Annotated in this window: 46 protein-coding genes and 2 pseudogenes (1 of these 48 running past the window's edge); 18 read left to right on the top strand and 30 right to left on the bottom strand. The window is 63.6% G+C overall.

What is annotated here, in order from left to right; genetic code table 11:
• The 7 genes from rpsA to mtnA form a co-directional block, all read right to left on the bottom strand.
• Positions 1-1,553, bottom strand: partial view of a 30S ribosomal protein S1 gene (gene rpsA / locus APH44_RS17795; protein WP_054893880.1) — the 5' portion only. The gene continues 127 nt to the left of window position 1, outside the view; 1,553 of the gene's 1,680 nt are visible here — the first part of the coding sequence; the start codon lies at positions 1,551-1,553; its stop codon lies beyond the left edge, outside the window.
• Between the two features lie 124 nt (positions 1,554-1,677).
• Positions 1,678-2,364, bottom strand: coding sequence for a (d)CMP kinase (cmk, locus tag APH44_RS17790; RefSeq protein WP_054893879.1), 687 nt, complete (start codon positions 2,362-2,364; stop codon positions 1,678-1,680).
• Positions 2,361-4,598 carry a bifunctional prephenate dehydrogenase/3-phosphoshikimate 1-carboxyvinyltransferase gene (locus tag APH44_RS17785; RefSeq protein WP_054893878.1) on the bottom strand — a complete coding sequence of 746 codons (2,238 nt, stop codon included), beginning with the start codon at positions 4,596-4,598 and terminating at the stop codon, positions 2,361-2,363. Before APH44_RS17785 ends, cmk begins: the two co-directional genes overlap by 4 nt.
• 116 nt (positions 4,599-4,714) lie before the next feature.
• Entirely contained in the window at positions 4,715-5,809 is a 1,095-nt protein-coding gene (gene pheA / locus APH44_RS17780; protein ID WP_054893877.1) for a prephenate dehydratase, read from the bottom strand.
• Entirely contained in the window at positions 5,809-6,894 is a 1,086-nt protein-coding gene (serC, locus tag APH44_RS17775; RefSeq protein ID WP_054893889.1) for a 3-phosphoserine/phosphohydroxythreonine transaminase, read from the bottom strand. Before serC ends, pheA begins: the two co-directional genes overlap by 1 nt.
• 212 nt (positions 6,895-7,106) lie before the next feature.
• Complete coding sequence (gene gyrA / locus APH44_RS17770; protein ID WP_054893876.1) at positions 7,107-9,878, bottom strand: DNA gyrase subunit A; 2,772 nt, start codon at positions 9,876-9,878, stop codon at positions 7,107-7,109.
• A gap of 258 nt (positions 9,879-10,136) precedes the next feature.
• Entirely contained in the window at positions 10,137-11,213 is a 1,077-nt protein-coding gene (mtnA, locus tag APH44_RS17765; RefSeq protein ID WP_054893875.1) for an S-methyl-5-thioribose-1-phosphate isomerase, read from the bottom strand.
• Positions 11,214-11,322: 109 nt separating this feature from the next.
• Between mtnA and APH44_RS17760 the strand changes: the two genes are divergently transcribed.
• From APH44_RS17760 to APH44_RS17745, 4 genes are all read left to right on the top strand, one after another.
• Positions 11,323-12,648, top strand: coding sequence for a TRZ/ATZ family hydrolase (locus APH44_RS17760; protein WP_054893874.1), 1,326 nt, complete (start codon positions 11,323-11,325; stop codon positions 12,646-12,648).
• A gap of 64 nt (positions 12,649-12,712) precedes the next feature.
• Positions 12,713-13,411, top strand: a complete 699-nt coding sequence (gene ubiG, locus APH44_RS17755) for a bifunctional 2-polyprenyl-6-hydroxyphenol methylase/3-demethylubiquinol 3-O-methyltransferase UbiG (protein ID WP_054893873.1) — start codon at positions 12,713-12,715, stop codon at positions 13,409-13,411.
• A 2-nt stretch (positions 13,412-13,413) separates the two neighbouring features.
• On the top strand, positions 13,414-14,085 hold the full coding sequence (mupP, locus tag APH44_RS17750; RefSeq protein WP_054893872.1) for an N-acetylmuramic acid 6-phosphate phosphatase MupP: 672 nt from the start codon (positions 13,414-13,416) through the stop codon (positions 14,083-14,085).
• A 48-nt stretch (positions 14,086-14,133) separates the two neighbouring features.
• Positions 14,134-14,874 carry a YciK family oxidoreductase gene (locus APH44_RS17745; RefSeq protein WP_054893871.1) on the top strand — a complete coding sequence of 247 codons (741 nt, stop codon included), beginning with the start codon at positions 14,134-14,136 and terminating at the stop codon, positions 14,872-14,874.
• A gap of 58 nt (positions 14,875-14,932) precedes the next feature.
• On the opposite strand, the gene APH44_RS17740 is transcribed toward APH44_RS17745, so the two are convergent.
• The 7 genes and pseudogenes from APH44_RS17740 to APH44_RS17710 form a co-directional block, all read right to left on the bottom strand.
• Positions 14,933-15,730 carry a TenA family transcriptional regulator gene (locus APH44_RS17740; RefSeq protein WP_054893870.1) on the bottom strand — a complete coding sequence of 266 codons (798 nt, stop codon included), beginning with the start codon at positions 15,728-15,730 and terminating at the stop codon, positions 14,933-14,935.
• A gap of 45 nt (positions 15,731-15,775) precedes the next feature.
• Positions 15,776-18,231: pseudogene (locus tag APH44_RS17735) on the bottom strand (EAL domain-containing protein).
• Positions 18,232-18,353: 122 nt separating this feature from the next.
• On the bottom strand, positions 18,354-20,186 hold the full coding sequence (locus APH44_RS17730) for an ABC transporter ATP-binding protein (protein WP_054893869.1): 1,833 nt from the start codon (positions 20,184-20,186) through the stop codon (positions 18,354-18,356).
• A complete protein-coding gene (locus APH44_RS17725; protein ID WP_054893868.1) occupies positions 20,179-20,811 on the bottom strand; it encodes a DsbA family protein in 633 nt (210 codons plus the stop codon). The genes APH44_RS17730 and APH44_RS17725 overlap by 8 nt, the downstream gene beginning before the upstream one ends.
• A 3-nt stretch (positions 20,812-20,814) precedes the next feature.
• Positions 20,815-21,747, bottom strand: a complete 933-nt coding sequence (locus APH44_RS17720; protein WP_054893867.1) for a rhodanese-related sulfurtransferase — start codon at positions 21,745-21,747, stop codon at positions 20,815-20,817.
• Between the two features lie 118 nt (positions 21,748-21,865).
• Positions 21,866-22,162 carry a BolA family transcriptional regulator gene (locus tag APH44_RS17715; RefSeq protein WP_054893866.1) on the bottom strand — a complete coding sequence of 99 codons (297 nt, stop codon included), beginning with the start codon at positions 22,160-22,162 and terminating at the stop codon, positions 21,866-21,868.
• 10 nt (positions 22,163-22,172) lie between these two features.
• Positions 22,173-22,697 carry a DUF2059 domain-containing protein gene (locus APH44_RS17710; protein WP_054893865.1) on the bottom strand — a complete coding sequence of 175 codons (525 nt, stop codon included), beginning with the start codon at positions 22,695-22,697 and terminating at the stop codon, positions 22,173-22,175.
• A gap of 157 nt (positions 22,698-22,854) precedes the next feature.
• On the opposite strand from APH44_RS17710, the gene APH44_RS17705 reads away from it, so the two are divergent.
• Positions 22,855-24,249: a class II fumarate hydratase gene (locus APH44_RS17705; RefSeq protein WP_054893864.1), complete on the top strand. Its 1,395-nt coding sequence runs from the start codon at positions 22,855-22,857 to the stop codon at positions 24,247-24,249.
• Between the two features lie 58 nt (positions 24,250-24,307).
• Here the strand turns inward: APH44_RS17705 and APH44_RS17700 are convergent, their stop codons facing one another.
• Both APH44_RS17700 and pap read right to left on the bottom strand, forming a co-directional pair.
• Positions 24,308-25,270: a DMT family transporter gene (locus APH44_RS17700; protein WP_054893863.1), complete on the bottom strand. Its 963-nt coding sequence runs from the start codon at positions 25,268-25,270 to the stop codon at positions 24,308-24,310.
• Positions 25,271-25,407: 137 nt separating this feature from the next.
• Positions 25,408-26,901 (bottom strand): polyphosphate:AMP phosphotransferase, encoded by a 1,494-nt coding sequence (gene pap, locus APH44_RS17695; protein ID WP_054893862.1) that lies wholly within the window; start codon positions 26,899-26,901, stop codon positions 25,408-25,410.
• A gap of 132 nt (positions 26,902-27,033) precedes the next feature.
• Here pap and mnmC point away from each other — a divergent pair, with 132 nt between their 5' ends.
• The 5 genes from mnmC (at position 27,034) to APH44_RS17670 (ending at position 34,284) form a co-directional block, all read left to right on the top strand.
• Positions 27,034-29,019 carry a bifunctional tRNA (5-methylaminomethyl-2-thiouridine)(34)-methyltransferase MnmD/FAD-dependent 5-carboxymethylaminomethyl-2-thiouridine(34) oxidoreductase MnmC gene (gene mnmC, locus APH44_RS17690; protein ID WP_054893861.1) on the top strand — a complete coding sequence of 662 codons (1,986 nt, stop codon included), beginning with the start codon at positions 27,034-27,036 and terminating at the stop codon, positions 29,017-29,019.
• 123 nt (positions 29,020-29,142) lie between these two features.
• Entirely contained in the window at positions 29,143-30,930 is a 1,788-nt protein-coding gene (locus tag APH44_RS17685) for an N-acetylglutaminylglutamine amidotransferase (RefSeq protein WP_054893860.1), read from the top strand.
• A gap of 3 nt (positions 30,931-30,933) precedes the next feature.
• The gene (gene ngg / locus APH44_RS17680) at positions 30,934-32,676 is read left to right on the top strand and encodes an N-acetylglutaminylglutamine synthetase (RefSeq protein ID WP_054893859.1); all 1,743 of its coding nucleotides are present in this window, start codon (positions 30,934-30,936) and stop codon (positions 32,674-32,676) included.
• Positions 32,677-32,759: 83 nt separating this feature from the next.
• Positions 32,760-33,944: an osmoprotectant NAGGN system M42 family peptidase gene (locus APH44_RS17675; RefSeq protein ID WP_054893858.1), complete on the top strand. Its 1,185-nt coding sequence runs from the start codon at positions 32,760-32,762 to the stop codon at positions 33,942-33,944.
• A 112-nt stretch (positions 33,945-34,056) separates the two neighbouring features.
• Positions 34,057-34,284, top strand: a complete 228-nt coding sequence (locus tag APH44_RS17670; protein WP_054893888.1) for a YheU family protein — start codon at positions 34,057-34,059, stop codon at positions 34,282-34,284.
• Here APH44_RS17670 and csrA read toward each other — a convergent pair.
• Positions 34,281-34,469 (bottom strand): carbon storage regulator CsrA, encoded by a 189-nt coding sequence (csrA, locus tag APH44_RS17665; protein WP_054893857.1) that lies wholly within the window; start codon positions 34,467-34,469, stop codon positions 34,281-34,283. The genes APH44_RS17670 and csrA overlap by 4 nt on opposite strands.
• Before the next feature lie 132 nt (positions 34,470-34,601).
• Entirely contained in the window at positions 34,602-35,414 is an 813-nt protein-coding gene (locus tag APH44_RS17660) for an SDR family oxidoreductase (protein WP_054893856.1), read from the bottom strand.
• Between the two features lie 233 nt (positions 35,415-35,647).
• Between APH44_RS17660 and APH44_RS29240 the strand changes: the two genes are divergently transcribed.
• Positions 35,648-35,800 carry a DUF3309 family protein gene (locus APH44_RS29240; protein ID WP_065862157.1) on the top strand — a complete coding sequence of 51 codons (153 nt, stop codon included), beginning with the start codon at positions 35,648-35,650 and terminating at the stop codon, positions 35,798-35,800.
• 102 nt (positions 35,801-35,902) lie between these two features.
• On the opposite strand, the pseudogene APH44_RS30430 reads toward APH44_RS29240, so the two are convergent.
• From APH44_RS30430 to APH44_RS17615, 9 genes and pseudogenes are all read right to left on the bottom strand, one after another.
• Positions 35,903-38,986: pseudogene (locus APH44_RS30430) on the bottom strand (transporter substrate-binding domain-containing protein); the annotation flags it as partial.
• Between the two features lie 30 nt (positions 38,987-39,016).
• A complete protein-coding gene (locus tag APH44_RS17650) occupies positions 39,017-39,652 on the bottom strand; it encodes a response regulator transcription factor (protein ID WP_054893854.1) in 636 nt (211 codons plus the stop codon).
• Positions 39,653-39,681: 29 nt separating this feature from the next.
• Entirely contained in the window at positions 39,682-40,686 is a 1,005-nt protein-coding gene (locus APH44_RS30095) for a hypothetical protein (RefSeq protein WP_256216425.1), read from the bottom strand.
• Positions 40,687-40,883: 197 nt separating this feature from the next.
• Positions 40,884-41,615: a molecular chaperone gene (locus tag APH44_RS17640; protein WP_054893852.1), complete on the bottom strand. Its 732-nt coding sequence runs from the start codon at positions 41,613-41,615 to the stop codon at positions 40,884-40,886.
• 128 nt (positions 41,616-41,743) lie between these two features.
• Positions 41,744-44,176 carry a TcfC E-set like domain-containing protein gene (locus APH44_RS17635; protein WP_253781943.1) on the bottom strand — a complete coding sequence of 811 codons (2,433 nt, stop codon included), beginning with the start codon at positions 44,174-44,176 and terminating at the stop codon, positions 41,744-41,746.
• Positions 44,177-44,332: 156 nt separating this feature from the next.
• Entirely contained in the window at positions 44,333-44,812 is a 480-nt protein-coding gene (locus tag APH44_RS17630) for a CS1 type fimbrial major subunit (protein WP_054893850.1), read from the bottom strand.
• Positions 44,813-45,005: 193 nt separating this feature from the next.
• Positions 45,006-46,670: a cation acetate symporter gene (locus tag APH44_RS17625; RefSeq protein ID WP_054893849.1), complete on the bottom strand. Its 1,665-nt coding sequence runs from the start codon at positions 46,668-46,670 to the stop codon at positions 45,006-45,008.
• The gene (locus APH44_RS17620; RefSeq protein WP_054893848.1) at positions 46,667-46,978 is read right to left on the bottom strand and encodes a DUF485 domain-containing protein; all 312 of its coding nucleotides are present in this window, start codon (positions 46,976-46,978) and stop codon (positions 46,667-46,669) included. Before APH44_RS17620 ends, APH44_RS17625 begins: the two co-directional genes overlap by 4 nt.
• Positions 46,979-47,213: 235 nt before the next feature.
• Positions 47,214-48,074: a glycine betaine ABC transporter substrate-binding protein gene (locus tag APH44_RS17615; RefSeq protein WP_054893847.1), complete on the bottom strand. Its 861-nt coding sequence runs from the start codon at positions 48,072-48,074 to the stop codon at positions 47,214-47,216.
• A 209-nt stretch (positions 48,075-48,283) separates the two neighbouring features.
• Here APH44_RS17615 and APH44_RS17610 point away from each other — a divergent pair, with 209 nt between their 5' ends.
• Positions 48,284-49,840, top strand: a complete 1,557-nt coding sequence (locus tag APH44_RS17610) for a hypothetical protein (protein WP_054893887.1) — start codon at positions 48,284-48,286, stop codon at positions 49,838-49,840.
• A gap of 55 nt (positions 49,841-49,895) precedes the next feature.
• On the opposite strand, the gene APH44_RS17605 is transcribed toward APH44_RS17610, so the two are convergent.
• Positions 49,896-50,258 carry a hypothetical protein gene (locus APH44_RS17605; protein WP_054893846.1) on the bottom strand — a complete coding sequence of 121 codons (363 nt, stop codon included), beginning with the start codon at positions 50,256-50,258 and terminating at the stop codon, positions 49,896-49,898.
• Positions 50,259-50,481: 223 nt separating this feature from the next.
• Here APH44_RS17605 and APH44_RS17600 point away from each other — a divergent pair, with 223 nt between their 5' ends.
• Together APH44_RS17600 and APH44_RS17595 are read left to right on the top strand one after the other, a co-directional pair.
• Positions 50,482-51,780, top strand: coding sequence for a serine/threonine protein kinase (locus tag APH44_RS17600; RefSeq protein WP_054893845.1), 1,299 nt, complete (start codon positions 50,482-50,484; stop codon positions 51,778-51,780).
• Positions 51,773-52,588 (top strand): VacJ family lipoprotein, encoded by an 816-nt coding sequence (locus APH44_RS17595; RefSeq protein ID WP_054893844.1) that lies wholly within the window; start codon positions 51,773-51,775, stop codon positions 52,586-52,588. The genes APH44_RS17600 and APH44_RS17595 overlap by 8 nt, the downstream gene beginning before the upstream one ends.
• A gap of 67 nt (positions 52,589-52,655) precedes the next feature.
• On the opposite strand, the gene APH44_RS17590 is transcribed toward APH44_RS17595, so the two are convergent.
• Positions 52,656-53,810, bottom strand: coding sequence for a patatin-like phospholipase family protein (locus tag APH44_RS17590; RefSeq protein WP_054893843.1), 1,155 nt, complete (start codon positions 53,808-53,810; stop codon positions 52,656-52,658).
• A gap of 89 nt (positions 53,811-53,899) precedes the next feature.
• Entirely contained in the window at positions 53,900-54,835 is a 936-nt protein-coding gene (locus tag APH44_RS17585; RefSeq protein WP_054893842.1) for a lipid A biosynthesis lauroyl acyltransferase, read from the bottom strand.
• Between the two features lie 111 nt (positions 54,836-54,946).
• Here APH44_RS17585 and minC point away from each other — a divergent pair, with 111 nt between their 5' ends.
• The 4 genes from minC (at position 54,947) to APH44_RS17565 (ending at position 57,652) form a co-directional block, all read left to right on the top strand.
• On the top strand, positions 54,947-55,705 hold the full coding sequence (gene minC, locus APH44_RS17580; protein WP_054893841.1) for a septum site-determining protein MinC: 759 nt from the start codon (positions 54,947-54,949) through the stop codon (positions 55,703-55,705).
• A 95-nt stretch (positions 55,706-55,800) separates the two neighbouring features.
• Entirely contained in the window at positions 55,801-56,613 is an 813-nt protein-coding gene (minD, locus tag APH44_RS17575) for a septum site-determining protein MinD (RefSeq protein WP_054893840.1), read from the top strand.
• A 3-nt stretch (positions 56,614-56,616) separates the two neighbouring features.
• Positions 56,617-56,871 carry a cell division topological specificity factor MinE gene (minE, locus tag APH44_RS17570; protein ID WP_003252572.1) on the top strand — a complete coding sequence of 85 codons (255 nt, stop codon included), beginning with the start codon at positions 56,617-56,619 and terminating at the stop codon, positions 56,869-56,871.
• Between the two features lie 145 nt (positions 56,872-57,016).
• A complete protein-coding gene (locus APH44_RS17565) occupies positions 57,017-57,652 on the top strand; it encodes an RluA family pseudouridine synthase (RefSeq protein WP_054893839.1) in 636 nt (211 codons plus the stop codon).
• Positions 57,653-57,671 lie beyond the last annotated feature (19 nt).

The raw sequence follows: 57,671 nt of genomic DNA, 5'->3' as shown, positions 1-57,671 counted from the left end.
GACAGGCTGATGACGCGGGACTTGCGGTCAACGCTGATGATCTTGGCTTCGATCTCTTCGCCTTCCTTCAGGACGTTACGCGCGTCTTCAACGCGGTCACGGCTGATTTCGGAAGCTTTCAGAGTAGCTTCGATGTCGTCGGCCAGAGTGACGATGGCGCCCTTGGCGTCAACTTCCTTCACGATGCCCTTGACGATTGCACCCTTGTCGTTGACAGCAACGAAGTTGGAGAACGGATCGTCTTCCAGCTGCTTGATGCCCAGGGAGATGCGCTCGCGCTCCGGGTCAACCGACAGGATGACGGTTTCCAGCTCGTCGCCCTTCTTGAAACGACGTACGGCTTCTTCGCCGGTTTCGTTCCAGGAAATGTCGGACAGGTGAACCAGACCGTCGATGCCGCCGTCCAGGCCGATGAAGATACCGAAGTCGGTGATCGACTTGATGGTACCGGTGATCTTGTCACCCTTGTTGAACTGGCCGGAGAAGTCTTCCCATGGGTTGGATTTGCACTGCTTGATACCCAGGGAGATACGACGACGCTCTTCGTCGATGTCCAGAACCATGACTTCCACTTCGTCGCCAACCTGAACGACTTTCGACGGGTGGATGTTCTTGTTGGTCCAGTCCATTTCGGAAACGTGTACCAGACCTTCGACACCCTCTTCCAGCTCGGCGAAGCAGCCGTAGTCGGTCAGGTTGGTGACGCGAGCGGTAACACGAGTACCTTCTGGGTAGCGGGAAGTGATAGCAACCCACGGATCTTCGCCCATCTGCTTCAGACCCAGCGAAACGCGGTTGCGCTCACGGTCGAACTTCAGAACGCGAACGTCGACTTCGTCACCAACGTTGACGATTTCCGACGGGTGCTTGATGCGCTTCCAGGCCATGTCGGTGATGTGCAGCAGGCCGTCGATGCCGCCCAGGTCCACGAAGGCGCCGTAGTCGGTGAGGTTCTTGACGATACCTTTGACCTGCTGGCCTTCCTGCAGGGTTTCCAGCAGGGCTTCGCGCTCGGCGCTGTTCTCGGCTTCCAGCACGCTGCGACGGGAAACGACAACGTTGTTGCGCTTCTGGTCCAGCTTGATGACCTTGAATTCCAGCTCTTTGCCTTCCAGGTGGGTGGTGTCGCGCACTGGGCGGACATCAACCAGGGAGCCCGGCAGGAACGCACGGATGCCGTTAACGTCGACAGTGAAGCCGCCCTTAACCTTACCGTTGATAACGCCCTTGACCACTTCTTCGGCAGCGAAAGCAGCTTCCAGAACAATCCAGCACTCGGCGCGCTTGGCTTTTTCACGGGACAGCTTGGTTTCGCCAAAGCCGTCTTCGACCGCGTCCAGCGCAACGTGAACTTCGTCACCGACCTTGATGGTCAGCTCGCCAGCTTCGTTGTAGAACTGCTCGAGCGGGATGACGCCCTCGGACTTCAGACCAGCGTGAACGGTAACCCAGTCGCCGTCGATGTCGACAACGATACCGGTGATGATTGCGCCCGGCTGAAGATTGAGGGTTTTCAGGCTTTCTTCAAAGAGTTCTGCAAAGCTTTCGCTCATTTTAATTCCTGTAAATTCGGGCGAGACAGACGCCCATCGCCACATTCCAGACAATGTGGGTTTCGTTTAAGTAAAGGAAAGCGGGCAGGACGTTGACTGGTGCCCCTGCCTGCTTTCCTGGCGATCAGAGCAGGTCGCGCAATGCGAGCTCGCTTCTGATCCGTTGCAGCACCTGCTCGATGGACAACTCGGTAGAGTCCAGCTGGATTGCATCGGCCGCCGGCTTGAGCGGGGCCACTGCGCGCTGGGTGTCGCGCTCATCGCGCGCACGAATCTCATCTAGCAGACTCGACAGACTAACATCTTCGCCTTTGCCCTTCAACTGCAGGTAACGGCGGCGGGCGCGTTCCTCGGCACTGGCAGTGAGAAACACCTTCAGTGGCGCATCGGGAAACACCACGGTGCCCATGTCACGACCGTCGGCGATCAAACCCGGCGCCTCGCGGAAGGCGCGCTGGCGCTGCAGCAGCGCCTCGCGCACCGCTGGCAGAGAAGCGACCATCGAGGCGCCCGCCCCTACCGTTTCGGTACGGATCACATTGCTCACATCCTCACCTTCGAGAATGATCTGCTGCAGCTTGCCCGGCTCGGCAGCGATGAACTGCACGTCCAGGTGGGCGGCAAGCGCCTTGAGCAACTCTTCGTTGGTCAGGTCGACGCCATGATTCGAGGCATTGAACGCCAGCAGGCGATACAACGCCCCGGAGTCCAGCAGCCGCCAGCCAAGCTCGCGTGCCAGCAGGCCAGCGACCGTGCCCTTGCCCGAACCGCTCGGCCCGTCGATGGTGATGACCGGCGCCTGCGAATTCACGACTTGCCCTCTTGCGCCACGCGGATGCCGACTTCGGCACAAAGCGCCAGGAAGTTGGGGAAGGAGGTGGCAACGTTGGCGCAGTCGTGAATGCGGATCGGCGCGCTGGCACGCAGCGAGGCAATGCTGAAGGCCATGGAGATCCGGTGATCACCGTGACCGTGGACCTCACCGCCACCAATCTGGCCGCCGTCGATGATGATGCCGTCCGGGGTCGGCTCGCACTTCACGCCCAGGGCGATCAGGCCATCAGCCATGACCTGGATACGGTCCGACTCCTTGACTCGCAGCTCCTCGGCGCCACGCAGCACGGTACGCCCCTCGGCGCAGGCCGCAGCGACGAAGAGCACTGGGAATTCGTCAATGGCCAGCGGCACCAGCTCTTCCGGAATCTCGATACCCTTGAGTTTCGCGCCACGCACGCGCAAGTCGGCGACAGGCTCGCCACCAACTTCACGCTGGTTCTCCAGGGTGATGTCCCCCCCCATCAGGCGCAGGATGTCGATTACGCCGGTGCGGGTCGGGTTGATGCCGACGTGCTCCAGCACCAGTTCCGAACCTTCGGCGATGGACGCTGCGACCAGGAAGAAGGCCGAGGACGAGATATCGGCTGGCACTTCGATCCGAGTGGCAGTCAGCTTGCCGCCGGACTGTAGCGAGGCGACAGGACCATTGCTCTGCACGCTGTAGCCGAAGCCGCGCAGCATGCGCTCGGTGTGATCGCGGGTCGGTGCCGGCTCGGTGACGGTGGTAGTGCCTTCGGCGTACAGGCCAGCCAGCAGCAGGCAGGACTTAACCTGGGCACTGGCCATCGGCAGGGTGTAGTTCAGCGCCTTGAGCTTCTGGCCACCGCGAATGGTCAGCGGTGGGCGCCCCTCGGGGCCGGTCTCGACCACGGCGCCCATCTCGCGCAACGGATTGGCCACGCGGTTCATCGGACGCTTGGACAGCGAAGCGTCACCGGTCATGGTCACGTCGAACGGCTGTGCGGCCAGCAGGCCCGACAGCAGGCGCATCGAGGTCCCGGAGTTACCCAGGTAGATCGGACCAGGTGGCGGCTTCAGGCCGTGCAGGCCGACACCATGAATGGTGACGCGGCCGTGGTGCGGCCCCTCGATGACGACACCCATGTCGCGGAAGGCTTGCAAGGTCGCCAAGGCATCTTCGCCCTCGAGGAAGCCTTCGACTTCAGTGGTGCCCTCGGCCAGCGAGCCGAGCATGATCGAGCGGTGAGAAATCGATTTGTCGCCCGGTACGCGAATCCGTCCGGACACGCGGCCACCAGGTTGGGCCAGGAAGATCAGGTCGTTGGCGTTCATAGCGTCCACATAGGCCCGGCGGGCCAGGATTTTACTGAAATGCTCGCGGGCGACCCGAGCGCGGGTGAACACACCCAGCAACTGGTGCCCGTCCCCTGCATCGACCGCGTCGCGCAAGGCGTCGAGATCGCTGCGAAATGTATCCAGCGTGCGCAGGACAGCGTCGCGATTGGCGAGGAAGATGTCATGCCACATGATCGGGTCGCTGCCGGCGATTCTCGTGAAATCGCGGAACCCTCCCGCAGCGTACCGGAAGATGTCGAGGTTTTCATTGCGTTTGGCCAGCGAATCCACCAGGCCGAACGCCAGCAGGTGCGGAAGGTGGCTGGTGGCCGCCAGGACTTCGTCATGACGCTCGACCGGCATGTGCTCGACATCGGCCTCCAGCGCGCGCCACAGGCGATCGACCAAGGCCAGGGCTGCCGGATCGGTTTCGGCGAGCGGCGTGAGGATCACCTTGTGGCGACGAAACAGTGCGGCATTGGAAGCCTCCACACCGCTCTGCTCGGACCCTGCGATCGGATGGCCGGGCACGAAACGCGCCAGACGCTCGCCGAACACGGCCCGCGCGGCACGCACCACATTGCCCTTGGCGCTGCCGACATCGGTGATCACCGCTGCCCCCAGGTCGAGCGACGCCAGGCGGGCCAGAAGCTTTTCCATGGCCAGGATCGGCACCGCCAGCTGGATCACGTCGGCACCGACACAGGCGACGGCCAGATCCTCTTCGCAGCGGTCGACCACGCCGAGGGCGACAGCCTGCTTGCGCGACTGGGCATCCAGGTCGACACCGACCACTTCACGGCACAGGCCGCTTTCACGCAGACCCTTGGCGAAGGAACCACCGATCAGGCCGAGGCCGACGACGACCAGGCGATTGATGAGCGGTGCGGGTTTGTTTACAGCATTAACCACGAGTGCGAACCCTGTTCAGAACAGCAACATGTGCCAAATTACAGCCTACAGATGGGGTGGGAAGCAGCAGGGCTGCGGTGGAGCGAAAAGCACCCCACCCACGGGCAACAATAAATTCAGAGCACCGCCTTCGGATAAGACCCCAGCACCTTCAACGCCACGGCTTCCTGGCTGATCTTCTCCAGCACCGCCTTGATCAACGGATCGCGGTGGTGGCCAACGAAGTCGATGAAGAACACGTAGGTCCACTTGCCGCTGCGCGACGGGCGGGTCTCGATGCGGGTCAGGTCGATGCCGTTATCGTGGAATGGCACCAGCAGCTCATGCAGCGCCCCTGGCTTGTTGCTCATCGAAACGATGATCGAGGTCTTGTCGTCGCCGGTTGGCGGCACTTCCTGGTTACCGATCATCAGGAAGCGCGTGGAGTTGTCCGGACGGTCTTCGATCTTCTCTGCCAGACGGGTCAAACCATACAGATTGGCTGCCATGTCACCGGCGATCGCCGCCGAATTCCACTCGCCCTTGACCCGTTTGGCCGCCTCGGCATTGCTCGAGACCGCCACGCGTTCGACGTTCGGGTAGTGCGCGTCCAGCCACTTGCGGCACTGGGCCAGCGACTGGGCGTGCGAGTAGATACGGGTGATGCTGTCGGTCTTGGTGTTTTCGCCCACCAGCAGGTGGTGGTGGATGCGCAGCTCGACCTCGCCACAGATCACCATGTCGTGCTCGAGGAAGCTGTCCAGCGTGTGGCTGACCGCGCCTTCGGTGGAGTTTTCCACCGGCACCACGCCGAAGTTGACCGCGCCGGCCGCCACTTCGCGGAACACTTCATCGATGGCCGCCATCGGACGGCTGATCACCGCATGACCGAAATGCTTCATGGCCGCAGCCTGGGTGAAGGTGCCCTCGGGGCCGAGGTAGGCAATCTTCAACGGCTCTTCCAGGGCCAGGCACGACGACATGATTTCGCGGAACAGACGCGCCATCTCCTCGTTACCCAACGGCCCCTTGTTGCGCTCCATGACGCGCTTGAGCACTGCAGCCTCACGCTCGGGACGGTAGAACACCGGCTTCTCGCCTTCGGCGAGCGAAGCGGTCTTGACCCGCGCCACTTCTTCGGCGCAGCGGGCACGATCACTGATCAGCTCGAGGATTTTCTCGTCAAGACTGTCGATGCGAACGCGCAGGGCCTTGAGTTCCTGTTCGGACATCAGCCGTGCTCCTTCTCGAATTCGGCCATGTAGGCCACCAGGGCTTCCACCGCATCCAGCCCCAGCGCGTTGTAGATCGAGGCACGCATGCCACCGACCGAACGATGGCCCTTGAGATTGAGCAGGCCGCGGGCGTCGGCACCGGCGAGGAATGCCTTGTCCAGGCGCTCGTCGGCGAGACGGAACGGCACGTTCATCCAAGAGCGGGCGTTGTGGCTGATCGGGTTGGTGTAGAACTCGCTGGCGTCGATAAAGCCGTAGAGGCGTTCTTTCTTGGAGCGGTTGCGCTGCTCCATGGCCTCGACGCCGCCCTGCTCCTTGAGCCACTCGAACACCAGACCCGACAGGTACCAGGAGTAGGTAGCCGGGGTGTTGTACATCGAACCATTATCGGCCGAGATCTTGTAGTCGAGCATGGTCGGGCACGTGCTGCGCGCGCGACCGAGCAGGTCTTCGCGCACGATGACCACCACCAGGCCGCTCGGGCCGATGTTCTTTTGCGCACCGGCGTAGATCAGGCCGTACTGCGACACGTCGATCGGGCGCGAGAGGATGTCGGACGACATGTCGACCACCAGCGGAACATCACCGGTTTCAGGCACCCAGTCGAACTGCAGGCCGCCGATGGTTTCGTTGGAGGCGTAGTGAACGTATGCAGCCCCTGGGGTCAGCTTCCACTCGTTCTGGCCAGGAATGGCCAGGTAGTCGTAGGGCTTGGCGCTGGCGGCAACGTTGATGTTGCCGAAACGGCGCCCTTCCTCGATGGCCTTCTTCGACCAGATACCGGTCTCGATGTAGTCGGCGGTGGCGTTTTCCGGCAGCAGGTTCAGCGGGATCTCGGCGAACTGCTGGCTGGCACCGCCCTGCAGGAACAGCACCTTGTAGTTCGAGGGAATGGTCAGCAGATCACGCAGGTCTTGCTCGGCCTTTTCAGCGATCGCCACGTAGTCATCGCTGCGGTGGCTCATTTCCATCACTGACAAGCCCTTGCCGCGCCAGTCCAGCATTTCGGCCTGAGCACGCTGCAGCACAGCGTCGGGAAGCGCGGCAGGGCCTGCGCAGAAGTTAAAGGCTCGTTTGCTCACATCCACTCTCGCTCTAATAGAACAAAATCTAACCAGCTGGTTCAGCGGTAATCCTGTGGGAGCGGGCTTGCCCGCGAACACCGGCGAAGCCGGCGCCATACATCGCACCGCCTGCTTCGCGGGCAAGCCCGCTCCCACAAAAACCAGACGTTGCCGTCGCTAATCAGTCAAACGGGGCGACCTTGGTCGCCCCGTTCGGGTAGTGCACTGGCTTAGTCCTGCGGCGCCTCTTCGGTGCCTGCGGCGTCTTCGCCAGCCGTGTCCAGCGCGTCGTTGTCGACGCCCTCCTCGTCCGCCTCGACGATGTCGTCGAGCTCGTCCTCGGACGGTTCCTGGATACGTTCCAGCCCCACCAGCGTCTCGTCGCTGGCCAGTTTGATCAGCGTCACACCCTGGGTGTTACGGCTCAGACTGGAGACCTCGCCAACCCGTGTACGCACCAGCGTACCCTGATCGGAAATCAACATGATCTCCTCGCCTTCCTGAACCTGGATAGCACCGATCAGCAAACCGTTGCGCCCCTTGGTGCCCATGGCGATCACACCTTGCCCACCACGACCACGACGCGGGAACTTGGACAGCGGAGTACGCTTGCCGAAGCCACGCTCGGAGGCGGTGAGGATCTGTGCGCCGGACTCGGGGATCAGCATGGAAATCACTTCCTGCCCCTTACCCAGCCTCATCCCACGCACACCGCGCGCGGTACGGCCCATCTCGCGAACCACGCTCTCGGCGAAGCGAATCACCTTGCCGGCGTTGGAGAACATCATGACTTCTTTCGCGCCATCGGTGATCGCAGCAGCGATCAGGGTGTCACCTTCCTTCAGCTTGAGCGCGATCAGGCCGTTGGAGCGCGGGCGAGCGAACTGCACCAGCGGGGTCTTCTTGACGGTGCCGGAAGCGGTCGCCATGAAGATGTAGGCGCCGGTAGGCTCGGCGACCAACTCCGGCGTATCGCCGTCTTCTTCGTCGATCTCTTCCGGCTCGATCACTTCGCCTTCGAGCACCGCGTCTTCCGCCTCGTCGATCTCTTCGTCGAGGTCGGCGCTCTGCTGCAGGGCTTCGAGATCGATCTGCAGCATCGCGGTGATGCGCTCGCCGTCTTCCAGCGGCAGCAGGTTGACCATCGGGCGCCCACGCGCGGCGCGGGAGGCTTCAGGGATGTCGTAGGTCTTGAGCCAGTACACCTTGCCCTTGCTGGAGAACAGCAGCAGCGTGGCGTGGCTGTTGGCGACCAGCAGGTGTTCGATGTAGTCCTCGTCCTTCACGCCGGTGGCCGACTTGCCCTTGCCGCCACGGCGCTGGGCCTGGTAAGCGGACAACGGCTGGGTCTTGGCATAGCCACCATGGGAGATGGTCACCACACGCTCTTCTTCGGGGATCATGTCGCCGTAGTTGAGGTCGTGACGGGCATCGAGGATCTGGGTACGACGGGCATCGCCGTACTCGGCGCGGATCGCTTCGAGCTCTTCGCGGATCACTTCCATCAGGCGCTGGGCGCTGTTGAGGATGCGGATCAACTCGCCGATCTGCTCAAGGATCTCCTGGTACTCGGCCAGCAGCTTCTCGTGCTCCAGGCCAGTCAGACGGTGCAGACGCAGGTCGAGAATGGCCTGGGCCTGTTCAGGCGACAGCCAGTACTTGCCATCACGCAGGCCATACTGCTCCGGCAGGTCTTCCGGACGGCAGGAGTCGGCGCCGGCGCGCTCGACCATAACCTGCACGGCACTGGATTCCCACGGCGTGCCGATCAGGGCTTCCTTGGCTTCCGACGGCGTCGGCGAGGCCTTGATCAGGGCAATGACCGGATCGATGTTGGACAGCGCGACGGCCTGACCTTCGAGGATGTGCCCACGCTCGCGCGCCTTGCGCAATTCGAACACGGTGCGACGGGTGACCACTTCGCGACGGTGACGAACGAAGGCCTCGAGCAGGTCTTTCAGGTTCAGCAACCGAGGACGACCGTCGATCAGCGCGACGACGTTGATACCGAACACGCTCTGCAGTTGGGTCTGCTGATAGAGGTTGTTGAGCACCACCTCCGGCACCTCGCCGCGACGCAGCTCGATGACGATGCGCATGCCGTCCTTGTCGGACTCGTCGCGCAGCTCGGTGATGCCTTCGATCTTCTTCTCTTTGACCAGCTCGGCGATCTTTTCGATCAGACGCGCCTTGTTCAGTTGGTACGGCAGCTCGGTGACGACGATCTGCTGACGGCCACCGACCTTGTCGATGTCTTCGATCTCGGAACGGGCACGCATGTAGATGCGGCCACGACCGGTGCGATAGGCCTCGATGATGCCCTGGCGACCGTTGATGATGCCGGCAGTCGGGAAGTCCGGGCCTGGGATGAACTGCATCAGCTCATCGACGGTGACCTCGGGGTTGTCGATCAGCGCCAGGCAGCCATCGATGACCTCGCCCAGGTTGTGCGGCGGAATGTTGGTCGCCATGCCCACGGCGATACCGCTGGAGCCGTTGACCAGCAAGTTGGGGATCTTGGTCGGCATGACAGCCGGGATCTGCTCGGTGCCGTCGTAGTTGGGCACCCAGTCGACCGTTTCCTTGTGCAGGTCGGCCAGCAGCTCGTGAGCCAGCTTGGTCATTCGCACTTCGGTGTATCGCATGGCCGCGGCGTTGTCGCCGTCCACCGAACCGAAGTTGCCCTGGCCATCGACCAGCAGATAGCGCAGCGAGAACGGCTGCGCCATGCGCACGATGGTGTCGTACACAGCAATATCGCCGTGCGGGTGGTATTTACCGATGACGTCACCGACCACACGGGCGGACTTCTTGTACGGCTTGTTCCAGTCGTTGCCCAGCTCGCTCATCGCGTACAGGACGCGGCGATGCACAGGCTTCAAGCCGTCACGCGCATCGGGCAGCGCTCGCCCGACAATCACGCTCATCGCGTAGTCGAGGTAGGACTGTCTCAGTTCGTCTTCGATATTGACCGGGAGGATTTCTTTGGCCAGTTCGCCCATGAGAAGCCTGATTCCTTTTTCTGGTGAAACTTCGCCATATCCATCGGTGGACGAACGAAGCTCGTCGCCGCAGCGTTCGACAGTGCGACGACATACGACAAATCAATGAGTTGTGCCCAGGATCTGCGCAATGAAGGCCGCGGAAAAGAGCGGCCTTGGAAACTGTCGGATGGTATCACAAAGGGTTGGCGGGTGGGAGATGGGGCAGGATGCCACTGAAGCGGAAAGTCCCGACCGCCATCCCCCTCGCGAAAACACTCAATGCAAGCGCTTGCGACACATCAACTGGGCGATTTTTGCAGCGTCCGGGCGCTCGACAATACCCTTTTCGGTCACGATCACGTCGATCAGATCCGCAGGGGTCACATCGAAAACAGTGTTGAACACCTCGACATCCGCAGCAACCCGCTTCCCGGCCACGTCCAGCAACTCGTCGGCCTCGCGCTCTTCGAGAGGGATGTCATCACCGCTGGCGAGGTTGAGGTCAATGCTGGTACTCGATGCCACCACCATGAAACGTACGCCGTGGTGCATGGCAGAGACCGCCAGCTGATATGTGCCGATCTTGCTCGCCATGTCGCCATTGGCCGCGATGCAATCGGCACCGACCACAACCCAGGTGATGCCCTTGGTCTTCATCAGGTGCGCCAGCGCCGAGTCTGCACACAACGTGACCGGTATCCCCTCATGGGACAGTTCCCAGGCCGTCAGGCGCGATCCGTGCAACCATGGGCGGGTTTCTGCGGCATAGACGCGCTCGACCATGCCCTCCAGATAGGCAGCGTGGATCACCCCCAACGCAGTGCCGAAACCACCGCTGGCCAACGCACCGGCATTGCCGTAGGTCAGCAAGGTCTGCTCGCTGCCCTGGTGGCGACGGATCTGCTCGATGCCGCTCTGCGCCATGGTCAGGTTGGCTTCGCGATCGCTGTCGTGGATCGCCACAGCTTCAGCCTCCATGGCTGCGAGCACGTCCTCGTCGGGGCGCAACCGCTGCAGGCGCTCGCGCATGCGGTTGAGTGCCCAGAACAGGTTGGCAGCAGTCGGGCGCGCCTCGGCCAGTTCGAGGAAGTCTTCTTCCAGCGCCTGCTCCCAGTCATCGTCCTCGGCCAGGCGTTGACGCAGCGCAAGCACCAGCCCATAGGCAGCACTGATGCCTATGGCAGCCGCACCCCGCACCGCCATGCCACGGATCGCCTGGACCACGGAGGCCACATCGACGCAGGTCAGCCAGTGCTCGCGGGTCGGTAGCAGACGCTGGTCGAGCAGATGCAGGGTGCCATCACGCCACTGGATGCTGGTCACCTTCTCCGCCGCCAAAAGTCGCTCGCGCATCGCCTCTCCCCGCAATTCACTGATCAAAAGCGGACGATTATAGCGAGCCTCGGGCGCAGGCGCTCGGGTATACTGCGCGTTCCATTTAACGGAACCCGGTAGCCTGCCTATGCTTTCAGCCTCTTCGCCGCTCGACCTGCTGCTCGCACCCCGCTGGCTGGTGCCCGTGGAGCCGGCCGGCGTGGCGCTCGAAGGGCACGCCCTGGGTATCCGGGACGGGCTGATTGCCTGGATCGGCCCCCGCGAGCGGGCACCACAGGCACGCGAGGTGCGCGAGCTGCCCGACTGCGTGCTCACTCCGGGGCTGGTCAACGCCCACGGGCACGCCGCCATGACCCTGTTCCGCGGCCTGGCCGACGACCTGCCGCTGATGACCTGGCTGCAGGAGCACATCTGGCCGGCCGAGGGACGCTGGGTCGACGAAGCCTTCGTGCGCGACGGCACCGACCTGGCGATCGCCGAGCAGCTCAAGGGTGGCATCACCTGCTTTGCCGACATGTACTTTTTCCCCCGCGAAGCCTGTGACCGCGTGCACCGCAGCGGCATCCGCGCCCAGGTGGCCGTGCCGTTGCTGGACTTCCCCATCCCCGGTGCGCGCACCACCGACGAGGCCCTGCACCTGGCCATCGAGCTGTTCGGCGACCTGCGCCATCACCCGCGCATCAGTGTCGCCCTCGGCCCCCATGCCCCGTATACAGTCAATGACGAGAATCTGGAGAAGATCCGGGTCATCGCCGACCAGCTCGACGCGCCGCTGCACATGCACATCCACGAGACCGCCGGCGAGGTCGAGCGGGCCGTGGCCGAGCACGGCGAACGCCCACTGGCACGCCTGGCGCGCCTCGGCCTGCTGGGTCCGCGCCTGCAAGCCGTGCACATGACCCAGATCAGCGACGACGACCTTGCCCTGTTGGTAGAAAGCAACACCAGCGTGGTGCACTGCCCGGAATCCAACCTCAAGCTGGCCAGCGGCTTCTGCCCGGTCGAACGCTTGTGGCAGGCCGGGGTCAACGTCGCCGTAGGCACCGACGGCGCCGCCAGCAACAACGACCTCGACCTGCTTGGCGAAACCCGGACCGCAGCATTGCTGGCCAAGGCCGTCGCAGGTTCGGCCACGGCCCTGGACGCCCACCGCGCCCTGCGCATGGCCACGCTCAACGGCGCCCGCGCCCTGGGGCTGGAGGCCAGCATCGGCTCGCTGGAGGTGGGCAAGGCTGCGGACATCACCGCCTTCGACCTCTCGGGCCTAGCCCAGCAACCGGTGCATGACCCGGTTTCGCAACTGATCTACGCCACCGGCCGCGACTGCGTGCGCCACGTCTGGGTCGCGGGCCACCACCTGCTCGACGACAGGCGCCTGACCCAGATGGATGAAGCCGCACTGATCGACACCGCCCGCACCTGGGGAGCGCGCATTCGCGCTGGCAAAGAATGACCGGCCGGCAGCTGCGGCTGCCGCCTGAGACACCTTTTATCGAAGTTTTCAGAGGATCTGTTCAATGAGCAACGTCGACCGCGCCGAAATCGCCAAGTTCGAGGCCCTGGCTCACCGCTGGTGGGACCGCGAGAGCGAGTTCAAGCCCCTGCACGAGATCAACCCGCTGCGGGTCAACTGGATCGACGAGCGCGCCAGCCTCGCCGGCAAGAAGGTACTGGACGTCGGCTGCGGCGGCGGCATCCTCAGCGAGGCAATGGCCCAGCGCGGCGCCACCGTGACCGGTATCGACATGGGCGAAGCACCACTGGCCGTGGCGCGCCTGCACCAGCTGGAATCGGGGGTCGAGGTCGAGTACCGGCAAATCACCGCCGAAGCGCTCGCAGAAGAGCTGCCTGGCCAGTTCGACGTGGTCACGTGCCTGGAAATGCTCGAACACGTACCCGACCCCTCCTCGGTGATCCGCGCCTGCCATCGCCTGGTCAAGCCCGGCGGCCAGGTGTTCTTCTCCACCATCAACCGCAACCCCAAAGCCTACCTGCTGGCGATCATCGGCGCCGAGTACATCCTCAAGATGCTGCCGCGTGGCACCCATGACTTCAAGAAATTCATCCGGCCATCGGAGCTCGGCGCCTGGAGCCGTTTTGCCGGACTCGAAGTGAAGGACATCATCGGCCTCACCTACAATCCGCTGACCAAGCACTACAAGCTGGCCAGCGACGTCGATGTCAACTACATGATCCAGACCCTGCGCGAGGAATGAGCATGCGCCTGCGAGCAGTACTCTTCGACATGGACGGTACCCTGCTGGACACCGCGCCAGACTTCATCGCCATCTGCCAGGCCATGCTCGCAGAACGCGGGCTGCCGGCCGTGGACGACGAGTTGATCCGCGGCGTGATCTCCGGCGGCGCCCGGGCCATGGTCGCCACCACTTTCGCCATGAGCCCTGACGCCGAAGGCTTCGAAGCGCTGCGCCTGGAGTTTCTCGAGCGCTACCAGCGCGACTGCGCGGTGCACAGCAAGCTGTTCGAGGGCATGGCCGAACTGCTGGACGACATCGAGAAAGGCAACCTGCTGTGGGGCGTGGTCACCAACAAGCCGGTACGCTTCGCCGAGCCAATCATGCAGCAGCTTGGCCTGGCCGAGCGCTCGGCGCTGCTGATCTGCCCCGATCACGTGAAGAACAGCAAGCCCGACCCCGAGCCGCTGATCCTCGCCTGCAAGACGCTTGACCTGGATCCGGCCAGCGTACTGTTCGTCGGCGACGATCTGCGTGATATCGAATCCGGCCGCGATGCCGGCACCCGTACCGCAGCCGTGCGCTACGGCTATATTCATCCAGAGGACAACCCCAACAACTGGGGCGCCGACGTGGTGGTGGACCACCCGCTGGACCTGCGCAAGGTGATCGACAGTGCGTTGTGCGGCTGCTGAGCTGTAAGGGCTGGCAGCACACACAGGGATAAAAACAGGGAATTCTCAATGTTCGACTACATCGCCCGCCCCGACCTGCTCAAGGGTCGGGTCATTCTTGTCACCGGCGCTGGCCGCGGCATCGGCGCTGCCGCCGCCAAGGCCTATGCAGCACTGGGGGCCACCGTGCTGCTGCTGGGCAAGACCGAGGCCAACCTCAACGAGGTCTACGACCAGATCGAGGCTGCCGGACACCCACAACCCGTGGTGATTCCGTTCAACCTGGAAACCGCCCTGCCCCATCAGTACGACGAACTGGCGGTGATGGTCGAAGAACAGTTCGGGCGCCTCGACGGCCTGCTCAACAACGCGTCGATCATCGGCCCGCGTACGCCGCTGGAGCAGTTGTCGGGCGACAACTTCATGCGCGTGATGCACATCAACGTCAACGCGACCTTCATGCTGACCAGCACACTGCTGCCGCTGCTCAAGTTGTCCGAGGACGCCTCGGTGGTGTTCACCTCGTCGAGCGTGGGGCGCAAGGGCCGGGCCTACTGGGGCGCCTATGGCGTGTCGAAGTTCGCCACCGAAGGCCTGATGCAGACCCTGGCCGACGAACTGGAAGGCGTGGCGCCGGTGCGCGCCAACAGCATCAACCCGGGTGCCACGCGCACGGCGATGCGGGCGCTGGCCTATCCCAGCGAGAACCCGCAGGACAATCCACTGCCCGAAGACATCATGCCGGTGTACCTGTACCTGATGGGCCCTGACAGCAGCGGCGTGAACGGACAGGCGTTCAACGCCCAATAAACGCCGGCAACTGCACCAGCCTCATCTCGGCAAGCGCGCGATGAGGCCGGGCACCTGATCAGCCAGCCGCCAACACCGGCTTGCTGAAGGTCTGACGCTGCACAGGCTCCATTGCCAGGCAACGCTCCAGGAACAGGTACATGCAGTCGTAGCTCTTGCAGATTGCCTTGCGCAGTTGCGCCTGCAATTCCTCGGAAGGGTTCTCGCCCACCAGCGTGCAAATGATCTCCAGCGCCTCCCATGGGTGAGCATCATCGTACTCGGCGTGCAGATCCAGCCACCTCATGGCCGCCTTGGACTCCTTGTCACCTCGCTGGATGAAGGCCTGCGCATAGTCCGTGTCGGGATACACCTTCGCCGACCACTCGCCCGTCGCCCCTTCGATCGCATAGTTGGTCGCGGCCATCGCAATGGCCAGGGACTCGGTCGCACAGACACGCCAGCACCAATCATTCAAGCCGTTCAGCTCAGGCGGAACATCCTGGGCCTGCAAGTCCTTCAGGGTAATGTCGTGCGCCTTGCACCACTTGACCCAATGGTCGGCATGATTGAGTTCGACCCGGATATTGCGTATCAACCAACGCCGCGCCATATCCTCGCCCTGGCTTCGGCCATAGCGGGTCTTGGTGAGGTTGTGGGCCATGTACAGCGAGAACTGTTCGACCACCGGCCAACCACCGATCAAGTACTGGCGGATGGTCTTCTTGCTCAGTTTGCCGTCGCTCAGGCGCTGGTAGACCTCATGCTCGACCACCCTGCGCTTGCTCTCGGCGCAATCATCGATCATTTTCTGCGCCCAGTCGGGATAGCTCTTGGCGTCCATCAATGGACCGATCCGAACGAATGCTTCAATCACTGTCAGCTCCTTGATTCCCTGTGATTTTCCGGACGGCTACTGGTATCAGCGGAAGGTCCCTGGCGCCCGGTGCAACAGGGGCCTTACTGCAATCCGTTGTCGCTGGAGGCTGCCACAGGTGAACACCTGCGGCCGCTCGATCAGATAACCCTGGGCGAAATCCACGCCGATCTCCTGCAGCGCCTGCTCGATCATCGGCGTTTCGACGAACTCGGCGATGGTGCGCTTACCCATGACATGGCCGATATGGTTGATCACCTCCACCATAGCCCTGTTAATGGGATCGTCGAGCATATCTTTGACGAAACTTCCGTCGATCTTCAGGAAGTCTACGGGTAAATGCTTCAAATAGGCGAATGACGACATCCCGGCGCAGAAATCGTCGAGGGAGAACTTGCAGCCCAAGCCTTTCAATTCGTTGATGAAGCGAATAGCACTTCCCAAATTGGCGATTGCGCTGGTCTCGGTTATTTCGAAACAAATCATGTGCGGAGGAATCTGGTACTCGGCGAACGATCGCTGCAAGTACTCCAGGAATTTGTCGTCGCCAATGCTGCTACCGGACAGATTGATCGCGCACATCGCCAGCGGCCGGCTGCAACCTTCATCCAGCGTCTGACGGATCACCTGAAACACATTGCGCCCACCCAGCGATCGAGTGCGGTCATCAGGCCATAGCGTTCGGCAGCAGGGATGAAGCTGTCAGGCAGAACGGTCCGGCCGCTCTCGTCATGCAGGCGCAGGAGAATCTCTATGTGCCCGGCGCCCATGTCAGGCTTGAGCGGGGCGATTTCCTGGGCATACAAGCAGAAGCGGTTTTCCTCGAGCGCGACATGCAGGCGCTGGATCCAGGCCATCTCGCCAAAGCGCATCGACAACTCGCTGTCGTCGGCATGGTAGACCTGCACACGGTTGCGCCCCTTCTCCTTGGCCATGTAGCAAGCCATGTCGGCTGCCCGCAGCGAGGCCTCAAGGGTGCCGGGCGACTGGGCAATGTGTACCAGGCCAATACTGACGGTGGTGACGAAGGGTCGTCCCTTCCAGACGAAATGCAGGCTCTGCACGGTCTGGCGCAAGTGCTCGGCAATCCGCTCGGCCTGGTCGGGCGGGCAGTTTTCCAGCAACACGCCGAATTCGTCACCGCCCAGCCGGGCCAGGGTGTCACCTTCGCGCAGGCCTGCCTGCAGCACAGCGCAGATATGGCGCAGCAACTCATCGCCCGCAGCGTGTCCGCAGGTATCGTTGACCAGCTTGAACTGGTCAAGGTCGAGAAACATCAGCGAATGGCGCCCCGACTGACGGGCCAAGGTGTTGAGCGCCTGCTCCAGGCGATACTCGAACTCGCGGCGGTTGGCCAGGCCCGTCAGGGCATCGTGAGTCGCCTGCCAGGACAGGTTGGCGATGTACTGCCGCTCCTGCGTCATGTCATGCAAGGCCAGCACGATACCGCTGATCTGGCCGTCGGTGTGGATCGGCGATCCAACCAGGTTGACCGACACCGTACTGCCATCCAGGCGCTGGATCAGCCGGGCATGCTCGGCGCCGCCCTTGAGGCTGCCGCTGAGCACCTGCTCGACCAGGGTCAGGCTGTCCCGCTCGGCATTCTCATCGAGCAGACTGAACAGCGCCGCCAGCGGCAAGCCCTGGGCCTGGGAAGCCTGCCAATGGGTCAACTGCTCCGCGGCAGGGTTCATGTAGACGATGCACCCCTCGACATCGGTGGTGATCACCGCATCGCCGATCGACTCAAGGGTGGTCTGTGCCCGCTCACGCTCCACCTGCAAAGCGCTGGCAAACGCCTGGCGCTGGGACAGCAACCGTGCAGAACGGCGCCAGGCCAGGGCGATGAGAATCAACGCCGTGAGCAGGTTGGTGACCATCAACACCCGGAGCAGCACCCGCGAGCCTTCACCCAAGGCATCGCTGAATGCCTTGGCGGCCGGCGTCACGCCCTCGTTGATCGAAACGATACGCGCTTTCCAGTCCGCCACCTCGCGTTCAGTGGCCACCCCCTGGACGAAGGCATCGCGCATTTGCTGCGCCAGACCGTCCAGTTGCCGCAGGTAGTCGTCGCCGGTGTTCCAGTAGCCGATGGCCTTCTGCATGTAACTGATCTGGCGAAAATTGCGGTAGAACCAGATGATCCGGTTGACGTCGTCCGGATGGTTACCACCTTGCAAGATCCCGCGCCGCGCCGCCTCCAGGTCCGGGATAGGCTGATCGAGAGCCACCCGTAGCTCACGGTCGCCCTGGGGTATGGCAATGGCCTGGCGATAACGCTGGAAGATGCGTTCGTCCTGGCTTTCGGCATACAGATTGAGGTAATAGATGGCGTCTTTCTGTGCCTTGGACCACAGGCTTTCGCCGGCCACGTACGCGCGCATGGCCGAAAGCGAATAAAGACTGAGGCTGCCCAACAGCACCTGGAAAACCACCACTGCGACGAAGGGCCAGATGATTCCCAGCAACCTTGGCGCCTCGAGAGTCCGATTTCCCTTCATGTAGTCCCTGTCTCAGAGCGGATATGGCACGAATCGACCCAGACAAGCACAGCGTAGGCCATTTGCCATAACTGCGCGGAGCTTTTTGTCGCAGCCACTGCACCTATTGATGCACCGCCCGATCAGGACTGTTGCAGGTGCCCATACAGCTTGGCGTACAACCCGCCTTCGGCGATGAGCTGCTGGTGGCCGCCGTCTTCGGCCACATGACCGCCGTCGAATACCAGAACCCGATCAGCCTGTTTCACCGCGGAAAGGCGATGGGCAATGATCAGGGTGGTGCGGCCGCTGAGGAAGCGCGCCAGGGCCTGATGGAGGTTGTATTCGGTAGCCGCATCGAGGGCCGAGGTGGCCTCGTCGAGAATCACCACCTTCGGCTCGGCCAGAACCATGCGGGCAATCGCCAGGCGTTGACGCTGGCCCCCGGACAGGCGCACACCAGAGCGCCCGACCACACTGTCCAATCCCTGCGGCAGCGCGGCGATGGTGGCATCGAGCTGGGCAATGCGCAGCGCCTGCCAACAGGCGTCGTCACTGCACTCGCGGCCCATGGTCAGGTTGGCGCGCACACTGTCGTTGAACAACGATGGATGCTGCAGCACCACCGCGACATGTTCGCGCAGGGTCTCCAGGCCGATCTCCTGAAGGCTGGCACCGCCAAAGCGAATGGTCCCGGCCTGGGCGCTGTACAACCCCAGCAGCAGCTGAACCAGCGTGCTCTTGCCGCCGCCGCTGGCACCGACGATGGCCACCTTCTCGCCAGGAGCGATGGACAGGTCCAGGTGATCGAGTACCGGCTCATCGGCATAGGCGAAGCGCAGGTCGCGCACCTCGATACCCACCGTCGCGTGCCCAGCGAACGGATCACAGGCGGCCGGATACTGCGGCTCGTCCTCTCGCGACAGCAACTCGTTGAGCCGGCTCAGCGCACCACCGGCCGCGTAATAGGCGTACTGCAGGTTGAGCAACTGTTCCACCGGGCCGATCATGAACCACAGGTAGCTGAACACAGCCAGCATCTGCCCGATCGACAGGTCGGAGAACAACACCGTGAGCATCGCCGCAGCACGGAAAATGTCGATGCCGAACTGGAACAGCAGACCGCTGGCCCGACCACTGGCGTCACTCTTCCACTGCGAGGCCACCGCATAGTCGCGTACCTCCCGGGCACGTACTCCCAGGCGCCCAAGGAAATAGCCCTGGCGGTTGCTTGCGCGGATTTCCTGGATGGCGTCGAGGGTCTCGCTCAGCGCCTGGGTAAAACGCCCGGTACTGTCGTTCTCGAGCTTCTTCAGGTGCTTGACCCGCTTGCCCAACTGCACGGTGAAATAGATCACCAACGGGTTGAACAGCAGGATCAGCAGCGCCAGCTTCCAGTGCATCCAGATCAGGATCGCCGCAGTGCCGGTAAGCGTCAGCATGGCCACCAGGAAGCGGCTGAGGGTTTCACCGACGAACTTGTCCAGGGTATCCAGGTCGGTGACCAGATGCGTAGTGACCGTGCCACTGCCCAGGCTTTCATACTCCTTGAGCGAGATCCGCTTGAGCCGCTCGATCAAGCGGATTCGCAAGCGGTACACGATATCCTTGGCCAGCCCGGCGAACTGCCTGGCCTGGATCACACCGAAGGCCAGCGAGGCCAAGCGCAGGCTGAGGGTCGCAACCAGCATCAAGCCGATATAACCGGCTGCCACCTGCCACTGGCTAGGCAGGAACTGGTTCATCCATTTCAAGGCAGCGTCGCCATGGCCCAGCAGCACTTCATCGACCAGCAAGGGCAGCAGCAAGGGAATCGGCACGCTGCAGAGGGCGGCAAGCACGGCAACCAGGTTGGCAGTCCACAAGGCCTTCTTGTGGTGCAGCGCCAGGCGGCGGATTTCCGCCCAGCTCAGACGATCGTGCGCAACGGGGGGCTTCCCCGGGACAGGGTCGCTAGACCCTGGCAGATCAAGCACAGGCAGCCTGCTGCAGCCAGCGGCCCAGCAACGGCTGCAGGCGATCGAGCGGCTGATAGCCGTTGGTCAGCAAGGCCAGTTGACCATTGCGCTCGGCCAGCAGGGTCGGGAAGCCGGCGATACCCAGGTCCTGAACCCAGGCAAAGTCGGCTGTCGTGGTCGTGCGGGTCTCGACGCTTGCGAACGCTGCAGAAAACCGTTCGCGGTCGAAGCCTGCCTGCCCGGCCAGGTCCACCAGTTGCGGGGCACGGGTGACATCCAGGCCCTGTGCGTAGAACGCGCCCTGGATCAGCTTGAGCAGCGCCCAACCGCGCTCGGCATCGAGATCACGCGCCGTGACCAAGGCGCGACAGGCCGGCTCGGTGTCATAGACGAACCCGTCAGGCATGGCGCCCTCGAAGCGAAACGCTTGACCGGTGGCCTCGGCGACCGCCTGCCAATGCTCGAGGATGTACTTGCGCGTCGAGCTATCCAACGCGCTGCTACCGCTGCGCAGGCCACCCACCACCAGGCGCGTCGGCACACCGGCATCCCGCGCCTGGGCGATCAACGCCTCGGCCACGGGAGCGAAGCCCCAGCACCAGGAACACATCGGGTCCATCACATAGAGCAGGCGTGCGGTCATGCATCAGGCCTCGGCTTTGTAGTTGTAACCGATCGGGTGCGGCAAATTGCGCGCCTTGGCCAGCTCGATCTGCTTCTGGCGGTCGATGGCGCTGCGCCGGGTCTTCTCGCTCAGGGTGTCCCAGCAATGCGGGCAGCTCACCCCGGGCGAATAATGCTCGGACGCACGGTCATCCGCATTGATCGGATGGCGGCAGGCATGGCACTGGTCGTACTCGCCCTCGGACAGGTCGTGACGCACCGTGACCCGGTTGTCGAAGACGAAGCAGTCGCCGTCCCAGAGGCTTTCTTCCTGAGGCACTTCCTCGAAGTATTTCAGGACCCCTCCCTTAAGATGATAGACCTCCTCGAAGCCTTCACCGAGCATGTAGCTGGACGCTTTTTCACAGCGAATGCCGCCGGTGCAGAACATCGCGACCTTCTTGTGTCTGCTCGGGTCGAAGTTGGCCTTGATGTAGTCGGGAAACTCGCGGAAGGTCTCGGTCTTCGGATCGATGGCGCCCTTGAAGGTGCCGATGGCCACTTCATAGTCATTGCGGGTGTCGATCAGCAGCACTTCGGGGTCGCTGATCAGCGCGTTCCAGTCCTTGGGTTCGACATAGGTGCCGACCTGCTTGTTGGGGTCGACGCCCGGCACGCCGAGGGTGACAATCTCTTTCTTGAGCTTGACCTTGGTGCGGTAGAACGGCTGCTCGTCGCAGTACGACTCTTTATGGTCGACATCCGCCAGGCGCGGGTCGTTGCGCAGCCAGGCCAGCAGGCCGTCGATACCTTCACGGGTACCGGAGACCGTGCCATTGATACCCTCGAGCGCCAGCAGCAAAGTGCCTTTGACGTCGTTGTCCTGCAGGGTTTTCAACAATGGCTCGCGCAGGTCGAGGTAGTCTTCGAGGGTGACGAACTTATAGAGCGCCGCCACGACGATCGGTTGGGACATGAATCTGTATCTCCAGGTGGTTGCCCTCGTAAGGGGCGGACCGGGTTTGACAAAAAAACACGGGGGCCGCAAAGCGGCCCCCGGATGAAGCGGATTCTACCAGAACGACGGACAGGTTTCAGTGCCCGCCGCCGGCACACACCGGCGAGGCCGGCGCCGCCCCTACCTGCGCCCATTCTTCGGGCGTGTAGGTGTGGATGGCCAGGGCATGAATCTCGCCCATCAGCTCGCCCATGGTGGCGTAGACCTTCTGGTGACGCTTGACGCTGTTCAGGCCGGCGAACTGTTCGCTGACCAGCACCGCCTTGTAGTGCGTCTCCTGCCCACGACTGTGCATGTGGCTTTCATTCAGCACCTGCAGGTGCTGATCGCCAAGCGCTGCCAGTTGCTGCTCGATGCGTTGTTGCATGCTCATCGATTCAGGCTCACTTCTTCGCCGGAGCGGCGGCCTTGCCAGCGTTCGGGTCCAGCTCCTTGGTCATGTCGTCCAGCAGCTTGTTCACCACCGGCACTGCAGGCTCCAGGCTCTGCTGGGTCAGCTGGGCCGACTGCTGGGTGACCTTGGGCATTTCGCGCAGGACTTTCTTGCCCAGCGGCGACTCGTAGAACTTGACCAGGTCGTTGAGCTCCTGCTCGGTGAAGGTCGCGGTGTACAGGTTAACCATCTGCGGCTTGAGCTTCTTCCAGCCAATGGCATTGTCCAAGGCGGCGTTGGCCTTGGCCTGGTAGCTGTCGAGCACGGATTTCTTCGCAGCCGGGGCCTTGGTCTGCTCGAAGCGCTGGGCGAACATCTGCTGGACCTGCATGTACACCGGGGTGCCCAGCTTGTCGGCATTGGCCAGGGTCAGGAACTTCTCGGCGGCGGCGTTGTGGCTGGCAGTTGCGGCGAGGACCTGGCCGCTGGCACAGGCCAGGGCGACGGCGGCAAAGAGGACACGGAGGCGGGTCATTGCAATTCCTTCATGAGAGGGTGAGGCGGATACCTCAGAGTAGAGCATTCTGCGCCGCGATGGGCACTGTGCTCAAGTGGGAAGACGAGCGATTGACCGCCCGGGTGGATCAGGGCCTAAACTGCGACTTCTGACTGAACAAAGGAGTGAGCGCAGCATGAGCCGTATCGAGACAGACAGCCTGGGCCCGGTCGAAGTTCCAGAGGACGCCTACTGGGGTGCGCAAACCCAGCGCTCGCTGATCAACTTCGCCATCGGCAAGGAGCGCATGCCCCTGGCTGTCCTCCACGCCCTGGCGCTGGTCAAGAAAGCCGCGGCACGAGTCAACGACCGCAACGGCGACCTGCCAGCCGACATTGCCCGACTGATCGAACAAGCCGCCGACGAAGTGCTCGACGGCGAACACGACGATCAGTTCCCGCTGGTGGTCTGGCAGACCGGCAGTGGCACCCAGAGCAACATGAACGTCAACGAAGTGATCGCCGGGCGCGCCAACGAACTGGCTGGCAAGGGCCGTGGCGGCAAGGTTCCGGTCCACCCGAACGATCACGTCAACCGCTCGCAGAGCTCCAACGACTGCTTCCCCACTGCCATGAGCATCGCCGCCGCCCAGGCCGTGCACAACAAACTGCTGCCGGCCATCGCCGAGCTGTCGTCGAGCCTGGCAGAACTGTCGGCGCGTCACTCGAATCTGGTCAAGACTGGCCGCACGCACATGATGGACGCCACGCCCATCACCTTCGGCCAGGAAATCTCGGCCTTCGTAGCCCAGCTCGACTACGCCCAGCGGGCGATCCGCGCCACCCTCCCGGCGGTCTGCGAGCTGGCCCAGGGCGGCACCGCAGTGGGCACCGGCCTCAACGCCCCGCACGGGTTTGCCGAAGCCATTGCCGCCGAGCTTGCGGCGCTGTCCGGCCTGCCGTTCGTCACCGCACCGAACAAGTTCGCCGCCCTCGCTGGCCATGAGCCACTGACCAGCCTGGCTGGCGCGCTCAAAACTCTTGCCGTGGCCTTGATGAAAATCGCCAACGACCTGCGCCTGTTGGGTTCCGGCCCGCGTGCCGGGCTTGCCGAAGTGCGCCTGCCGGCTAACGAACCAGGCAGCTCCATCATGCCGGGCAAGGTCAATCCGACCCAATGCGAAGCCCTGTCGATGCTGGCCTGCCAGGTACTGGGCAACGATGCGGCGATCGGCTTCGCGGCCAGCCAGGGGCACTTGCAGTTGAATGTCTTCAAGCCGGTGATCATCCACAACCTGCTGCAGTCGATCGAACTGTTGGCCGATGGCTGCCGCAACTTCCAGGAGCACTGCGTGGCCGGCATCGAGCCGGACGCCGAACAGATGGCCGCCCACCTGGAGCGCGGGCTGATGCTGGTGACGGCGCTGAACCCGCACATCGGCTACGACAAGGCTGCGGAAATCGCCAAGAAGGCGTACAGCGAGGGCAAGACCCTTCGCGAGGCAGCGCTGGAGCTCAAGTACCTGACCAACGAGCAGTTCGATCAGTGGGTGCGCCCGGAAAACATGCTGGCACCGGGGGCCAAGGGCTGATCCTGAGACGATAGGGGCCTCTTCGCGGGCTTGCCCGCGAAGAGGCCCCCGCCGATCATCAGCGAACCTCTGCCACCCTGGCCCGCCGCGCCCGCCACCCCGCCACCAGCGAAGGCCCCAGCGCCACCAGTGCCGACCCTGCCACCACCGTCACCGCCCCGGCATAGCCCAGCGCATTGATCTGTTCGGCATGCACGTACTCAGGCCACACCCAGGCCGATAGCGCCACCGCAATAAAGGTGACCAGCGGCGTCAGTGCCAAGGTCGCACTCACCCGCGATGCTTCCCAATGCGCCAAAGCCTCGGCAAATGCGCCATAGGCGACCAGCGTGTTCAGGCAGCACGCCAGCAGCAACCAGCCTTGTACAGCCGTCAGTTGCAGCGCCTCCAGCGGGTGCGCCCAAGGCGTCAGCAGCGCCGCGCAGCACAGGTAGATCACCATCATTACCTGCTGCGAATGCCAGACCGTCAGCAACTGCTTCTGGCTCAGGGCATAGAACACCCAGATGCTGGTGGCCAGGATGATCGTCAGTACACCGGTGGTATAGGTCCCAAGTGATGTCAGCAGCTCGTCCAGGCGCTGGTTGAAGAACAGCCCGAAACCGGCCAGCAACACCAGCAACCCGATACCCTGGCCCAAGCTGAAACGCTCTTTGAACACAAACACACTGGCCACCAGCAACAGCACCGGCCCCAGTTGCACCACCAACTGCGCAGTACCAGGGCTGAGCAGTTTGAGACCGACCAGATACAGCACGTAGTTGCCCATCAGCCCACACACGGCCACCGCTACCAGGCCCAAGCCCTTGCGCCCCAGCCGCTGGACTGGCGGCAGGCGCCGGTTGGCGGCCAGCCAGGCGAACAGCAGGCCGCCGGAGACCAGCAGCCGATACCAGGTGACCGTGATCGGATCCATCACCTGCAGCACCTGCTTGAGCTTGATCGGCAGAATGCCCCACAGCAGCGCGGTCAGCAGCGCCAGGAACAGGCCATGGACCCAGCGTCCGGAAGAAATGTGCATAGCGTCCTCGATCAATGCCCTGAGTGGGGTGATTGAAGTCTAAGGGCTGCAAAGATGGGGCTGGCAGAAAGTGGCGGGAAAAGAATTCATCAGGTCATTCCCGCGGGGCATGGCTGCCCCGCGGCGGACGGGATGCGTCACTTCTTGTGCCTGGCGAACGCCGCTTCCAGTGCATCGTTGATGGTGCGCAGCACCTTGACCCGCGCCCAGCGCTTGTCGTTGGCCTCCACCAGCGTCCAAGGGGCTATCTCGGAGCTGGTACGATCGACCATGTCACCCACCGCCTCGGCGTAAACATCCCACTTGTCGCGGTTGCGCCAGTCTTCCTCGGTGATCTTGTAGCGCTTGAACGGGATCTCTTCACGTTCCTCGAAGCGCTGCAACTGTGTCTCTTGGTCGATTGCCAGCCAGAACTTCACGACCACGATGCCCGAGTTGCTCAACTGCTCCTCGAAATCATTGATCTCGCCATAGGCGCGCATCCAGTCCGCCGGGGTGCAGAATCCTTCGACTCGCTCCACCAGCACCCTGCCGTACCAGGAGCGGTCGAAGATGGTGAACTTGCCGCGCGCCGGTACATGCCGCCAGAACCGCCAGAGGTAGGGCTGGGCCCGTTCCTCTTCGGTGGGCGCAGCGATCGGCACGATGCGGTACTGGCGTGGGTCCAGCGCGGCGGCCACGCGGCGAATCGCCCCACCCTTGCCCGCAGCATCGTTACCTTCGAACACCGCGACAAGGGCGTGCTCGCGCATGCGCTTGTGCCGCAACAGCCCGGCCAGGCGTGCCTGCTCGGCGACCAGCTGCTTCTGGTAGTCGTGCTTGTCGAGGCGCCGGGTGAGATCCAGAGCGCCGAGCAAGCTCAACTGATCGATACTGCGCCCCAATGGCGCGACATTGCCCTGGTGCTTGCCCTTCGGCGCATTGGCCAGCGCCGCGTTCAGGCTTTCGAGCAGAATGCGCCCGGCCGCCAGCGCACGGTAGTGCGGATCGACACCCTCGATCACATGCCAAGGCGCGTAGTCGCGGCTGGTGCGGCGCAGAACCCGCTCACCGAAACGTACGAAGCGGTCGTAGGTCTCGGACTGCTGCCAGTCCAGCGGACTGATGCGCCAACTGTGCAGCGGATCGTCGCGCAGCACCTTGAGCCGGGTCTTCATCTGTTTCTTGGAGAGGTGAAACCAGAACTTGATGATCAGCGCACCTTCGTCGCAAAGCATCTGTTCCAGGCGCTCAGCGCCGGTGATGGCCTGGTCGAGCACCGCATCCTTGAAGCGACCATGCACCCGCCCCTGCAACATCTGGCTGTACCAGTTGCCGAAGAACACTCCCATTCGCCCTTTTGGCGGCAGTGCACGCCAGTATCGCCAAGCGGGTGGGCGCGCCAGTTCTTCGTCGGTCTGCTGGTCGAAGGTGAGCACATCGATCATCCGCGGGTCCATCCACTCGTTGAGCAGCTTGACCGTTTCGCCCTTGCCAGCACCCTCGACACCGTTGATCAGTACGATGACCGGAAAACGCGCCTGCTGCTTGAGCTCGAACTGGGCCTCCAGCAACGCCTCGCGCAAGGCCGGCAATTCGGCCTCGTAGGTTTCCTTGTCAATGCTGTGACCGATTTCCGCGGATTCGAACATGGCTCACTCCTTCGATGGATAAGCAAGAGTAGCGGATTGCACGCCAGTCTTGCGCCCTCTTCACCACGGCGGATACAGCGTCGGCGACGCAGATGGCATAAAATCTTCGCTTCACTGCCAGCCGAACCGACCATGCCTGATACCCCACTCCCCCAGCACGCCCAGATCGACTGGGACGACCAGGGCCGCCCCCACTCGCGGCAATACGACGACGTCTACTTTTCGAAGAACGAAGGCGTGCACGAGACGGTGTACGTCTTCCTCGAACGCAATCACCTGGCCCGGCGCTTCGCCGAGCTTGCGCCGCACGCCTGCCTGGTGATCGGCGAGACCGGCTTTGGTACCGGCATGAACTTCTTCTGTGCCTGGCAATTGTTTGCAGAAAAGGCTCGCCCCGAGGCGCGGCTGCATTTCGTCAGTGTCGAGAAGTACCCACTGAGCCGCGCCGACCTGGCCCGCGCTGCAGCGCTGTGGCCGGAGCTTTCGCCCTTCAGCGAACCCTTGCTGGCGCAGTATGTGGCCGTGCACCCGGGCTTCCAGCAGTTCAGCTTCGAGCAGGGCCGGGTCACCCTCACCCTGCTGGTCGGTGACGTGCTGGAACAGTTGCCCCAGCTCGACGCGCCCATCGACGCCTGGTTTCTGGACGGTTTCGCCCCGGCGAAGAACCCGGACATGTGGACGCCGGAACTGTTCGCGCAACTGGCACGGCTGTCACGCCCCGGCACCACGCTGGGGACCTTCACCACCACAGGTTGGGTGCGCCGCGGCCTGGCAGCCGCCGGTTTTGCCATCAAGAAAGTGCCGGGGCTGGGCAAGAAGTGGGAAGTGATGGGGGGAGAGTTCGTCGGCTGGCCTGAAGACCTGCCGACGCCGCCACAACCAGCCCCCTGGTATGCACGCCCTGCACCCGTGGACGGCCCCCGTCGCGCGCTGGTCATCGGCGCCGGGCTGGCCGGTTGCGCCAGCGCCGCCAGCCTGGCTGCACGCGGTTGGCAGGTCGAAGTGCTGGAACGCCACGACGCCCCGGCCCGAGAGGCCTCCGGCAACCCCCAGGGCGTGCTGTACCTGAAGCTGTCGGCACACGGCACCGCCTTGTCGCAGATGATCCTCGCCGGGTTCGGCTACACCCGCCGTTGGCTCGAACGCCTGCAGCGTGGCCGCGACTGGGACGACTGCGGCGTGCTGCAACTGGCCTTCGACACCAAGGAAACCGAACGCCAGGCCAAACTTGCAGGCGCCTTCGACAGCAGCCTGCTGCAGAGCCTGGATCGAGAGCAGGCCGAGGCGATCGCCGGGGTCGCCCTGGCCAGCGGTGGGCTGTTCTACCCCGAGGGCGGCTGGGTGCACCCGCCCGCACTGTGCCACGCGCAATTGCAACACGCGCGCATTCGCCTGCTCAACCATCACCAGGTGATCGAACTGCGCCGCGTCGACGGTCTGTGGCAAGCGTGGGACGGCGAACGGTTGCTGGCCAGTGCGCCGCTGGTGGTACTTGCCGGCGCAGCGGATGTGCGCAACTTCCCGGCATGCACCGAGCTGCCGCTCAAGCGTATCCGCGGACAGATCACCCGCCTGCCGCTGACCGAGCGCAGCCAGGCGCTGGGCACCGTGGTCTGCGCCGACGGCTACGTCGCCCCGGCGCGCGATGGCGAGCACACCCTCGGCGCCAGTTTCGACTTCCATAGCCTCGACCTCGCCCCCACTGCCGGCGAGCACGCAAGCAATCTTGGCCTGCTGGAGGCGATTTCTGCCGACCTGGCGCAGCGGCTCGACACGGCCGCACTGGATCCGGAACAGTTGCAGGGGCGCGCAGCGTTTCGCTGCACCAGCCCGGATTACCTGCCGATTGTCGGGCCGCTGGCCGATCCTGCTGCGTTCAGCACGACCTATTCAATGCTGGCCAAGGATGCCCGACAGGTTCCGGCCATCGCCTGCCCCTGGCTGGAAGGCTTGTACGTCAACAGCGGCCACGGCTCACGCGGCCTGATTACCGCGCCTTTGAGCGGCGAGCTGATTGCCGCCTGGGCCAGTGGCGAGCCACTGCCGGTACCTCGGGCCGTGGCCGAGGCCTGTCATCCAAACCGCTTCACGCTGCGCAAGCTGATTCGCGGCAAATGAAACAGCACCCACCCGTCCCATATAACAGATTGATCTAAAACTCCCGTAAATCCCCTGGGTCAGTTCCTTAAGGTGCCCCATGTGGGGGCACTCTTTCCCCAACGGCAAAACCGGTAAGGACTTATGTGCGGATTAGCAGGAGAGTTGCGTTTCACCCCCATCGACCAAGCCCCCCGCCCGGCGGATCTCGCCGCGGTGGAGCGCATCACCCATCATCTGGCGCCACGTGGCCCTGATGCCTGGGGCTTCCACAGCCAGGGGCCGATCGCCCTCGGCCATCGGCGCCTGAAGATCATGGACCTGTCCGACGGCTCGGCGCAGCCGATGGTCGACAACACCCTCGGCCTGTCCCTGGCGTTCAACGGCGCCATCTACAACTTCCCCGAGCTGCGCCAGGAACTGCAGGACCTAGGCTACAACTTCTGGTCCGACGGCGACACCGAAGTGCTGCTCAAGGGCTACCACGCCTGGGGCGCCGCGCTGCTGCCCAAGCTCAACGGCATGTTCGCCCTGGCCATCTGGGAGCGCGACAACCAGCGCCTGTTCCTGGCCCGCGACCGCCTCGGCGTCAAGCCGCTGTACCTGTCGCGCAACGGCGAGCGCCTGCGCTTCGCCTCGACCCTGCCGGCGCTGCTCAAAGGCGGCGACATCGACCCGATGATCGACCCGGTAGCGCTCAATCACTACCTCAACTTCCACGCCGTGGTGCCAGCACCGCGCACGATGCTGGCCAACGTGCAGAAGCTCGAGCCCGGGACCTGGATGCGCATCGACCGCCACGGCGAAGTCGAGCGCCAGACCTGGTGGCAACTGCATTACGGCCCAACCCCGGACGAGCAGGACCTCGACCTGGAAGGCTGGACCACCCGCGTGCTCGATGCCACTCGCGATGCCGTGGCGATCCGCCAGCGCGCGGCTGTGGATGTCGGCGTGCTGCTGTCAGGCGGTGTCGACTCCAGCCTGCTGGTCGGCTTGCTGCGCGAGGTCGGCGTGGACGACCTGTCGACCTTCTCCATCGGCTTCGAGGATGCCGGCGGCGAACGTGGCGACGAGTTCCAGTACTCGGACCTGATCGCCAAGCACTACGGCACCCGCCACCACCAGCTGCGCATCGCCGAACACGAGATCATCGATCAGTTGCCGGCCGCCTTCCGCGCCATGAGCGAGCCGATGGTCAGCCATGACTGCATCGCCTTCTACCTGCTTTCGCGTGAAGTCGCCAAGCACTGCAAGGGCGTGCAGAGCGGCCAGGGCGCCGACGAGTTGTTCGCCGGCTATCACTGGTACCCGCAGGTGAATGGTGCCGAGGATGCCTTCGCTGCCTATCGCGAGGCGTTCTTCGACCGTAGCCACGACGAATACCGCGACACCGTGCAGGCACCCTGGTTGCTGGACAACGATGCCGCCGGCGATTTCGTTCGCGAGCACTTCGCCCGTCCCGGTGCAACCCATGCGGTGGACAAGGCCCTGCGCCTGGACAGCACGGTGATGCTGGTCGACGACCCGGTCAAGCGTGTCGACAACATGACCATGGCCTGGGGGCTAGAGGCACGTACGCCGTTCCTCGACTATCGCCTGGTCGAACTTTCTGCCCGTATCCCGGCCCGCTTCAAGCTGCCCGACGGCGGCAAGCAGGTGCTCAAGCAGGCGGCGCGACGGGTCATTCCCCATGAAGTCATCGACCGCAAGAAGGGCTACTTCCCCGTACCCGGCCTCAAGCACCTGGAGGGCGCGACCCTTGGCTGGGTACGCGAACTGCTGACCGACCCGAGCCAGGACCGTGGCCTGTTCAACCCGGCCATGCTCGATCGCCTGCTGAGCAACCCCCACGGCCAGCTCACCCCACTGCGCGGCTCCAAGCTGTGGCAACTGGCGGCCCTGAACCTGTGGCTCAGCGAACAAGGAATCTGACCGATGAAAGCCCATAGTGCCTATGGCCAGCGCCTGTTGCGCGGCCAGGCGCCCTCCTACGAACGCCTGCAGGCACGCCTGGCCGGTGACGGCAGCGACCCCCACGACCAGCCGCGTGCCGTGCACTGCGGCTGGGGACGGTTGCTGATCGGCCACACCTACCCTGACCCTGCACAACTTGCCGAGGCCATGCTCGACGAACAGCCCGGCGAACGTGACATCGCCCTCTACGTGGCGGCCCCCCAGCAGTTGCTGGCCCAGGCGCCGCAACAGTTGTTTCTCGACCCCTCCGACACCCTGCGCCTGTGGTTCACCGACTACCGCCCGGCCCAGCGCGTATTCCGCGGGTTTCGCATCCGCCGCGCCCAGGCCGAAGGCGACTGGCAGGCGATCAACACGCTGTATCAGGCGCGCGGCATGATGCCGGTCAATCCCGAGCTACTCACCCCGCGCCACCTGGGTGGCCCGGTGTACTGGATTGCCGAGGACGAAGACACCGGCGCCGTGATCGGCAGCGTCATGGGTCTGAACCACAGCAAGGCTTTCGACGACCCTGAACACGGCAGCAGCCTGTGGTGCCTGGCCGTCTCCCCGCAGTGCAGCCGTCCGGGTGTCGGCGAAGTGCTGGTGCGCCATCTGGTCGAGCACTTCATGAGCCGCGGCCTGGCCTACCTCGACCTGTCGGTGATGCACGACAACCGCCAGGCCAAGCGGCTTTACCAGAAGCTGGGCTTTCGTAACCTGCCCACCTTCGCCGTCAAGCGCAGGAATGGCATCAACCAGGAACTGTTCCTCGGCCCTGGCCCTGAAGCCGGGCTCAATCCCTACGCGCGGATCATCGTCAACGAAGCCCTGCGCCGTGGTATCGAAGTCCAGGTAGACGACGCCAGCGCCGGGCTGTTCACCCTGAGCCTGGGCGGGCGCCGGATTCGCTGTCGCGAATCGCTGAGTGACTTGACCAGCGCCGTGACCATGACCCTGTGCCAGGACAAGCGCCTGACCCGCAAGGTGTTGCACGATGCCGGCCTGCAGGTGCCTGCCCAGCAACTGGCCGGCAACGCCGACGACAACCTGGCTTTTCTCGAAGAACATGGCGCCGTGGTGGTCAAGCCGGTGGATGGCGAGCAGGGCCAGGGCGTCGCGGTCAACCTCACCGAATACGACGAGATCAGCCAGGCTGTGGAGCACGCTCGGCGTTTCGACAGCCGCGTGCTGCTGGAGAGCTTCCACGCCGGTTTCGACCTGCGCATCCTGGTGATCGGCTTCGAAGTGGTGGCCGCCGCCATTCGCCATCCGGCCGAGGTGATCGGCGACGGCAAGCACACCATAAAGGCGCTGATCGAGGCCCAGAGCCGCCGTCGCCAGGCCGCAACCGGGGGTGAAAGCCGCATCCCGATGGATGAGGAAACCGAGCGCACCCTGCGCGCCTCCGGGCTGGGTTTTGAAGACGTATTGCCGGCAGGCCAGCGCCTGGCGGTGCGGCGCACGGCGAACCTGCACACCGGCGGCACCCTGGAAGATGTCACCGAACAGTTGCACCCGGTGCTCGCCGATGCGGCGGTGAGGGCTGCACGGGCACTGGAAATTCCGGTGGTCGGGCTGGACCTGATGGTGCGCGATGCGCAGCAGCCGGACTACGTGATCATCGAAGCCAACGAACGGGCCGGGCTGGCCAACCATGAACCGCAGCCGACTGCAGAGCGGTTCGTGGATCTGCTGTTCCCGCATAGCCAGCCCCTGGCCTGAATCGCTGCTGGCCTTTTCGCGGGCAAGCCCTTGTGGAATGGGCTTGCCCGCGAAAAAGCCAGCAAAGACCCCAAGGAGTACCCATGTCCGAACGACTCCCCGAACCCGACCTGGACTACCTCAAGCGCGTCCTCCTGGAGATGCTCGCCATCCCCAGTCCCACCGGCTTCACCGATACCATCGTGCGCTACGTAGCCGAGCGCCTGGACGAACTGGGCATCCCGTTCGAGCTGACCCGCCGTGGCACCATCCGCGCCACGCTCAAGGGCCGTCAGAGTTCGCCCGATCGCGCCGTCTCGGCACACCTGGACACCATCGGCGCCAGTGTGCGGCAGTTGCAGGACAACGGCCGCCTGGCACTGTCGGCAGTAGGTCACTGGTCCAGCCGCTTCGCCGAAGGCAGCCGGGTCAGCGTGTTCACCGACACCGGCGTGTTTCGCGGCAGCGTGCTGCCGTTGATGGCCAGCGGGCACGCGTTCAACACCGCCATCGACCAGATGCCGATCAGCTGGGAACACGTTGAGGTGCGCCTGGACGCCTACTGCGCTACCCGCGCCGATTGCGAGGCGCTGGGCATCGGCATCGGCGACTTCGTCGCCTTCGACCCGCTACCGGAATTCACCGACAGCGGCCATATCAGCGCCCGTCACCTGGACGACAAAGCCGGCGTGGCGGCATTGCTCGCAGCCCTCAAGGCTGTGGTGGAAAGTGGCCGCCAACCGCTGATCGACTGCCATCCGCTGTTCACCATCACCGAGGAAACCGGCTCCGGGGCCGCAGGCGCGCTGCCTTGGGATGTCAGCGAGTTCGTCGGCATCGACATCGCCCCGGTGGCGCCGGGACAGGCGTCCAGCGAGCATGCGGTAAGCGTGGCGATGCAGGACTCTTCAGGACCGTACGACTACCACCTGTCCCGTCATCTGCTCAAGCTGGCGGCCGACCAGGAGTTGCCTGTACGCCGCGACCTGTTCCGCTACTACTTCAGCGACGCCCACTCGGCGGTCACGGCCGGGCACGATATCCGCACTGCGCTGGTGGCGTTCGGTTGCGACGCCACTCACGGTTACGAGCGCACCCACATCGACAGCCTGGCTGCACTGAGCCGCCTGTTGTCGGCGTACCTGCTCAGCCCGCCCGTGTTCGCCAGCGACTCGCAACCGGCCAATGCTTCTCTGGAGCGCTTCAGTCATCAACTGGAGCATGATGCGCAAATGGAGAGCGATACCCGGGTGCCAGCGGTGGATAGCCTGGTGGGCAACAAGAGCTGAACCTGGCGGCGGCGTCTACGCGGGTGAACCCGCTCAGACGTCGCCGACGATTAACGTCCCTGCCCCACTTTCAAGTAGCATGCAGCCCAACCTGCCCAACCCGATAGCCATCATGCTGATCCCCTACGACCAACTCGAAGCCGACACCCTCACCCGCCTGATCGAAGACTTCGTCACCCGCGACGGCACCGACAACGGCGACGACACCCCGCTGGAAACCCGCGTGCTGCGCGTGCGCCAGGCCTTGGCCAAAGGCCAGGCATTCATCCTCTTCGACCTGGAAAGCCAGCAGTGCCAGTTACTGGCCAAGCATGATGTGCCACGGGAGTTGCTGGATTAAGACGAGGGGCTGCGCTCCAGCTCCTGCTCCTTGATACGCTTGTAAATCTCCGAGCGGTGCACCACCACCTCACGCGGTGCACTGATCCCGAAGCGCACCACACCCCCTTCGACGGCCATCACTTTGATGCGGATGTTCTCGCCGATGGTGACGACCTCGCCGACATCACGTCCGATTACCAACATGCTCCGATCCTCCAGACCCAGGGAAAATCCGAGCCTGCTATGGGCATTCGGCCTATTCAATCATTCAGCTGTGAAATAGACCGCACCTACCCAGATCGGTAAAAAGCCCTACAGACGACACCTGCAGAACAGCTACTGCCCTGGCCGCGCCTTGGCCCGCATCTTTACCGCCATACTGGCCATCTCGTCATAGAGCACCTGCGGGGCTTGGCACTTCAGACGCCAGGCATCGCGTCCGGCCTCGTGCGGCAGAATCAGGAATTCGCCCGCCGCGACCTGTGCGTGGATGTAGTCGGCAATCTGTGCGGCAGTGATGGGGGAGCCTTCCAGCAGCTTGCCGACCTGCGCCTTCATCGTCGGATTCGGCCCGCGGAAAGAGTCGAGCAGGTTAGTCTGGAAGAACGACGGGCACACCACATGCACCCCCACCTCGAGCTGGCGCAACTCCACCAGCAGGCTTTCCGACAGCGCCAGCACACCGGCCTTGGCGACGTTGTAGTTGCTCATCCCCGGCCCTTGCATCAGCGCCGCCATCGAAGCGATGTTGATGATGCGCCCCTTGCTGCGCTCGAGCAGTGGCAAAAACGCCTTGCAGCCCTTGACCACGCCCATCAGGTTCACTGCGATCTGCCAGTCCCAGTCTTCAAGCGACAGCTCGGCGAAGAACCCGCCCGAGGCGACGCCCGCGTTGTTGACGATCACATCGATGCCGCCGAATTGTTCCTCGCAGGCTTGGGCCAAGGCGGTGAGCTGGCTGTAGTCACGCACGTCGCAACGCTGCACGAAACCATCGCCGCCTGCGGCACGTACCTGCTCCAGGGTTTCGCGCAGGCCAGCATCGTTGACATCTGCCAGCGCCAGGCGCCAACCCTCCCGAGCCCAGCGCAGGGCGATCTCGCGGCCCAGGCCGGATCCTGCGCCTGTGATCATGATGCGGTTTTGCATGGTGACGGGCCTTGTGCCGACTGAATTGCAACCGAGTCTAATCAACGTCGGACAGCCAGGCAGGATTCATCAGGATAGTGAATGCAAGCCCATGACCGTTCAGTCAGTGCCGAGCTCGTCGACCTGCAAGGGGCAGACACACAAATGGAATCTTTCAGGTCCGGCAACAGTCCGAATTTACAAGAGGCCAGCAGTTCCAGGCCCTTGACCCCAACCACGCAAGGATTTCGCCCATGACCACGATCCTCATCATCATCCTGATCCTGCTGCTGATCGGTGGCTTACCGGTCTTCCCCCATTCGCGCAGCTGGGGTTATGGCCCGTCCGGCATCGTCGGTGCCGTACTGGTGGTGCTGCTGGTGCTGTTGTTGCTCGGGATGATATGACGCCATCGCCATGCCGCCAGTGGCGGCATGGCGCTTGAGCTGGCGATCCAGTTGCTGCATCGCCGCGCGCAACGCGCGCACGTCCGCGCTCAATTGCTCCGGTGCGGGTGACGGCTTGGTGCAGGTTCGTTCGAGACGTTCGCACAATTCCACCAGAGCGCTGGCGCGCACGATGCGCGCAGCGCCCTTGACCCGATGGGCCAGTTGCGCAAGTGCCTGCGGCTGGTGCCTGAACGCCTGCAAGCACTTGAGATCACTACGGTTGCTGCTGCGCAGATCGGACAGCAAGGCACTGAGCGCAGCTTGGTCCTTGCCCACCAGGTGCATCAGATGGCCCATGTCCAGAATCGATTGACCGCATGCGCTCGCCTCTGAGGGTGGACGACACGCCGTCAGTACCCGCTCCAGGTCTTGCAGCCCCAGCGGCTTGAACAGGCAACTGTCCATGCCCGCAGCCCGGCAGCGGTTTCGCTCATCGGCCAGGGCGCTGGCCGTGAGCCCGATCACCCGACAGCGCGGGCGCTCGCTGCGCCGCTCATGTTCGCGGATTGCCCGCGCCAGTGCGTGCCCACCGAGCCGTGGCATGTTGCAATCGCTGATCACGACATCGAAATGCTCCTTGAGCCACAAGCGCAGGGCCTGCGTGCCGTCTTCGGCGACGCGGGCCTGATGGCCGAGGTAATCGAGCTGTTGGGCCAGCAACAGGCGGTTGGCCGGATAGTCATCGACAACCAGCACCCGCAACCTGGCGAAGTACGTCGTGGCCGTGGGCACGGTGGGCTCCTCACGGGCTTCCTGCGCGATCAGCAAAGGCAGCTCAAGGTGAATGCACACCCGTGTTCCCTGCCCCAGTACACTGTCCAGCCTCAGGTGCCCTCCCATCATCTGGCACAGGCTGCGGCTGATGGCCAGACCCAGCCCGGCGCTGTGCCGTGGCGATTGTCGATGGTTGCTGGCCTGGCGAAACAGTTGGCCAAGGGCGGCCAGCTCATCGGCGGCAATGCCGATTCCGGTGTCCTCCACGGCAAGCTCGACCGACAGCCTGGCCCCCTGCGCACGCGCCTGCAAATCAACCCGGACATGGCCATCGCCGGTGAACTTGATCGCATTGCTCAGAACGTTGGCGAGGATCTGCTTGAAGCGCAGAGGATCGAGCATGACCTCGCACGCCTGTGCACCGCGCATGTCCAATTCCAACACCAGGCCCTTGGCCCGCGCCTGCGCTTCGAACAACTGAACCACGCTGGCCACCTGCTCGCCCAGCACGACCCGCTGCGGCGCCAGTTGCAAACGCCCGGCTTCGATCCGGCTGACATCGAGAATGTCACCGATCAGCTCGAGCAGGCCGCGCGCGGCATCGGTGGCAACTTCGATGGCCATGCGGTCGAGGACACCTTGGCCCGCCTTGCGCTGGGCCAGTTCGAGCATGCCCAGCAGCGCGTGTAGCGGAGTGCGGATTTCATGGCTCATCGTGGTGAGAAAGCCAGTCTTGGCCTGGTTCGCCGCCTCAGCCTCGCGGCGCGCCCGTGCCGCCTCTTGCTGCAGACGGCGCAGGTAACGAATCCACACCAGCGCCAGCAACAGCAGGCCCAAGGCCGCCGCGAAGCCTCCCAGGATCTTGCCACGATAGCGTGACCAGACCCCATCCCCCACGATCAGTGGATTGCGCCAGCGGCGCACCAGGGCATCGGTTTCCTGTGGGGCAAGGCTGAGCAGGGCCTTGTTCAGGATGCCCTGCAACGTCTGCTCACTTTGCGCCGTGGCCAGCGCAAAGTGAGCAGGCGGCAAGGATACGCTGGCCGCGATCTTCACACGCCCCGGATACCAACGGGCGATCATCGGCCGCGCATCGTCGTAGGTCAGCACCGCCGCGCTCACCTGACCGCGTGCGACCGCGTGCAGTGCCTCGAGAGCCCCGCCATAGGCCTGCAAGCGGATACGCGGGTAGCGCTGGGCCAGGAGGTCCGGCACGGCACTGCCCAGGATCACACCCAATCGGTGCCCCTCCAGCCCGACCAGGCTCGCAGGACTGGAGGCGTCTTCACGCGTGACCAGCACCCGTGCCGCGCTCAGGTAAGCCCGACTGAAACTCAGCTCGCGGGCCCGCTGCGGGCTGTAGGGCAAACCGGCAATCACCTGCGCACGCCCCTGACGCACCCACTCGATCATCTGCTCGATAGTGCCTGAGGCTTGCACCTCGAAACGCAACCCGGTGCGCTGGCTGATCAATTGCAGGATGTCCAGGCTCAGCCCCTGCAGCCCCGCCTTGGCATCGCGATAGCTCAGAGGTAGCAACTGTTCGTCCAGCACCACCTTGACCACAGGATTGTCACTGATCCAGCGCTGCTCGGAGGTGCTCAATTGCAAGGCCGCAGGATCGTAGGCCGCCATCGCCAACGGGCTCCAGCGTCGGCGGATCTGCTCATGCTGGGGCTCGCCAAGGCTGGCGAGGGCTTCATCGACCAAGGTCGCCAGCGGCCCGGTCGAATCGAGCATGGCGAAACCGATCGCCTGTGAATCCAGGTCGGCACGACCGACCGCCTCGACCCCGAACAGCTGACTGCGCCCCAGCAGGTAGCGTCCTTTGTGCTCATCCCCGATATACACATCGGCCTGGCCCAGTACCAGCGCGGCCATGGCACTGAACGGCGAGGCATGCCACTGGATCTGCGCCAGCGGGTAACCTGCCAGAACCTGTTCCAGTGAGCGATAGCCTTCGACCATGGCCAAGCGCATACCGGGCTCATGCCCGGGTCCAGGTGCGCCGGCCGATCGGGCCGCCATCAGCATGGGCCGGTCCTCGGCATAGGGATGCGACAAGCGCAAGCCGGCATCCTGAGCCTGGCGTGCGGTCACCGAACCGACCAGGTCGATGCGTGCATCACGCAAGGCTGCAAAGGCCTCGTTCTGCGTGGCAAAGACCTGCACCTCGACCTGCATGCGCAACCGTGCCGCCACCAGGCTGGCATAGTCGGCAGTGATACCCTCATAGGTCTGGCCGGTACCCAGCAGGTCGAAAGGGGGATCGTGTCGTTCGACGATACCCAGGCGCAACCGGCTTCGCTCCCACAACCAGCGCAGGGCGTCTTGCGTCGGTTCGATGGCCGGCCCCTCCGGGACAACCCCTGAATGCAACTGGGTGGCAGTTGCTTGCGGCAGGGCGATCAGGCACAACAGCAGCGCCATCGACAGGGCTCGGCCGAGCACTGGACAGCTCTAGATCAAAAGGTTGCGGCGAGCGAAATCCGCGAGATCGATGAGCGAACGGACCCGAAGCTTTTCCAGCAAACGGCTCTTGTAGGTGCTGATGGTCTTGTTGCTCAGCAACATCGCATCGCCGATTGCCTTGTTGCTCAAGCCCCTCGCCAACTGCTGCAGAACCATCAATTCACGATCGGTGAGGCTGGCGATGCACTGCGCCTCGCTGGCCTTGAGATCCTGCCGGTGCACCGAGCTGAGCGCCACCTGCGGAAAGTAGGTGTAACCGGAAAGCACGGCGCGCACCGCCTTGTTCAGTTCACCAAGATCATCGGTCTTGGACACATAGCCGGCGGCGCCGGCCTGCATGCAACGCAGCGAATAGGCCTCGGCCAGTTGCGAGGTAAGGATCAGCGACTTGGCCGGGTGCTCCAGGCTACGCATCCGGGCGATCACCTCCAGGCCATCCAGGCCATCCAGGCCAGGCATGGTGATGTCCAGGATCACCAGATCCACCGGGTCCTGGCGCATCAACCGCAGCGCATCGATACCATTGTCCGCCTGCCCGACGACCTCCAGGCGCTCCTGGCGCAACAGCATGCACACGGTCGAGCGGATGAAAGGATGGTCGTCGACCACCAGTACCCTGCTCATGCTCGTTCCTCGCTCGTCATGTCCATGGACTACAACTCGGCATCGAAAACGACGGTAACCAGGCCACTGTAGGTACTTCCGGCATTGGCCAGCATGCCGCGTACCTGATCGGATTCGATGGCGAAGTGCAACTGCCCGGGGCGATTCGCCACCGGCTGAACCGACTCGAACTGCAATGCCATGGCGCGCCCGGTGGGCAGCGGCAGTCGCTGCACCGCGCCGCCCCCATGCTGGATCCCGCCAGGCAGACTGAGCGCCACTTCCAGGTCGGCCTGATGGCTGGCGGCATCCCGAATCGCGCACCCGGTACCACTGTCGTGCTGACACAGCTTGTAGACCTTGAACGGGCCGGTCGACCACACCCGGAAAGGCAAGTCGCGGTAAAGCCGCTGTGGAACCCGACCGCCTCCCAACCATGCCTGCCAGCCACCTCGTGGTTCGAGCACGGCGCGCTCGGACCCTGGGGGAAACTCGAACAGGAAGGCATGCTGCACATCCAATTCGAAATTGACGGTCAGGGTATCGCCGCTAAGCCCTGACACTCCATTACCGAAGTCGAAGTCCATGCCCGGACCGATGCGGTAGGTGGTGGAGCCTCGATAGATACCAGAACGCAAACGGTAAGGCGGTGGCAGGTCGAGCTGGAAGGCGACGCTGGTTTCCTGCACGTCGAGGTTCTGGCTGAAGCCCGCTGCAGCGTAACCACCATCTGCAGTGCAGGCTCCCGGGGAGGTCGGATTGCCGATGCGCCAGAGGTAGGAGATAAGGGCGGGACGCAATTGCGAGACATTGCCGATACTGCTGCAACCGCCCTCCACGCTTGCCTGGTAAAGCGTATGTCGATTGATATTCGCGCCGAGCACGCGTTGGCTGAGCGCCGTCCACTCGAACACCATACGCCGCGAATCGAGCCCGTCATCAGAGCGCACCTCGATCTCGCGTCGAGCGGGAACCTTGACGAAGAAGGTATCGCGCACATCCGAAGCTGCACGGATCGTGGTCTTGGTATAGGTGATAGGCAGGGTCACGGTCATCTGCTCACGGCAGCTCGAACCCCAGCTCCGGCAAAGCCCGCCAGGCGGCGTAGTATTCTCGAACCGTCCCGACCCGCCCCCATGGTATTTCGCAGTCAAGGTCACCTCCAGGGCAGGCGCAACCGGTGCGACCAGCAACATGAGCCATAGCCAGGCGCGACCGATATGCGCAAGGCGACCACGTCCTGCGAGGCGGCTCATCCTTCCACCACGACATCGCGGCGTTCGGCACCTTCATGCAGGTCGAAGCGATGTTCCTTTTCCACATGACCACTGAATTGTCGGCTACGCCCCGGCAACAAGTGATGCTTGGTGGCCGCATCACAGGTCTGCGCCGCCACGTGGCACTGACGAAAACGGTCCAGGACTACACTGGCGTTGCCAGCGTTGGTCACTTCCAACTGACCACCCTGACGGCGAATCCGGGTATCGAAACGCGCCTGCTGCGGGCGCACGAACAACAACGAACCGTAACCGGCCAGCAAGTTGACGCCAGCCTGCAAGTGCTCACGGTAGCTGCGTGCCTCTTTTTCATCGACGGCAAAGCCATCGCCGCGCTCAGGCAGCACCGGGACGAAGCGCAGGCGGAAATAGCGCTCCTGATCTCGTGGCCCTCGGTACAGAAGGCGCACAGCCTGCATGCCACCAGCGGGCACGATCAGCCGGGCAGGACTGGCGATCAGCCCTCGCTGTTCCAGCGCCAGACCATCGGTCGCGACCTCACGAGCACTGCCGTCTGCGTCATACACCAGCTCCACCACGCTGATCCTGACGAAGGCCGTGGTGTCGCCACCATTGCGTACCCGTTTGAGCAAGGTGCTGCGATCACCTTCAAGGTAGTCGTAAAGACCACCGATGTTCAGTTCCGGGGCCGCGTGTAATGACAGCGGCATCGTCAGCAGCAGGGCCATCAGGCCGCGGATATCCATGCGATAAATCTCCATGCAATCAATGTGATATTAGGGGGGCGTGGGGCGCGTGGCCATGCACCGATGCGAGCGATACTTCCCAAAACGCGATGAGAAAACTCCTACAAAAAGCAGGAGCAATGCACTTCTCAACCACTGCGGGCATCCGTGGCAGGGCCCCCTTCGCCCGCCAGCTCACCGGGCCTGCACTGCTGGTCACCGGCCAACAGCACATCGCCCTCGCGCACCAGTCTCAAGGGGTCAAGCGCCAGCAAGCAGACCGCTGCTCCCTTGAGACGGACCTCGAGAGTCGGGGTCGACTCGCTCATTTCAACGGCGAAGAAACCGTCGACTTCAGTGACGCTGCGGCTGGCGTGATTGATCACCTGCGCGCCCCGCAGGGGCTGGCCCTTGTCGTCGAACAAACGTCCCAGCACCGTGACCGTGCGCATCACCCGCAACTGGCGATAGGCGATGCCGCCTCGGTTCAGGTGGTAATCCAGGCTGGCGGGCTGGATCAACGCCGCGGTGGGGTCGATACCCTCGAAGTCGAACTGCACGCTGCCGGGCTTGTAGGCCGCGACCGGGATCACGTTGCGGCCGGGGCGCAGGACGGCGGTGCTGCCATTGGGGTCTTCGGCATGCAGTTTCAGGTCGGGCACGTCACTGTCGACGTCGACAATCAGACCCGCCTGATGCGGCAGGTACTGGCCGCTCAGTGCAACCTTGCCGCCCCCAAGCGCAAGCAGGCTCTCCAGGTTCACGCCACCGCTGAACTCGCCGTTGTAAGAAGATTGCTGAACGTAGGCATCGCCATGCATCACCTCGTTTTCGAACTGGGTATCGCCGCCAAGCCCCACGCCATAACGGTCGGCACTCATCGTTGCACCGACACTGCGCAGCGGCCCGAGCTCAAGGTCTTGCTGATAGGACAGCGAGGTGTTGATGTCGCGCCCGCCATCACGAGAAGTGCGGGTACCGACAGTCGCCGACACCCGCCGCCCCTTGCCGCCTCCCAGGCTCATGCTCAGCGCCAGGTTGACCCCGCGGCTGCGTGACTCCCCCGTGGCCAACGTGCCGGGGCGGTCGAACACCGACAGCCGCCAGTTGGCATCGGAGCCCAACAGCCGTCCGTAATACGACCACCCCAGATCCAGCCCCACCCCCTCGCTGGCACCGCGGCTGTGCGATACCCGCAGGTTGGCAGTGTGCCGCGGGTCCAGGCGCTGACTCAGCGACAGCGAAGTCTGCCGGGTCGCCTGCGCCGCAGGAGGGCGCTGAATGGTCGTCTGGGGGGTGAGCCAGGAACGGCTGTGGCTGGCCACCAGGGAGGTGGTCTCGAAATTGCCCACGGCCTGCAGGTCGTAGCCGTTGCCATAGCCTCGGGCCTGATAGAGGTTGCCATACAGCTTGAAGCGCTCGTGCACATCCCAGTCCAGCGAAGTGCCGAACTGCTGCTGCTCATCGATCTGCTGCACGGAAACCCCCACCACTGCGCGTGGATGCAGGAGGTAGTTGGCAAGGATGCCGCCACTGAGGCTGTCGTCATGCTCACGTGACCAGTTGCTCAGCACACTGCTCTGGCGCCCCAGGTAGACGTTGTAGCGCCAACGCCCGCCGCGGCTGCTCCAGTTGCTGGGTTTGTAGATGAATGCCTGGTCGCGCGAGGTGACCTGGCCATCCTCGACCAGACGCACCTCGACTTCGTAGATGCCACCGGGCAGCACCCGGGTGTCCAGGGTCTGCAAGCCAGGCTGCACAGGCTGGCTGTTGATCAGCACACCGTTGCGGTAGATCTCGACGATCGCCGGTCGGTCGGGGGTGACGTAGATCGGGGTGGTGCTGGGCATGCCGGTGTCCAGGGCCAACCCGTCGCTGCTGCCGAACATCAGCCCCAGTGTCGTGTCGGGGTTGGCCCCGTTCAGCCGTGGCTGGCGCGTCAGGCCCTGGGCACTGGGGGTGAAGTAGCCGAGCCGATAGAAGTGATCTTCGACCAGGCGTTCGGCATACAGCTGCTCGACGTGATAACGGGTCGAGGCATCGGCCTCGCTGCCACGGTCGAGTTGGCCATCGGCCAGGGCGGTCCAGTGGCCGATGCTGCCCTGGCCCTGCAGTGCAAGGCGCCCAGTGCCGCCGCGCCCATCACCGACCAGGTTGAGCTGGTTGCGCAGCAACAGGCCCGTGCTTCCTTGCTCTGGCGGCCGGTGAAAACGAGGCACCTGCCCGGCGCTTTCGGCCTGGAGGGTGAGCAACGATAACTGTGAGTTGACCAGGCTGTAGTGCACGGCCTGAAGCCCGTCGGGACAATCCTGAAGACAATCTCCGAGCGGTCGCGGTCGAGCCAGACGCTCCTGCCAGCGCTGGCGCAGGCTTTCGGGCTCGCGGCTCTCGTCGGTTTCGGTGAACTCGAGCAGTTGCACCTGCTCGTCACGCCCCAGGACCACCATGGCATCGCCCAGGTAGCGGCCGTCCAGGTCCACCCGCACCGCCAGCGGCACATCGAAGAAATGCCCCTCGAATTCACGCGGCAAACCCTCGACCCGCCCCAGGGTTGCAGAGGCAGCAAGGCCGATCCGGGGCATCAGGGCGATGCAGGCGCCCACGAGCAGGCAATGGCGGAGCGCGGCGGGGATAGGTTGAAAGATTGGCATAGGCATCATGGCAGGCAATGCCCGCCCCGCCCTGACAAGCATCAGACAGGGGCAGCGACGGGCAATGGAAAGCAGGGAGTGAGCGAATCAGGGGGTGGCGGTTTCGAACATCATGCTCACCAGCCCCTGGTAGCTGCCGGGCACATAGCCGCCGGCTGGCGCGGCTTGAGCCGCGATCTCGAAACCGACCACCGCACCCGGCGCTGCCTGCGCCGCGGTGATGACTTCGGTGGAGGTGGTGCTGAGTGTGGTGCCGGCCACCGACACATCCAGGCCGATGCTGTTCACGCCGTCGCTGACCGCCGCCGGCGACACCAGGTAAGCGGTGATTGCGCCGACGGTGCTCTTGACCTGCAACTGCTTGCGGATCGGCTGCAGTTCGCTGCGGAACGAGTTCCAGGACAGCTCTTGCGGATCGTTCATCCAGTTGCCGCCCACCGGCTCGACGAAGAAGGCATCGGTAGGCACCTGTGCAGTGACCTGGACCTGCTTTTCGATAGGATCGACGGCATATGCCGATGCGACGGTGAACAGTGCGAGGGGCAGGGCCACGAACAGACGTTTCATGAGGAAATCTCCTTGAAGTGATGAGGCGGAATAACGCTTGACTGCGTCACCTGGCCCATTATTCGCGGAGTAATCGACGCATTAACTCAGACCCTTCCCAGCGAGCTTGGGAAATTTCCCAGGGATAGAGAAATGCCATCAGTCAGAAACGACGACGCCCCGGCAAGCGGGGCGTCGTACTCGGCATCAACGATCAGTGGGAAACCGCACCACTGGCGCCCAGGCCGGTCTGCGAGCGAACGAACTGCGGGTAGAACAGTGCACGCTCGTCATCGGCAGCCTTGGACTTGTCGGTGACCGAGAAGAACCAGATACCCGCGAAGGCGATGATCATGGAGAACAGCGCCGGGTACTCGTACGGGTAGATGGCTTTTTCATGACCGAGGATCTGCACCCAGATGGTCGGGCCGAGAATCATCAGGCCAACCGCGCTGATCAGGCCCATCCAGCCGCCGATCATGGCGCCGCGGGTGGTCAGCTTCTTCCAGTACATCGAGAGCAGCAGTACAGGGAAGTTGCAGCTTGCGGCGATGGAGAAGGCCAGGCCAACCATGAAGGCGATGTTCTGCTTCTCGAACAGGATACCCAGGCCGATCGCCAGGACGCCCAGGGCGACGGTGGTGATTTTCGACACGCGGATCTCGTCCTTGTCGTTGGCCTTGCCTTTGCGCCATACGCTGGCGTACAGGTCGTGGGAAACTGCCGAGGCACCCGCCAGGGTCAGGCCGGCAACCACGGCCAGGATGGTGGCGAAGGCCACCGCCGAGATGAAGCCGAGGAAGATGCTACCGCCCACGGCATCGGCCAGGTGCACCGCCGCCATGTTGTTACCGCCCAGCAGGGCGCCGGCGGCGTCCTTGAAGTCCGGGTTGGTGCTGACCAGCAGGATCGCGCCGAAGCCGATGATGAAGGTCAGGATGTAGAAGTAACCGATGAAGCCGGTGGCATACAGCACGCTCTTGCGCGCTTCCTTGGCATCGCTGACGGTGAAGAAGCGCATCAGGATGTGCGGCAGGCCTGCGGTGCCGAACATCAGCGCCAGGCCCAGCGAGAAGGCCGAGATCGGATCCTTGACCAGGCCACCCGGGCTCATGATCGCCTCGCCCTTGGCATGCACCTTGATCGCTTCGGAGAACAGGGTGTTGAAGTCGAAGCCCACATGCTTCATCACCATCAGCGCCATGAAGCTGGCACCGGAGAGCAGCAGCACGGCCTTGATGATCTGCACCCAGGTCGTGGCCAGCATGCCACCGAACAGCACGTACAGGCACATCAGGATGCCGACCAGGATCACCGCGACGTGGTAGTCCAGGCCGAACAGCAGCTCGATCAGCTTGCCTGCGCCGACCATCTGCGCGATCAGGTAGAAGGCCACCACCACCAGCGAGCCCGAGGCCGACAGGGTGCGGATCTCTTTCTGCCCGAGACGGTAGGAAGCAACGTCGGCGAAGGTGTACTTGCCCAGGTTGCGCAGGCGCTCGGCGATCAGGAAGAGGATGATCGGCCAGCCGACCAGGAAGCCGATCGAGTAGATCAGGCCGTCGTAGCCGGAGGTGAACACCAGCGCGGAAATACCCAGGAAGGAAGCAGCCGACATGTAGTCACCGGCAATCGCCAGACCATTCTGGAAGCCGGTGATGCGCCCGCCTGCGGCGTAGTAGTCCGATGCCGACTTGTTGCGTTTCGAAGCCCAGTAGGTGATCCCCAGGGTGAAGCAGACGAAGGCCAGGAACATGATGATCGCCGACATGTTCAACGGCTGTTTCTGCACCGCGCCGCTGATTGCATCGGCAGCCCACACGGCGGGTGCGAAGGCACCGCAGGCCAGTACGGCCAAGGTTTTGGCGTGACGAATCATTGCTGCGCCTCCTTCAGGATCGCCTTGTTCAGCTCATCGAATTCGCCGTTGGCACGCCGCACGTAGATGGCGGTGAGGACGAATGCCGAGAGGATCAGGCCGACGCCCAGAGGAATGCCCCAGGTGATGGAAGAGCCGGGGCTGAGTTTGGCGCCGAGGATCTGCGGGCCATAGGCGATGAGCAGGATGAAAGCGCAGTAGAGGCCGAGCATGATCGCCGAGAGGATCCAGGCGAAACGTTCGCGTTTGGTGACCAGCTCCTTGAAGCGCGGACTTTCTTGTATCGATCGGTAGATGCTGTCGTTCATTGTTTTTGTCCTAGCAGCAACACAGTAAGGGGAGAACCCGCCTTAACTTTATGCTGCCGGTGGACGCCAACCAGACGACCTTAGTCTTAGATGCAACAGTCTTTTACCATTCGGGTAACAAAGTCAGGGCCAATGCGCACTTTGCAGGAGCGGGTTTACCCGCGAAAAGTACCCACTGGCCCTAGGCTCTGTATGAAAAACCTCGTCTCAAGGCTTTTCATAAAGACCCTGTCGGTTATTTACCCGTCCACTCCTTGACCCGCTCAGGATGCTTGGCCACCCAGTCCTTGGCCGCCGCTTCAGGCTTGGCCCCTTCCTGGATCGCCAGCATCACTTCGCCGATCTCGTCCTTGGACTGCCACTGGAACTTCTTGAGGAACTCGGCCACTTCCGGCGCCTTGGTCGCCAGTTCCTTGCTGCCGATGCTGTTGACGGTTTCCGCCGCACCATAAACGCCCTTGGGATCTTCGAGGAACTTGAGTTTCCATTTGGCGAACATCCAGTGCGGCACCCAGCCGGTGACCGCGATCGACTGCTGCTTGGCATACGAACGCCCAAGCTCCGCCGTCATCGCCGCGCCGGAGCTTGCCGTCAGCTTGTAGCCGGTGAGGTCGTAGTCCTTGATCGCCTGCTCGGTCTTGAGCATGACTCCGGAGCCTGCATCGATGCCGACGATCTTCTGCTTGAAGCTGGTGTCGGTCTTGAGGTCGGCGATGCTGTTGGCCTTGACGTACTCCGGCACGATCAGGCCGATCTTGGCATCCTTGAAGTTGGGGCCGAAGTCGACCACGTTATCCTTGTTCTTGGTCCAGTATTCGCCATGGGTCACCGGCAGCCAGGCCGAGAGCATGGCATCGAGCTTGCCGGTGGCGACACCCTGCCACATGATGCCGGTGGCCACCGCTTGCAGCTTCACGTCGTAACCGAGTTTCTGCTTGATCACTTCGGCAGCCACGTTGGTGGTGGCGACACTGTCGGCCCAACCGTCCACGTAACCGATGCTTACTTCCTTGGCCGTGGCCTGTGCAGCACCTATGGCCAACACCAGGGCGCCGGTCACGCCCAGGAAACGTCGCATTCTTGTAGTAGTCGCCATCAAAGCATCCCCTCGTCAGGTCTTGGAGATTGCATCATCAACCTGCCACACAGCGCGACCTGCTCCGTCAGCGACCTTTACCCAACGATAAGCGACAGCACTTCGCCATTAGCGTCATCCACGCCCAGAGTTCTGCGCGATCCTTGCATGCCAAACTGTTGGCGCCGGGCTACTATCAGCGACTCTCAACCGATGACCCGCGCCAGACGATGGACCGCTCGATGCCCAGCACGCCCCGCACCACCCTCCTCTACCTGATCACCTGCCTGTTCGCCCTGCTCGGTCTCGGTGCACTCTGGTATGGCCTGGGCAAGCCGGTGCACCTGCCCGATGCGGCGAGCCCGACGCATAAATTGCAGTGCGCCTCCTACACCCCCTTCGACAAGGACCAGTCCCCCTTCGACCAGCCATTTCGCCTGCGCCCTGCACGCATGGACGCCGACCTGGCATTACTGGCAGAGCGCTTCCAGTGCATCCGCACCTATTCGATGACTGGGCTGGAGGCGATCCCGGCGCTGGCGCGCAAGCACGGGCTGAAGGTGATGCTCGGCGCCTGGGTCAATGCCAACCCGGTGGACACCGACAAGGAGGTGGCGCTGCTGATCGAGGCGGCCAACGCCAACCCGGACGTGGTCAGCGCAGTGATCGTCGGCAACGAGGCGCTGCTGCGCAAGGAAGTCACCGGCCAACGCCTGGCCGAACTGATCACTCGGGTGAAAGCCCAGGTGCAGGTCCCGGTGACCTACGCCGACGTCTGGGAGTTCTGGCTCCAGCACCCGGAAGTGGCGCCAGCGGTGGACTTCCTGACCATCCACCTGCTGCCCTACTGGGAGGACGATCCACGCGGCATCGAGGACGCCCTGGCGCATGTCGCCGAGGTACGTCAGGTGTTCGGCAACCGCTTCGCCCCCAAGGACGTCATGATCGGCGAAACCGGCTGGCCCAGCGAAGGCCGCCAGCGCGAGACCGCAGAGCCAAGCCGGGTCAACGAGGCACGCTTCATTCGTGGCTTCGTCGCGATGGCCGAGGCCAACGGCTGGCACTACAACCTGATCGAGGCCTTCGACCAGCCCTGGAAACGCGCCAGCGAAGGCGCAGTGGGTGGCTACTGGGGGCTGTACGACGCTGATCGGCAGGACAAAGGCGTGCTCGAAGGGCCAGTCAGCAACCTGCCACTGTGGCCACAGTGGTGGCTGGCCAACGCGTTGCTGGTGCTGGCGACCCTGGGCCTGGCCGGGCGCCCGGCGCACGCCCGCGCGGCGTTGCTGTTACCGCTGCTGGCGGCAGTCGGCGCGGGCAGTCTGGGGCTGTGGGGCGAGCTGATGCGCACCAACGCGCGCTTTGTCGCTGAATGGCTGTGGGCGGCAGCGCTGGCGGGCCTGAACTTGCTGGTACTGGCCCATGCCGCGCTGGCCCTGGCCCGACGCAAAGGCTGGCGTGAGCGGTTGTTCGCCTGGCTTCAGGCGCGAGCCGGAGGGTGGCTGCTGGCAGCGGGATTCGCAGCGGCGGTGAGCATGCTGGCAATGGTCTTCGATCCGCGCTATCGCAGCTTCCCCAGTGCCGCGCTGCTGCTGCCGGCGCTGGTGTACCTGCTGCGACCGGTGGCCGCGCGCAGGGCCGAAGTGGCGCTGCTGGCATTCATCATCGGCGCGGGGATTGCGCCGCAGCTGTATCAGGAAGGGCTGCACAATCATCAGGCCTGGAGCTGGGCGGCGGTCAGTGTGCTGATGGTGGCTGCCCTTTGGCGCAGTTTGCGCAGGGCTTGAAACGGCGGTGTTCTTTTCGCGGGCAAGCCTGCGAAAAGAACACCGGTAAAACCTGCTAGCTGGAGGCCCTGACCAACCGCAACCCCGCCAGAACCACCGCAAAAACCCCCAGGCTCGCCGTGTACAGCACCAGCGCCGGCACCCCTGCCACCAGCGCCAGCACCGCCCCCCACCAGCCAAGCCGTCCCGGCAGCACCTGGCACAGCAAGGCCAGCCCCAACGCCCCCCAGCCGATCACCTGGAAGTGAATCCACAACCCCAGCAGCGACCGCGCCTGGCACTGCCAGTGTTCGCCAGGCACCGCGCACAGGCCTACCCACTGCCCGTCTTCCATCAGGCCGAAACGCACGCCATAACTGGCCGCCAGCCACATCGGCAGAAACAGCAGCAACGCAACGACAGGCCACCAACGACTCATGCACAGCTCCAGAAAATGTAACCGGCGCTCAGGATAATCCCCCAGGCCTGCCGCGCAAGGCAAAATGGCGCGGTTCGGCTAATGTCGAGGAAGCGGTCATTGCCGCAGCGGCCAACTTCACGGCAACATCCGCCACAATAAAGGACAGCGCGCCAGGCAACTTTGCCAGGGGCACGATGGTCCTAGCTCCACATTGCCTTGCCGTTCTCCCGGGGGACTCTCCATGCTTCGACCGTTGCGCCTCGTCGCCCTGCTGTGCGGCCTGTTTCTGGCTGCGGCCGCCTCTGCGCGGGACATCGACCCCGCCACCTACGGCTATCCCTTGACCAATCCGTTCGAGGCGACCATTGCCACCACGCCGCCAGACCAGCGCCCGACGCTGCCCAGCGACGACGATATCAACCAGTCCGACTACAGCCTGAACCTGCGCCCAGAGCGCGAATTCACCCTGCCGGACAACTTCTGGCCGGTGAAAAAACTCCGCTACCGCCTGGCACGCCAGGACCACGAAGCGCCATTGGTGTTCATCATCGCCGGCACCGGCGCGCCCTACAGCAGCACCATCGCCGAATACCTGAAAAAACTGTTCTACCAGGCGGGCTATCACGTGGTGCAGCTGTCTTCGCCCACCAGCTGGGACTTCATGAGCGCCGCCTCACGCTTCGCCACGCCCGGCGTGAGCCGCGAGGATGCCGAAGACCTGTACCGGGTCATGCAAGCCGTGCGCGCCCAGCATCCGCGCCTGCCGGTCAGCGAGTTCTACCTCACCGGCTATAGCCTCGGCGCCCTGGACGCGGCGTTCGTCAGCCATCTGGACGAAACCCGGCGCAGCTTCAACTTCAAGCGCGTGCTGCTGCTCAACCCGCCCGTGAACCTGTACACCTCGATCAACAACCTCGACAAACTGGTGCAGACCCAGGTCAAGGGCATCGACCGCAGCACCACGTTCTACGAACTGATGCTGGAAAAACTCACGCGCTACTTCCAGGACAAGGGCTACATCGACCTCAATGACGCCCTGCTCTACGACTTCCAGAACTCACGCGAGCATTTGTCCAACGAGCAGATGGCCATGCTGATCGGCACCTCGTTCCGTTTCTCGGCAGCCGACATCGCCTTCACCTCCGACCTGATCAATCGCCGCGGCCTGATCATTCCGCCGAAGTTTCCGATCACCGAAGGCAGCAGCCTCACGCCGTTCTTCAAACGGGCGCTGCAATGCGACTTCGACTGCTACCTGACCGAGCAGGTGATCCCCATGTGGCGTGCGCGCACGGACGGCAACAGCCTGCTGCAACTGATCGACCAGGTCAGCCTGTACGCCCTCAAGGACTACCTCGCCGAAAGCCCGAAGATCGCCGTGATGCACAACGCCGACGACGTGATCCTCGGCCCCGGCGACATCGGTTTCCTGCGCAAGGTGTTCGGCGACCGGCTGACCCTTTATCCACACGGCGGCCATTGCGGCAACCTCAACTACCGCGTCAATGCCGACGCCATGCTGGAGTTCTTCCGTGGCTGACAGACTCATACTTGCCCTCGCCCTGCTCGTCAGTACCAGCGCCCTGGCAGCAGAAACCGCACCGCGTACCAGCGTGGTCGAAGCCGATGTGATCGACACGCCTACCGTGGAATCGGACGGTTTCCTCGACCCGCTGCGCGAGCTGAAATTCAACCCCGGCCTCGACCAGCGCGAGTTCGAACGCTCCACCCTGGCCGCGTTGAACGTCTACGACCCGCTGGAATCGATGAACCGGCGCATCTACCACTTCAACTATCGCTTCGACCAATGGGTGTTCCTGCCGGCGGTCGATGGCTACCGCTACATAACCCCGCACTTCGTGCGCACCGGGGTGAGCAACTTCTTCAACAACCTGGGGGATGTGCCCAACCTGTTCAACAGTGTGTTGCAGCTCAAGGTCAAACGCTCGGCGGAGATCACTGCGCGCCTGATGTTCAACACCCTCATCGGCGTGGGTGGCCTGTGGGACCCGGCGACCAAGATGGGGTTGCCACGCCAGAGCGAGGACTTCGGCCAGACCCTGGGCTTCTACGGCGTTCCGGAAGGCCCCTACATCATGCTGCCGATCCTCGGTCCCTCGAACCTGCGCGACACCACGGGCCTGGTGGTGGACTACGTCGGCGAGCGCGAGGCGAATTTCCTCAACGTCGCCGAGGTCAGTACCGACCATCCGGAGATCTTCCTGCTGCGGGCGATCGACCGGCGCTACACCACCAATTTCCGCTATGGCCAGACCAACTCGCCTTTCGAGTACGAAAAAGTGCGCTACGTCTATACCCAGGCGCGCAAGTTGCAGATTTCCGAGTGAGTGCGGCAGGGCCGCCATGCGGCCCTATCGCGGGGCAAGCCGAGGCGCCGCGATAGGGTCGGCAGCCTCAACCCACCAACCCCAGAAACTGCTGCAACTCCCGGCGCTTGGCCAGGGCATCGCTGCGCCCCAGTTCGATCAGTTCGCTGCAGTAGCTCGCCTCGAACAATAGGTAGCTGAGTACACCGGCCCCGCTGGTCCTGGTCGCTCCGGGCCCGCGCAGGAACAGGCGCAACGCAGCCGGCAACTCGCGCCGATGACGTGCCGCGATCTCGTCCAGCGGCTGGCTGGGCGCCACCACCAGTACTTCGATCGGCGCCAGGCCCAGGCGCCGGGCGTCCAGATGTGCAGGCATCAGGTGACTCAGGTGATTCAGGCGTTGCAGCAACTCGATATCGTCTTCGAGGCTGTCGATGAAGGTACTGTTGAGCATGTGTCCGCCGATCTGCGCCAGGCTCGGCTGCTGCCCGCTGAACACCCGTGCACTCTGCACCGGCGGTGCGGGGCGCTGCGGGTTACCGCTGACCCCCACCACCAGTACGCGACTGGCCCCCAGGTGCAGCGCTGGGCTGATCGGCGCAGACTGGCGCACCGCGCCGTCACCGAAGTACTCGTCGCCCAGGCGCACCGGAGCGAACAGCAACGGGATAGCCGAACTGGCCAGCAGGTGCTCGACGCTCAGGGCAGTGGGTACGCCGATACGCCGGTGCCGCAGCCAGGGTTCGATCGCTTCGCCGCCTTGATAGAACGTCACCGCCTGGCCGGACTCGTAACCAAAGGCGGTTACGGCCACCGCGCGCAGTTGCTCGCTGGCCAGGGCATGGTGGATGCCATCCAGGTCCAGATGCGCCTTGAGCAGCGCCCGCAGCGGGCTGCTGTCGAGCAGCGCCACCGGCATCTGCCGGCCCAGCCCCAGCAGGCTGTGGCTGACGAAACGGCTGGCCTGACGCATGACCCCGGGCCAGTCGCTGCGCAGCACAAGGTGGCTGCGAAAGTTCTGCCAGAAGCGGGTCAGGCGCTGCACCGACTCGCCAAAGCGAGTGGCGCCGCTGGCCAAGGTCACGGCATTGATGGCACCGGCGGAGGTGCCGACGATGACCGGGAAGGGATTGGGCGCGCCAGCGGGCAACAGTTCGGCGATACCGGCGAGCACGCCGACCTGGTAGGCAGCACGGGCTCCGCCGCCGGAGAGGATCAGGCCAGTAGTCGGGGGTGGGGCCATCGGTTCCTTCCTGGTTTGTCGGTTTTGTCAGGATCGGGCCCTTCGCGGGCAAGTCGGCGCGCGAAAGGGCCAGCAGCCACTACCCCGGATCAGCGCTTCTTCTTGTCATACAGCCGCGGCGCCCCTTCGGGCCGCGACTTGAAGCGCCGGTGCGCCCACAGGTACTGCTCGGGGCACTCGCGGAGCACACTTTCGACCCACTGGTTGATGCGCAGGCAGTCGGCCTCCTCGCTCTCCCCGGGGAAATCCTCGAGCGGCGCATGCACCACCAGACGATAGCCGCTGCCATCTTCCAGGCGTTTCTGAGTGAACGGAATCACCCGCGCCTTGCCCAGGCGAGCGAACTTGGTCGTTGCAGTCACCGTGGCGGCGGGGATGCCGAACAGCGGCACGAACAGGCTCTGCTTGGTGCCGTAGTCCTGGTCCGGCGCGTACCAGATCGCCCGCCCGCCGCGCAGCAGCTTGAGCATGCCGCGTACGTCCTCGCGCTCCACTGCCAGGGAGTCGAGGTTGTGCCGCTCGCGACCGCGTCGCTGGATGAAGTCGAACACCGGATTGCCGTGCTCGCGGTACATGCCATCGATGGTGTGCTCCTGGCCGAGCAGGGCCGCGCCGATCTCCAGCGTGGTGAAATGCACCGCCATGAGGATGGCGCCCTGCCCGTCACGCTGAGCTGCCTGCAGGTGCTCCAGACCTTCGATGTGTGCCAGGCGGGCAAGTCTGGCTTTGGGCCACCACCAGCTCATGGCCATCTCGAAGAACGCGATGCCGGTGGAGGCGAAGTTTTCCTTCAGCAGGCGCTGCCGTTCGTCGCCGGACAGTGCCGGGAAACACAGCTCCAGATTGCGCGCGGCAATGCGCCGACGCTCGCCGGCCAGGCGATACATCACGGCGCCCAGGACGCTGCCGAGCCACAGCAAGGCTCGGTAAGGCAACTGCACCACCAGCCACAGCAGTCCCAGGCCGAGCCACAGGCCCCAGAAACGTGGATGAAGGAAGTAGGGACGAAAACGCGGACGATCCATTGAAGCTTCCGGTAAGACAAAGGCCTGGCATTCTACAACCTTTGGCCGCAGGTTGCGGCCAATCGGTCTTATCGTTATAAGTCAGGGCACTTTTTTCGCAACAAGCCGTCTATGCAGACCATGAGCCTCAACCAGACACCCGACTCCGCCACCGTGTTCCAGCTCAAGGGCAGCATGCTCGCCATCACTGTGCTGGAACTGGCGCGCAACGACCTCGAAGCCCTCGACCGCCAACTGGCGGCGAAAGTGGCGCAGGCCCCCAATTTCTTCAGCAACACACCGCTGGTGCTGGCCCTGGACAAACTGCCGCCGGACGAAGGCGCCATCGACCTGCCCGGGCTGATGCGCATCTGCCGTCACCATGGCCTGCGCACCCTGGCGATCCGCGCCAGCCGGATCGAGGACATCGCCGCAGCAATCGCCATCGACCTGCCGGTCCTGCCGCCCTCCGGCGCCCGCGAACGCCCGCTGGAACCTGAGCCGGAAGTGAAGAAAGTCGAGCCCGCTCCGGCACCCGCTGTGGCCTCCGAACCCGAGGTTCGCCCGACCCGCATCATCACCAGCCCTGTACGTGGCGGCCAGCAGATCTATGCTCAGGGCGGCGACTTGATCGTGACCGCCTCGGTGAGCCCGGGTGCGGAACTTCTCGCCGATGGCAATATCCATGTGTACGGCGCCATGCGTGGCCGCGCACTGGCTGGTATCAAGGGCAACACCCGAGCCAGGATCTTCTGTCAGCAGATGACGGCCGAAATGGTCTCCATCGCCGGTCAGTACAAGGTCTGCGAAGACCTGCGCCGCGACCCGCTGTGGGGTTCAGGCGTGCAGGTGAGCCTGGTCGGCGACGTGTTGAACATCACCCGTCTTTAACGGATACTGCCGCCATTTTAAGAGCAACTTTTCCACCGTTGCCTTTTTTGCATTTGCTGGGACTTCGGGTCCCGTTTATTTAGGGGTGAAACACCTTGGCCAAGATTCTCGTGGTTACTTCCGGCAAGGGGGGGGTGGGCAAGACCACCACCAGCGCCGCCATCGGTACCGGCCTCGCATTGCGCGGCCACAAGACTGTGATCGTCGACTTCGACGTCGGCCTGCGTAACCTCGACCTGATCATGGGCTGCGAACGCCGCGTGGTGTACGACTTCGTCAACGTGGTCAACGGCGAGGCCAATCTGCAGCAGGCCCTGATCAAGGACAAGCGCCTTGAGAACCTGTTCGTACTGGCCGCCAGCCAGACCCGCGACAAGGACGCCCTGACGCAAGAAGGCGTCGAAAAAGTCCTGATGGAGCTCAAGGAGCAGTTCGACTACGTCATCTGCGACTCCCCGGCCGGTATCGAGAAAGGCGCGCACCTGGCGATGTACTTCGCCGACGAAGCCATCGTCGTGACCAACCCGGAAGTCTCCTCGGTACGTGACTCCGACCGCATGCTGGGCATTCTGTCGAGCAAATCGCGCCGCTCCGAGAACGGCGAGGAGCCGATCAAGGAACACCTGCTGATCACCCGCTACCACCCCGAGCGCGTGGAAAAGGGCGAAATGCTCAGCATCGCCGACGTCGAAGAGATCCTCGCGATCAAGCTCAAGGGCGTGATTCCCGAGTCGCAAGCGGTCCTCAAGGCATCCAACCAGGGTATCCCGGTCATCCTCGACGACCAGAGCGACGCCGGCCAGGCCTACAGCGATACCGTCGACCGCCTGCTGGGTAAAGAGAAGCCTCTGCGCTTCATCGAAGTGCCGAAGCAAGGATTCTTCGCGCGCCTGTTTGGAGGCAAATAAACCATGAACCTTTTTGACTTCTTTCGTGGCAGACAGAAACAGACCAGTGCGTCGGTAGCGAAAGAGCGTCTACAGATCATCGTGGCGCATGAGCGCGGCCAGCGCAGCGAACCGGACTACCTGCCGGCGCTGCAGAAAGAACTGCTCGAAGTGATCCGCAAGTACGTGAACATCGGCAACGATGACGTGCATATCGAGCTGGAAAACCAGGGCAGCTGCTCGATTCTGGAACTGAACATCACCTTGCCGGATCGCTGATAGAATCCCCTGTCACACCGCGATCCCCTGTGGGAGCGGGCTTGCCCGCGAAAAGGCCGGTACTGGCGCCAACACCCTGGCACTTGTACCGGCCTTCTTCGCGGGCAAGCCCGCTCCCACAGTGCTTTACAGAGAACCGTTGAACATGCCGCTGTCGAACATCCAGATCCTCTTCGAAGACGCCGCCATCCTGGTGATCAACAAACCGACCCTGCTGCTGTCGGTGCCAGGCCGTGCCGAGGACAACAAGGACTGTCTGATCACCCGCCTGCAGGAAAACGGCTACCCCGACGCGCTGATCGTCCATCGCCTGGACTGGGAAACCTCCGGGATCATTCTGCTGGCCCGCGATGCCGACAGTCACCGCGAGCTGTCGCGCCAGTTCCACGACCGCGAGACGGAGAAAGCCTATACCGCACTGTGCTGGGGCCAGCCGACGCTCGACAGTGGCAGTATCGACCTGCCGCTGCGCTACGACCCGCCCACCAAGCCTCGCCATGTGGTCGATCATGAGCAGGGCAAGCATGCCCTGACCTTCTGGCGCGTACTGGAACGCTGTGGCGACCATTGCCGGGTTGAGCTGACGCCCATCACCGGGCGCTCGCACCAGTTGCGCGTGCACATGCTGTCGATCGGGCATCCGCTGCTGGGCGACCGGCTGTATGCCAACCCCGAGGCGTTGGCGGCCCATGAACGGCTGTGCCTGCATGCATCGATGCTGAGCTTTACCCACCCGGTGTCTGGGCAGCGGTTGAAGTTCGAGTGCCCGGCGCCGTTCTAGATTTTTGTGGCTGCATCGG

The organism is Pseudomonas sp. NBRC 111143 (assembly GCF_001320965.1).
GTDB lineage: Bacteria > Pseudomonadota > Gammaproteobacteria > Pseudomonadales > Pseudomonadaceae > Aquipseudomonas > Aquipseudomonas machongensis.
This window is presented reverse-complemented; position numbering and strand designations above follow the sequence as displayed.

Excerpts from the sequence above, each read along its gene's own strand:
- APH44_RS30095 (WP_256216425.1), bottom strand. The coding sequence starts at position 40,686 with ATGACCGTGACCCTGCCTATCACCTATACCAAGACCACGATCCGTGCA.
- APH44_RS17700 (WP_054893863.1), bottom strand. The coding sequence starts at position 25,270 with ATGCACATTTCTTCCGGACGCTGGGTCCATGGCCTGTTCCTGGCGCTG.
- mnmC (WP_054893861.1), top strand. The coding sequence starts at position 27,034 with ATGCCTGATACCCCACTCCCCCAGCACGCCCAGATCGACTGGGACGAC.
- ngg (WP_054893859.1), top strand. The coding sequence starts at position 30,934 with ATGAAAGCCCATAGTGCCTATGGCCAGCGCCTGTTGCGCGGCCAGGCG.
- APH44_RS17685 (WP_054893860.1), top strand. The coding sequence starts at position 29,143 with ATGTGCGGATTAGCAGGAGAGTTGCGTTTCACCCCCATCGACCAAGCC.
- APH44_RS17615 (WP_054893847.1), bottom strand. The coding sequence starts at position 48,074 with ATGGCGACTACTACAAGAATGCGACGTTTCCTGGGCGTGACCGGCGCC.
- APH44_RS17725 (WP_054893868.1), bottom strand. The coding sequence starts at position 20,811 with ATGACCGCACGCCTGCTCTATGTGATGGACCCGATGTGTTCCTGGTGC.
- APH44_RS17650 (WP_054893854.1), bottom strand. The coding sequence starts at position 39,652 with ATGAGCAGGGTACTGGTGGTCGACGACCATCCTTTCATCCGCTCGACC.
- pap (WP_054893862.1), bottom strand. The coding sequence starts at position 26,901 with ATGTTCGAATCCGCGGAAATCGGTCACAGCATTGACAAGGAAACCTAC.
- pheA (WP_054893877.1), bottom strand. The coding sequence starts at position 5,809 with ATGTCCGAACAGGAACTCAAGGCCCTGCGCGTTCGCATCGACAGTCTT.
- minE (WP_003252572.1), top strand. The coding sequence starts at position 56,617 with ATGAACCTTTTTGACTTCTTTCGTGGCAGACAGAAACAGACCAGTGCG.
- APH44_RS17705 (WP_054893864.1), top strand. The coding sequence starts at position 22,855 with ATGAGCCGTATCGAGACAGACAGCCTGGGCCCGGTCGAAGTTCCAGAG.
- APH44_RS17630 (WP_054893850.1), bottom strand. The coding sequence starts at position 44,812 with ATGAAACGTCTGTTCGTGGCCCTGCCCCTCGCACTGTTCACCGTCGCA.
- ubiG (WP_054893873.1), top strand. The coding sequence starts at position 12,713 with ATGAGCAACGTCGACCGCGCCGAAATCGCCAAGTTCGAGGCCCTGGCT.
- APH44_RS17640 (WP_054893852.1), bottom strand. The coding sequence starts at position 41,615 with ATGGATATCCGCGGCCTGATGGCCCTGCTGCTGACGATGCCGCTGTCA.
- APH44_RS17760 (WP_054893874.1), top strand. The coding sequence starts at position 11,323 with ATGCTTTCAGCCTCTTCGCCGCTCGACCTGCTGCTCGCACCCCGCTGG.
- APH44_RS17590 (WP_054893843.1), bottom strand. The coding sequence starts at position 53,810 with ATGGCCCCACCCCCGACTACTGGCCTGATCCTCTCCGGCGGCGGAGCC.
- APH44_RS29240 (WP_065862157.1), top strand. The coding sequence starts at position 35,648 with ATGACCACGATCCTCATCATCATCCTGATCCTGCTGCTGATCGGTGGC.
- APH44_RS17715 (WP_054893866.1), bottom strand. The coding sequence starts at position 22,162 with ATGAGCATGCAACAACGCATCGAGCAGCAACTGGCAGCGCTTGGCGAT.
- mupP (WP_054893872.1), top strand. The coding sequence starts at position 13,414 with ATGCGCCTGCGAGCAGTACTCTTCGACATGGACGGTACCCTGCTGGAC.
- APH44_RS17720 (WP_054893867.1), bottom strand. The coding sequence starts at position 21,747 with ATGTCCCAACCGATCGTCGTGGCGGCGCTCTATAAGTTCGTCACCCTC.
- APH44_RS17620 (WP_054893848.1), bottom strand. The coding sequence starts at position 46,978 with ATGAACGACAGCATCTACCGATCGATACAAGAAAGTCCGCGCTTCAAG.
- APH44_RS17565 (WP_054893839.1), top strand. The coding sequence starts at position 57,017 with ATGCCGCTGTCGAACATCCAGATCCTCTTCGAAGACGCCGCCATCCTG.
- mtnA (WP_054893875.1), bottom strand. The coding sequence starts at position 11,213 with ATGCGCGAGCGACTTTTGGCGGCGGAGAAGGTGACCAGCATCCAGTGG.
- APH44_RS17605 (WP_054893846.1), bottom strand. The coding sequence starts at position 50,258 with ATGAGTCGTTGGTGGCCTGTCGTTGCGTTGCTGCTGTTTCTGCCGATG.
- APH44_RS17675 (WP_054893858.1), top strand. The coding sequence starts at position 32,760 with ATGTCCGAACGACTCCCCGAACCCGACCTGGACTACCTCAAGCGCGTC.
- APH44_RS17670 (WP_054893888.1), top strand. The coding sequence starts at position 34,057 with ATGCTGATCCCCTACGACCAACTCGAAGCCGACACCCTCACCCGCCTG.
- APH44_RS17635 (WP_253781943.1), bottom strand. The coding sequence starts at position 44,176 with ATGCCCCGGATCGGCCTTGCTGCCTCTGCAACCCTGGGGCGGGTCGAG.
- csrA (WP_054893857.1), bottom strand. The coding sequence starts at position 34,469 with ATGTTGGTAATCGGACGTGATGTCGGCGAGGTCGTCACCATCGGCGAG.
- APH44_RS17585 (WP_054893842.1), bottom strand. The coding sequence starts at position 54,835 with ATGGATCGTCCGCGTTTTCGTCCCTACTTCCTTCATCCACGTTTCTGG.
- APH44_RS17625 (WP_054893849.1), bottom strand. The coding sequence starts at position 46,670 with ATGATTCGTCACGCCAAAACCTTGGCCGTACTGGCCTGCGGTGCCTTC.
- APH44_RS17745 (WP_054893871.1), top strand. The coding sequence starts at position 14,134 with ATGTTCGACTACATCGCCCGCCCCGACCTGCTCAAGGGTCGGGTCATT.
- APH44_RS17610 (WP_054893887.1), top strand. The coding sequence starts at position 48,284 with ATGGACCGCTCGATGCCCAGCACGCCCCGCACCACCCTCCTCTACCTG.
- APH44_RS17600 (WP_054893845.1), top strand. The coding sequence starts at position 50,482 with ATGCTTCGACCGTTGCGCCTCGTCGCCCTGCTGTGCGGCCTGTTTCTG.
- gyrA (WP_054893876.1), bottom strand. The coding sequence starts at position 9,878 with ATGGGCGAACTGGCCAAAGAAATCCTCCCGGTCAATATCGAAGACGAA.
- APH44_RS17660 (WP_054893856.1), bottom strand. The coding sequence starts at position 35,414 with ATGCAAAACCGCATCATGATCACAGGCGCAGGATCCGGCCTGGGCCGC.
- minC (WP_054893841.1), top strand. The coding sequence starts at position 54,947 with ATGCAGACCATGAGCCTCAACCAGACACCCGACTCCGCCACCGTGTTC.
- APH44_RS17710 (WP_054893865.1), bottom strand. The coding sequence starts at position 22,697 with ATGACCCGCCTCCGTGTCCTCTTTGCCGCCGTCGCCCTGGCCTGTGCC.